Origin of the sequence: Peribacillus sp. NPDC096622 (genome assembly GCF_044762665.1) — a bacterium.
In the GTDB taxonomy this organism is placed as follows: domain Bacteria; phylum Bacillota; class Bacilli; order Bacillales; family DSM-1321; genus Peribacillus; species Peribacillus frigoritolerans_B.
The window spans coordinates 173,015-230,685 of record NZ_JBIWES010000002.1; the positions used below are offsets into that span (position 1 = coordinate 173,015).

Genomic DNA, 57,671 nt, shown 5'->3' on the forward strand with positions numbered 1-57,671 from the left:
ACGCGAAATCAGTGATACGGTCAGATCGTATCATAAGCGTGCGGCTGAACAAGTGCGTATTGCCCGGAGGCTTTTCCAGCTTGAAGGAGCAATTGATGCAATTAAGGAAAATGATAACGACGGCGATATGGTGGCTTCCCTAGAAAAACTGAAAGAGGAAACCGCTTCGAATTTATCACCTGAATCTAAAAAAATCCTTTCTGGTTGGATGGATTTAAAAGAAAAGTATGCAGGGGAGCAGTTTGTAACGAAAGTCAGGGATAAAGAAATCGTCACAAAGCTGAAAACGAAAAGTTTATCAGGTTTAATGATCCCGAGAGTGGCACTGCCGAAATATGTGGATTATGGAGAGATTTTGGGATGGGTATTCCGTGAGAACGTTCCGGGCTTCTTTCCTTACACAGCGGGAGTCTTTCCATTCAAGCGTGAAGGGGAAGACCCGAAGCGGCAATTTGCCGGTGAAGGATCGCCAGACCGAACCAACAGGCGTTTTCATTATTTATCAAAGGATGATACTGCTAAACGGCTAAGCACGGCTTTCGATTCTGTAACTTTATATGGTGAGGACCCTGATCACCGGCCTGATATCTATGGAAAGGTAGGGGAAAGCGGAGTCAGCATCTGTACGTTGGATGACATGAAAAAGCTGTATGAAGGCTTTGATCTTTGCCACCCCTCAACCTCTGTATCCATGACCATCAATGGACCGGCGCCAATCATTTTGGCCATGTATATGAATACTGCAGTCGATCAGCAGATTCAACGGAAAGAAGAAGAGTTAGGCCGTCCCCTTACAGATGCCGAAGCTGAAGAAGTGCAGGCTTATACGCTTCAGACGGTACGCGGGACTGTTCAAGCGGATATACTGAAAGAGGACCAAGGCCAGAATACATGCATCTTCTCTACGGAATTTGCTTTAAGGTTAATGGGCGACATTCAAGCATACTTCATCGATCGGAAAGTCAGGAATTACTACTCTGTATCCATTTCTGGCTATCACATTGCAGAAGCGGGTGCCAACCCAATTTCGCAGCTGGCTTTTACATTAGCGAATGGCTTTACTTACATCGAATATTATTTAAGTCGCGGAATGAATATTGATGACTTTGCCCCGAATTTGTCGTTCTTCTTCTCAAATGGGCTCGACCCGGAATATACGGTTATCGGGAGGGTGGCAAGAAGGATTTGGGCGACAGTCATGCGGGACAAATATGGTGCGAACGACCGCAGCCAGAAGCTCAAATATCATATACAGACTTCCGGGCGCTCGCTTCATGCCCAAGAAATTGATTTTAATGATATCAGAACGACACTTCAAGCTTTAATGGCATTACAGGACAACTGTAACTCCCTGCATACTAATGCTTACGATGAAGCCATCACGACACCTACTGAAGAATCCGTGCGCCGGGCAATGGCCATCCAAATGATCATTACGAAGGAGCATGGTCTCTCAAAAAATGAAAACCCGATGCAAGGTGCCTTCATCGTGGAGGAATTGACGGATCTGGTCGAAGAGGCCGTACTGCAAGAGTTCGATCGCATCAATGATCGGGGCGGTGTGCTGGGTGCAATGGAGACACAGTATCAGCGCGGGAAAATTCAGGATGAATCGATGCATTACGAAATGTTAAAGCATACGGGAGAGTTGCCGATCATCGGTGTCAATACGTATTTGAATCCAAATCCTCCTTCCGAAGAAGCAGTGAACAGCATGGAAATTGCCCGTGCAACAAAGGAAGAAAAGGAAGGGCAAATCATAAATCTCCGGGCATTCCAGGAAAGAAATAAGGAGTTCACGGATGAAGCGCTGACTAAACTGAAATTGGCAGCCATGAATGGGGAAAATATCTTTGCTGAACTCATGAACTGCGTGAGGGTGGCCAGTCTTGGTCAGATAACGAGGGCGTTATATGATGTAGGCGGTCAATATCGAAGGAATATGTAACAAAGATGGGGGCTCCGAACGTTTAGGGGCCCCTTTTTTTAATAATTTCCGTCTTTTTTAACAAAATGAAGATTTTACCTTATAATTATTTGGAAAAGGGGCAAAAATGAAGAATCAGCCCTATTGGAGTTGAGAAAATGAACCTGAAAATGATTGGATTGATCATAGGTTACATTCTTGCCATCATTTTTTTATTTGAGCTGTATGAGCATCAATTGGGTGCGATTTCTTTTTTTATCCTGACTATTGTCTTTTTTACGTCAGCCTATCGTCAAAAATCGAAAAAGAAAAAAAGGAAGAATCTTTAGCTTTTGGTTTCCTGTGAATGATAGACAATAAGGTAAATCTGTGAAAGTATCATATAGAACTAGCATAAACCCATTTAGATTGTTTATAATGGAGTATATGTCTAGCAGGAATTGTCGTTATTTTATCGAAATACTGTTTTAGATTATTTTTTTATGTGAAAAAACACGGAATTCAGTGTTTGAATAGAGAAGGGAAGTGCGGAATTTGAGTTTAAAACAATACTCAAAAGAGCAATTATTGGAAATGTCCTTAATAGAGATGGCATATGATTTGTTAGTTGAAAGAAATGAACCGATTCCATTTAAAGACTTAATTAGTGAATTAGCTTCGCTGCACCATTTATCCAAAGCGGAAGTGGAAAAGAAAATTGCCCAATTCTATACGGATTTAAATGTAGATGGCCGTTTCACTTCACTAGGAGACAACCGCTGGGGATTGAAAACATGGTACCCGGTTGACCAAATCGAAGAAGAAGTCGTACATGTTGTAAAACCTAAAAAGAAAAAGAAAGCCAAAAAGGCTGCTGTCGTCATCGATGATTTCGATGAACTTGAAGACGAAGACCTTGACTTTGAAGAAGATATCGATGATCTGGACGAGGATGAAGATGACGACGATGATGATATTCTAGGTTCTCCAGTCATCGACGAAGTGCTTTTGGATGATGACGTGGATGATGACGACGATCTGGAAGAAGAAATAATCGAAGATGATGCATTTGTCCTGGAAGATGATGAGGACGAAGATGAGGACGAAGATGACTTGGCTGACTTGGATGAAGAGGATGAGAAATAAATAATCGCCCTTGACTTTTTGAGGCGAAATTTGTAGAATCATTTTTGGGCTCCTTAAAAAAGGACACAATGATTAAATTATATCGCTCCCTTACTTTTATTGTAAGCGGAGCGTTTTTGTTTTTAATGATGGAATGAATAAATGACATCATTTTTTTATTTTTAAAAATGATTTCTCGTAGAATTGTAAAAACTATAGAGAACATATTTATGTTAACTGTCATTTAAGGAAATTTATTCTTGTTCATGTATCCTGCATGACTCTCACTAAAGACCTTTAAGTGATTAATGGTTTGTACTGGTTTACGGTTTCTAGCTTTTAACCGCTCATGTAGCGGAAGATTCGATTCAGGTTCCGATTTAATGATGTGAAGAACTGAATTGGAAGAAGACATTCTATAGGAGGATATAAGATGACAAAATATATTTTTGTGACAGGTGGGGTAGTTTCTTCCTTGGGAAAAGGGATTACGGCCGCTTCTTTAGGCAGATTATTAAAAAATAGGGGATTGAATGTTACAATCCAGAAGTTTGACCCTTATATCAACTTGGATCCTGGTACGATGAGTCCATATCAACATGGTGAAGTGTTTGTAACGGATGATGGTGCTGAAACGGATTTGGATCTGGGGCACTATGAGCGTTTCATCGATATCAACCTTGGTAAACACAGCAATGTGACTACAGGCAGAATTTATTCAACCGTCCTGAGAAAAGAACGCCGTGGCGATTATCTAGGCGGAACGGTTCAGGTCATTCCCCATATCACGAATGAAATCAAAGAACGGGTTTTCCGTTCAGGCAATGAAACGAATGCCGATATAGTCATCACTGAAATTGGCGGTACTGTAGGGGATATCGAGTCTCTTCCATTCCTTGAAGCGATTCGCCAAATCAAGAGTGATATCGGTATCAATAATGTTATGTATATCCACTGTACACTGGTTCCTTACATCAAAGCTGCTGGTGAAATGAAAACAAAACCGACACAGCATAGTGTAAAAGAATTACGCAGTCTTGGCATTCAGCCAAATATCATCGTTGCACGTACAGAAAGCCCGATTTCACAAGATATGAAGGATAAAATCGCTTTATTCTGCGATATCGATAAAAAATCTGTTATCGAATGTCTTGATGCGGATACACTTTACTCCATCCCTCTTGCGCTTCAAGCACAAAATATGGACCAAATCGTTTGTGACCACTTGCAATTGGACTGTGGCGAGGCGGATATGGAAGATTGGAAGGAACTAGTCAAAAAGGTTACTTCTTTATCAAAGAAAACGAAAATCGCCTTAGTCGGAAAATATGTTGAATTGCAAGATGCTTATCTTTCTGTAGTGGAAGCACTTAAGCATGCCGGTTACGCATTTGATGCAGATGTTGAAATCGACTGGGTGAATTCCGAAGACGTAACTAAAGAAAATGTTGCAGAACTTCTTCAAGATGCAGATGGAATCCTTGTACCTGGAGGTTTTGGAGATCGTGGAATCGAAGGGAAAATTGCAGCGACCGAATTTGCCCGCACGACAAAAAAACCATTCTTCGGAATTTGCTTAGGCATGCAGTTGGCGTCCATTGAGTATGCACGCAACGTCCTGGGACTTCCAGAAGCACATTCAGCTGAAATTAATGAAAATACTCCTGATCCAATCATCGATCTTCTTCCTGAGCAGAAGGATGTAGAAGATTTGGGCGGAACACTGCGTCTTGGTCTGTATCCTTGTAAACTTATCGAAGGAACTAAAGCATACGAAGCGTATAATGACGAGGTTGTTTATGAACGTCACCGTCACCGTTATGAATTCAATAACCACTACCGTCAAGCTATGGAAGAGGCAGGATTCGTGTTCTCTGGTACAAGTCCGGATGGTCGTCTAGTCGAAATCGTTGAACTGAAAGATCATCCTTGGTTCGTGGCTTCCCAATTCCATCCGGAATTCACGTCACGCCCTAACCGTCCACAGCCGCTATTCCGCGACTTTGTCGGTATGTCATTAAAGAACGGCAAAAATCTTTAATAAACAAAAAAACAGCCCATGTGGCTGTTTCAGACTGTAGGCAAACTTGAAGAAAATCGAGTTTGCCTACAGTTTTTTTTATGGCTTGTACAATTTGTACGTTGATTTCGATTCGAGGCACCGCTTAGACGTGCTTTTCCCGCATGAGTCCCGCAACACACGCTACAACCAAATTTATATAACGCTTAGATAAGTGGTCAGTTGGTTCGGGAACATCATTTGATGATAGTATTTTCCGAACCCCTTTTTTTAGCTGAATTTATCATTCTTCATCTTCATATTCTTTTATGATTTCTTCAAGAGTGAATTTAATTCCATGATAAGCGAAAAGAGCGGTAATGAGGGTAGGGAACCCATATCGATTTCCCGTTTCATCGGGAATCAGTCCCCGTTGGATACGTAAATCAATATGTACGTCAGCCAACTCCAAAAGAGTATCTTCTTCGGAAGGGACTGATGTAGAAACCGCAACAAATGGGATATCCTTTTCCTTGAGTTGTTTTGCCAGCATCAATGCTTCTGAATCGTCTGAATGGCGGCTGAATATAAGAAATCGATCTTCCCTGGAAATAGTTTCACTTAATTCATAGCTTTTTGCCTTAGGAAAGGGTTCTGCCCCATTCAAAGCCTCGGCAGTGACGCCCTGCATTTCACCAAAACCGTGAATGAACACAGAACCGTCCCCAACTGCAGCCTGAGCCAGCAGGCGTCCGGCATCCTCCATTTCAAAGGCTTCATTTTCAATCAGTTTTTTAAATAAACCGCTTATCTGTGTCGAGAAAATTTTTAACATGATCAGGGACTCCTTTAAAAAATAATATACTTATTATAAAGGACTTTCCTTTACATTGACAGGTTTCAGGGTTTTTGGTCCAACGGGCTGAATTAACTAAATCGGTCGAAAAAACAAAAAAATTAAAATTCCTTTTAGCCATACAGCAGGAATTTTGTTACAATTATCGAATATGAACATAGAAATCATGAATGGAATAAATGCGTTGGACCTCAAGTGATTTAACGCAATCTATGTAACTACCCTTTTTCGGGTAATATGGCCGAATTGGCTAATATATTTAATTGATGAATCGGGAAGGGGAGAGGTGATAAAATGCCAGGGAAAATATTGATTGTTGATGATCAATTCGGGATTCGTATTTTATTGAACGAGGTTTTACATAAAGAAGGGTATGAAACATTTCAAGCAGCTAATGGCATTCAAGCCTTGGAAGTGCTAAATAATCATTCACCCGATCTTGTATTGCTGGATATGAAGATTCCGGGAATGGATGGCATCGAGATCTTGAAAAGGATGAAAGTCGTCGATCCGGACATCCGGGTCATAATCATGACGGCATATGGTGAACTTGACATGATTCAAGAAGCAAAGGATTTAGGGGCAATGACACACTTTGCAAAGCCGTTTGATATTGATGATATTAGAAAGGCCGTACGTGAATACTTGCCGATTCAATCGAGTTAACGGTCTTGAAAATTTAATATTATTGACGGGGAAATTGCCGCGGCTATCTTTTTTTAGATGGGCCGTGTTTTTTTGGAATAAAATTTGAGGCATGGTACAGTTGTAATTGTTGCTGTTTTTTTGATGTATTGATATGCTAAAAGAGGAGAGATATTCTGATTTATAAGCGTATGCTACTTTGGTTTTAGGGAATATCTAGAAAGAATTAACTTTAAAAAATAAACATCCACTAGTAGGAGGAAATCAAATGCCTTTAGTTTCTATGAAAGATATGCTGAATAAAGCCCTTGATGAAAAATATGCAGTAGGTCAATTCAATATCAATAACCTTGAATGGACTCAAGCCATCCTAGCTGCTGCTGAACAAGAAAAATCCCCAGTCATCCTTGGTGTTTCCGAAGGTGCTGCCCGTCATATGGGTGGTTTTAAAACGACTGTCATGATGGTTCAAGGATTGTTGGAAGACATGAAAATCACTGTTCCTGTGGCCATTCACCTTGACCATGGTTCAAGTTTTGATAAATGTAAGGAAGCTATCGAAGCCGGTTTCACTTCAGTAATGATCGACGCTTCACATCATCCGATCGAAGAAAATATCGAAACAACCAAGAAGGTTGTCGAATTCGCTCACGCACGCAATGTTTCGGTTGAAGCGGAAGTGGGCACGGTTGGCGGACAAGAAGATGATATTATCGCTGATGGAGTCGTATATGCAGACCCTCAAGAATGTGAACAGTTGGTTAAAGAAACGAATGTCGACTGTTTTGCTCCAGCTTTGGGATCCGTTCACGGACCATACAAAGGTGAACCTAACCTAGGCTATAAAGAAATGGAAGAAGTACGGGATTTAACGAACAAACCTCTTGTTCTTCATGGCGGTACAGGCATCCCTCTGAAAGATATCCAAAAAGCGATTTCACTTGGAACATCAAAAATCAATGTGAATACGGAAAATCAAATTGTGTTCACAAAAGCGGTTCGTGAAATCCTGAATAACGATTCTGAAGTGTACGATCCTCGTAAATACATGGTTCCTGGCCGTGAAGCTATTAAAGAAACGGTCATCGGCAAAATTCGTGAATTCGGTTCAAACGGAAAAGCTTAATTTCAAAAGGGTTCCATCCTTTAAATGTAAGGCAATATTCCCATTGGGGGGCTCCCCCCTAATGGTTTCTTTTAGATGCAGGCTTAATCCGGGCTCTATTTTTCGAACAATTAGAATTCAATAGAGAAATAAAAAATCGATTACATACGGAGGATATTTTATGAAATTCTTTATAGATACAGCAAATATGGAAGAAATCAAACAAGCGCACGAACTTGGCGTTCTAGCAGGTGTTACGACTAACCCATCACTTGTTGCAAGGGAAAAGGGAGTTTCTTTCCATGACCGGCTAAAAGAAATCACAAGCCTTGTTAAGGAATCCGTTTCTGCTGAAGTCATTGCGCTTGATTTTGAAGGAATGATGGCAGAAGCCAAGGAGCTTGTTGCGATTGCACCTAACATCACGATCAAAGTGCCAATGACCCCAGACGGCTTGAAGGCTGTTTCAGCACTTACAAAACAAGGTGTCAAAACAAATGTCACGCTTATTTTCAGTGCCAACCAAGCATTATTGGCAGCTAGGGCAGGAGCAACTTATGTATCGCCATTTTTAGGACGCTTGGACGATATCGGCCAAAATGGTTTGGATTTAATTTCGGATATTGCTGACATATTTGCGATCCATGATATCAATGCTGAGATCATTGCAGCTTCCATCCGCCATCCGATGCATATTACAGAAGCGGCTCTTAAAGGGGCACATATTGCAACGATCCCTTATAAAGTTTTAATGCAATTATTCCACCACCCATTAACGGATAAAGGGATTGAAGCTTTCTTGAATGATTGGAATTCACGTACAGAAGCATAATGCCTTGCCGCTAAGTCGCTATAGATTGCACTGTTTTAATGAAATTAACATAAATTAGAAATTTTTATCTTTTTTTTACATGAATTTTCTACTTTTGTGTAAACTAAAGAACTAGATAGTGAATGTTGTCGGATTATGCAATTTTCTTGTGGTAAAATATTACTTTTTGGAAGTAGCTTCTAAGTGCTTAGCGTGGAAGGGAGTTTATTATGGAAAAACTTAAAATTGCCGGTGGCTATCCTCTAAAGGGAAGCATTCGTGTCAGCGGAGCAAAAAATAGTGCGGTTGCCCTTATTCCGGCAACAATTTTAGCGGACTCTCCCGTAACGATTGAAGGCCTGCCTGATATCTCGGATGTACAGATGCTGAAAGAGTTAATGGAGGAAATTGGCGGTGAGGTGTCCTTTGATGAAGGACAGATGACAGTCAACCCCAGCAGGATGATTTCAATGCCTCTTCCGAATGGCAGGGTCAAGAAGTTACGTGCTTCGTATTATTTAATGGGGGCAATGCTTGGTAAATTCAAAAAGGCAGTGATCGGCTTGCCAGGAGGCTGCCATTTAGGACCCCGTCCGATAGATCAGCATATTAAGGGGTTCGAAGCACTTGGCGCACAAGTGACGAATGAACAAGGAGCCATTTACCTTAGGGCGGACGAGCTCCGGGGAGCACGCATATATTTGGATGTCGTTAGTGTAGGGGCAACGATCAACATCATGCTTGCCGCCGTTTTGGCCAAAGGCCGCACTGTGATTGAAAACGCTGCGAAAGAACCGGAAATCATCGATGTCGCCACATTGTTGACCAATATGGGAGCGAAAATTAAGGGTGCTGGAACGGATATCATCCGTATTGATGGTGTGGAAAGTTTGCATGGTTGCAAGCATACGATCATACCGGATCGGATTGAAGCCGGTACTTTCATGATTTTAGCCGCTGCTGTCGGTGAAGGGATTCTGATCGATAATGTCATTCCCCAGCATTTGGAGTCATTGACTGCCAAATTGAGGGAAATGGGGATTAATATTGAAGCGGGTGATGACCAGATATTTGTCTCACCGGGAGAAAATTATAAATCCGTTGATATCAAGACGTTGGTTTATCCTGGTTTCCCAACAGATCTTCAGCAACCTTTCACTTCCCTTTTAACAAAAGCAAGCGGTTCTAGCATGGTCACCGATACGATATATGGGGCGCGATTTAAGCATATTGATGAGCTGCGACGCATGAATGCTAAGATCAAAGTCGAGGGCAGAGCAGGCATCGTCGATGGTCCTGTCCAACTACATGGGGCAAAAGTGAAGGCAAGCGATTTACGTGCCGGAGCAGCTCTGGTAATTGCCGGTTTAATGGCTGAAGGGATTACAGAAGTGACCGGGCTTGAACATATAGATCGCGGATATAGCCATCTTGTTGAAAAACTTTCAGGTTTGGGAGCGACGATTTGGCGTGAAGAAATGACGCAAGAAGAAGTGGAGCAGCTTAAAAGCTGATCCCTTTTCTTGTTACCTCATTGTGTTACTATATATGATATAATGTGTTATACTAATATATAAATAAATCATGCTAGTGTACATGAGGGGGAACCGGAAATGGAAAGAAGTTTATCGATGGAGCTTGTCCGCGTAACAGAGGCGGCGGCACTAAATTCAGCTCGCTGGATGGGAAGAGGAAAGAAAGACGAAGCGGATGATGCAGCAACAACTGCAATGCGGGATGTTTTCAATACTATTCCCATGCAAGGAACGGTTGTAATCGGTGAAGGGGAAATGGATGAAGCGCCAATGCTTTATATTGGCGAAAAACTTGGTACTGGTCTTGGGCCACTAGTGGATGTTGCGGTTGATCCTTTAGAAGGAACGAACATCGTTGCATCCGGCGGCTGGAATGCATTGGCTGTATTGGCGATAGCCGATAAGGGGAACTTGCTTCATGCCCCGGATATGTATATGGATAAAATAGCTGTCGGACCAGAGGCTGTCGGTCAGATTGATATCAATGCTTCTGTCTTGGACAACCTGAAAGCGGTAGCCAAGGCAAAAAATAAAGATATCCAAGACGTGGTTGCAACAATATTGAACCGCGACCGTCATTCGAAGATCATTCATGAACTTCGTGAGGCAGGGGCGCGTATCAAGTTGATCAACGATGGAGATGTAGCTGGAGCCATAAATACAGCCTTCGATCTTACCGGTGTTGACATCTTATTCGGATCTGGCGGAGCTCCAGAGGGAGTCATTGCAGCCGTTGCCTTGAAATGCCTTGGAGGGGAAATTCAAGGTAAGCTCGTTCCTCATAGTGATGAAGAAGTGGAACGCTGTGGAAAAATGGGCCTTGAATTAGGAAAAGTCCTCAGAATGGAAGATCTTGTTCGCGGAGATGACGCAATTTTTGCTGCAACAGGTGTGACTGATGGAGAACTTTTACGCGGTGTACAATTTAAAGGGCATTACGGCGAAACGCAATCCGTAGTCATGCGTGCTAAATCTGGTACCGTTCGATTCATTGATGGGCGTCACAGCCTTAAGATTAAACCGAATGGTTTGATCGACTGATAGCGTTTTTTTGAAAAATCACTTTTAAAAGCGAGCGGTTTCATCGCTCGCTTTCTCTTTAAAAAAATTTAAGTTGAATAATTAAAATAAAAAAAGTAAAATAAAGCTTGGTCTACTATTAATAATTTAAAATCTGCCCTTTCACTCCAAACTTCAAGAAGCCTTCAATTAATTTTCTTCTTTACATGTAAAATGTATCATCCTTTCTAAGAAAACTCTGGTCGGGTACATGGATTGCGGTTTTTCTTCCATCTAACAAACCATTTCTTTTTCAGTATGGGTGAAAACGTTTAATTAATAAAAGTGTGGTGTCATAATGAATTTAACTATTTCTAATTTAGAAAACATGAAACTTAAGGATCTCTATGAGCACGCGCGCGAATATAAAGTTTCCTATTACAGCAAACTTTCCAAAAAGGAACTTATTTTCGCTATCCTGAAAGCACAAGCTGAGCAGGATGGCCTCCTATTCATGGAGGGCGTTTTAGAGATCATCCCTTCAGAGGGCTTCGGTTTCCTGCGTCCAATTAATTATTCTCCAAGCTCGGAGGATATTTATATTTCTGCTTCTCAGATCCGCAGATTCGATTTGCGAAATGGAGATAAAGTGTCCGGTAAGGTAAGGCCTCCAAAAGAAAACGAGCGCTATTATGGATTGCTGCATGTTGAAGCAGTCAATGGCGATAATCCGGAATCAGCTAAAGAGCGTGTCCACTTTCCAGGTTTAACACCGCTGTATCCTAACAGGCAAATTAAACTGGAAACGACACCGAAGAACTTATCGACCAGGATTATGGATGTCCTGGCACCGGTCGGTTTTGGGCAGCGTGGTCTGATTGTTGCACCTCCAAAAGCCGGTAAAACGATGCTCATCAAGGAAATTGCCAATGCGATAACCACAAACCATCCCGAATCGGAATTGATTGTGCTGTTGATCGATGAACGCCCGGAAGAAGTGACAGACATTGAACGTTCCGTCGCAGGAGACGTGGTAAGCTCAACTTTCGATGAAGTGCCGGAAAACCATATCAAGGTGGCTGAGCTGGTGTTGGAACGAGCCATGCGCCTTGTGGAGCATAAACGTGATGTCATCATTTTAATGGACAGCATCACTCGCCTTGCCCGTGCTTACAACCTTGTCATTCCGCCGAGCGGGCGTACACTATCAGGGGGTATTGACCCTGCTGCATTCCATCGTCCAAAACGCTTTTTCGGTGCGGCGAGGAATATCGAGGAAGGCGGCAGCCTGACGATCCTTGCTACAGCATTGGTAGATACGGGTTCAAGAATGGACGACGTCATTTATGAAGAATTTAAAGGTACGGGCAATATGGAGCTGCATTTAGATCGTGCCCTTGCCGAAAGACGCATCTTCCCGGCAATCGATATTCGTCGCTCAGGCACTCGTAAAGAAGAATTGCTAATTCCGAAAGATCGCCTGGATAAACTATGGGCCATCAGGAAAACGATGTCAGATTCTCCTGATTTCTCGGAGAAATTCCTTCGCCGTCTAAAACAGACAAAAGGTAATGAAGAATTTTTCAGTAAGCTGGATGAAGAGATGTCAGAAATGAAAAAGGGGCCAGCGAGCGTAAAACGTTCTTAAACCCTGTAAGAAACAAACAGTTGCACAACTAGTCTTAAGTTGTTATAATGAGTTCATGTGTTTTTACAATAAATGTGAGGGTGTTTTTCCCTCAACTTGAAGTATATAACTCTGTTTCGAATGATTCAGGGCATAAGGAGCTGAAAAGAATGAAAACTGGAATTCATCCAAATTATAAGCTTTCAAAAGTAATTTGCTCTTGCGGAAACACTTTTGAAACTGGTTCAGTTAAAGAAGAGATCAAAGTTGAGACTTGTTCAGAGTGCCATCCATTCTATACTGGTCGTCAAAAATTCGCTGAAGCTGGCGGACGTGTTGATCGTTTCAACAAAAAATACGGTATTAAATAAGCCGGACTTTTTAAAAAACAGGCAAGTATTTTTCTTGCCTGTTTTTTCTTTTCCATAAACAAGTAAGAATTTATACAAAGCCAGGTCGACTTCAATAATGGCCAATGGATCGACAGGTGGAAGGGAGTAGCTGTTTCCATGTATGTAATGAAACAAACAGGCTGGATCGAGCTTATTTGCGGAAGCATGTTTTCAGGTAAATCTGAAGAATTGATTAAACGAGTCAGCCGTGCTCAATTTGCTAAAGAGCAAATAGCTGTATTTAAACCAGCTATTGATAATCGCTATGCGGAAGAGGCTGTCGTATCACACAATGGCTCTTCTGTGATGGCAAAGCCGATTGCCCATTCAACGGATATTTTTAAGTATTTGGACAAGCCCCTGGATATCATTGCAATAGATGAAGTGCAATTTTTTGATCATGAAATTATCGGGGTTGCCCAGCATCTTGCGGACAGCGGTTATCGAGTGATTATGGCTGGACTCGATCAAGATTTCAGAGGTGAACCATTCGGTCCTATGCCTGTTCTATTATCGCTTGCAGAATCGGTGACTAAGCTGCAGGCAGTTTGTGAAGTGTGCGGGTCACCTGCGAGCAGGACTCAGCGCTTGATAGATGGGGAGCCGGCCTCCTATGATGAGCCGATCATCCTTGTGGGTGCATCGGAATCATACGAGCCCCGCTGCCGCCATCATCACGAAGTTCCGGGTAAGCAGGCTGTTGGTATTAAAGAACATATTTGAATGATGGTGCCCTATGATCCAATGAGATCGCAGGGTGCTTTTTTTATGCGGAAAAGTGGACAAACTGTCGCAGTCATTCAGGTGGCATGACCAATACATGGAAGGGAAATAAAAGATAAATATTGCCCCATTTTGGGTAGGCTAACGAGGAAATGTTCTTCTTAACCAGTCAAAATGGAGGGAAAAAAATATGAAATCAAAACTGCTTATTATGACGGCCTTTCTGCTTGCTGCACTAACGGCATGCGGTCAAAATGACAATGCGATAAATAATGATTCGGAATATGGCGATCAATCCCGGGATGGCAGGGATTTTGTTGGCAATGGTTTAAATCAAGTATCCAATAATGATTGGGATAATGAAGCGGAACGCCCATCAGATCAGGTCCTTAACACACCGCATCATACATCCAATAATTCCCCATCCATGGGGCAGCAAATTGATGAAATCCGCGGAGTGATTGAATCGGAAACTAATTATGAGGCGGGCTCCGTTTGGTTTAATGGAAATACCATACATGTTACGGTCCATGATGAAGGCAAAATCAAGACGGAAAAAGAAAGAAATAAGGAAATGCAGCGAATACAAGGCATGATAAACAGGGTTGTGCCTCAATATAATGTAGATGTCAAATTAAACAAGTAACGAAACGACATTTTTGAATCTCTTTGACGTTGATTATTCACCTATACTATAATTAACCTAGAAGTGAACTGAGCTGGGGCACTGAGCTACTTTTTTATAGTAATAAAAGATGGATTACTTCCAATTCGTTTCAGATGTTTTGGAAAATTTATGAGGTGAATAATTTGTTTGATCGATTGCAAGCAGTAGAAGATAGATATGAAAGATTGAATGAACTATTAAGTGACCCGGAGATCATTAATGACTCTAAGAAGCTTAGGGAATATTCTAAGGAGCAATCCAGCATTCAAGAGACCGCATCGACTTATAAAGAATATAAAGCGGTTCGTGAGCAACTCCAGGAAGCGAAGGCGATGCTGGAGGAGAAACTTGATGCGGATATGCGTGAAATGGTAAAAGAAGAGATCAATGAACTTGATGAGACCATACAAGGACTTGAGGGTAAACTGAAAATATTGCTTATTCCTAAAGATCCTAACGATGATAAAAACGTAATCATGGAGATCCGCGGAGCGGCTGGCGGAGATGAGGCGGCCCTATTTGCAGGCAGTCTATACCGGATGTATAGCCGTTTTGCCGAGGTGCAAGGCTGGCGGACTGAAGTCATTGAAGCAAGTCCTACAGGGCTTGGCGGCTACAAGGAAATCATATTCATGATCAATGGTAATGGCGCTTATTCAAAATTGAAGTTCGAAAATGGGGCGCATCGCGTTCAACGAGTACCTGAAACTGAATCAGGCGGACGGATTCATACATCTACAGCCACGGTTGCCGTTTTACCCGAAGCTGAGGAAGTGGAAGTTGAAATCCATGATAAGGATATTCGTGTCGACACCTTTGCATCAAGCGGTCCTGGAGGGCAAAGTGTCAATACGACAATGTCAGCGGTGCGCTTGACTCATATTCCGACTAATACGGTTGTATCCTGTCAAGATGAAAAATCACAAATCAAGAACAAAGAAAAAGCAATGAAGGTTTTGCGTGCCAGGGTGTACGATAAAATCCATCGCGAAGTACAGGCGGAATATGATCAAAATAGGAAGCTTGCCGTTGGTACGGGCGATCGATCCGAAAGGATTCGCACTTATAACTTCCCGCAAAACCGCGTTACTGACCACCGTATTGGTTTAACGATTCAAAAACTGGATCAAATCATGGAAGGTAAGCTGGATGAAGTCGTTGATGCATTAATCATGGAAGACCAATCTTCAAGGCTGGAAAATGCAGATGAGTAATTCTGCCGTGAAAGTGTTTGAAGCCCTTAAATGGGCTTCTTCCTTTTTAAAGGAAAATGATCGTGATGCCAATGCTGGGGAAATCCTCTTACGGCACTTTTTAAAACAAACTCGCTCCGAAATGCTGGCCAACCTTCATGAGGAGCTTAGTGAAGCGGATTTTAGGCAATTTAAGGACGCTATTGAGCTGCATGCCGAGGGAACGCCCATCCAATATATAATCGGCAGTGAAGAGTTTTATGGACGGACCTTTTTTGTGAATGAAGAAGTGCTCATACCGAGACCGGAAACAGAAGAATTGATTTATTATACATTACGTAAACTCCCGGCCATTTTTATGGAGGGACAGAAGCTCCGGTTAGCTGATATTGGGACCGGCAGCGGCGCAATCGCCATAACGATGAAACTTGAAAAATCAAATCTGATGGTGACGGCCACGGACATAGCGGAACCATCGCTTGAGGTGGCGAGGAAAAATGCCGAATCACTTGGTGCCGAAGTGGAGTTCATGCAAGGTGATTTGCTTTTGCCTTTCATGAACATAAACGAAAAGGTGGACATCCTTTTATCGAATCCGCCATATATACCAGAAGATGATCATAAATCCATGTCAGTAGTCGTGACTGGTCATGAACCACATCGTGCATTATTTGCCGGTATCGATGGGCTGGATTTTTACCGCCGTTTTATGGAGCAGTTACCCCTGATCATGAAAGTGCCTGGGCTGATCGGTTTTGAAGTGGGTGCTGGACAGGGTGAAGCGGTTGCCGATTTATTGAAGCGTACCTTTCCTGCCGCAGAAGTATCCATTATAAATGACATTAATGAAAAAGATCGAATGGTCTTTGCTGAATTAAAATGATCCGTCTCCCTTATGTGAGACGGTTTTTTTAGGATCACCACTCTCATAATCTTTTGGAATCTATATTTCCGGCTATCAACTTTTTTTGTTTTTACTAGTTTAAGATAGCTGGAAAATGGTGAGACTAATTCATGTGAGGGGGCGAAGGCGATGAAAACTAAACATTTAGCCATTATTTATCTATTAATCTTAACTATAGGAACGATCGTAAGTATATATATGCCTAAAGCGGAGATGGTTGGTGCAGAAGATACGAAGGTGATCCCGGATGAGGCAATTCGGCTGCGGATACTTGCCAATAGTGATGCAGAAGAGGATCAAGCGGTTAAACGGCTGATTAGGGATGAGGTAAATGAAGATATTACAAAGTGGGTCGAGGAGCTTACTTCATTGGATGAAGCGAGGGATGTGATCACCTCGCATCTGCCTGATATCCAGGCGACGGCTGAGGCAGTTATAAAGGAACAGGGTTTGGAGCAGTCGGTGAAAGTGGATTTTGGACAAGCTGAATTTCCGACAAAACTGTACGGGCAGTATTTATATCCGGCAGGGGATTATGAAGCAGTGATTATCACACTTGGTGAAGGGGAAGGCGCAAATTGGTGGTGTGTGTTATTCCCCCCATTGTGTTTCTTGGATTTTTCAAATGGGACGGCTGTAAGCCAAAGTCCGATTGTCGAGGATGAAAGTGAAGGGTCCCTGACTTCGGAAGGAACGGCTTATGCTGCAACGAATGAAGAAAGTGAACCTGTTGCAGAGGAAGTAGTTGAAGAAGAGGTAATGGAGGAGAGCGTAAAAGAGGAAGTGCCGGAAGAAACGGTAAAAGAAGAGGTTGTACAGCCAGAGGTAAAAGAAGAAGTGGCAGTAGTAAAAGATAAGGAACAAGTGACAGAGGAAGTGCTTGAAGGGAAAGTAGAAGAAAACAAGGTTGAACTTGCGGCATCCAATGAACAAGGTCAACTATTATATGAAGGGGAAAAGGAGCCTGAGGTGGAAGTGAAGTCATTGTTTGCAGAAATCTTCAATGATCTATTTTAAAAAGGGAGCAGGCTTCTTTTAAATTCAGATAATTTTAAAAACATATCCACAGGGTTATTAACAAAAAATCAAAAAAGTCTGTCATTAATCATTAATATCCACAAACTTATCCACGGATTCGATGTGGTTATCCCCAATTTGTGGATAACACTTGAATTATGTGTATACTTCTTTTATACTTTCAAAGTATCTTTTAGGTGGAATTAGTACGTTAAATTGAAAATACCGTTCATATTAAAGCGATTTTATAAAATAAGAAATGTTAAAAGGCGATGGTGTTCAAGATGAAAACGAAAATTTGGTCAGTGGATAAAAATGTGGATAATTTACAAAGTTATCCCCAGATTACACAATCAGCTGAATTATTAAAGGCTAATCAAGTGGTTGCTTTTCCTACAGAGACCGTTTATGGACTCGGCGCGAATGCCAAAAATGACGAGGCGGTCAAAAAAGTGTTTGAAGCAAAGGGGCGTCCGAGTGATAATCCTTTAATCGTACATATAGCCTCCGATGACCAGTTGTCTGATATTGTAGAAGAGATTCCGGAACAGGCCCGGAAGCTAATGGCAGAATTTTGGCCGGGTCCATTGACTTTGATCATGAAACGAAAACCGGGCCAGCTATCAAACCTTGTGACAGCTGGATTGGACACAGTGGCTGTCAGGATGCCGGATCATCAGGTTGCCCTTGGCCTTATTCGTGCGAGTGATTTGCCCATTGCGGCTCCAAGTGCAAATACTTCCGGGAAACCAAGCCCCACTTCAGCAAAACATGTTGAAGATGACTTGTTGGGCCGGATTGCAGGTATAGTCGATGGCGGGAATACAGGTGTGGGCGTGGAATCCACAGTACTGGATTGCACTGTGGAAGTCCCTGTTATTTTAAGGCCCGGCGGGGTGACCCTGGAACAGCTGGAAGCGGTAATAGGGGAAGTCAGGCAAGATGTCGCTTTGAAGAATCAGGAAACGGCGCCAAAAGCCCCGGGCATGAAATATACCCACTATGCTCCGAAGGCCCCTCTATTTTTAGTCAAGGGTAATCAAGCTTTCCTTCAGAAGCTTGTGGATGAAAAAAGGACTGACGGGTTAAAGGTGGGCATCATAACGGCTTATGAACATCAACAGGATTTTAAGGCGGATTATGTGGTTGTCCCAGGTTCATTAGCGGATTTACATACTGTTGCGACAGGCTTATATGATGCCTTAAGACAGTTTGACGAGCTGGAGGTCGATGTCATTTTTAGTGAAATGTTTCCTGACCATGGAATAGGCGCTGCGGTCATGAACCGGCTAGAAAAGGCTGCAGGTCATCAAATCATCAAGGAACATGCGTAATAAGGACTGATTTATCCTTCTATTTCTTTTCGGACATGCATAACATGTAGTAGGCACGTCCGAGGGGGATTGGAATGAATACATTTGCTGGGGAAATCATCACCTTATTGCTAATGGCATTTGCGTTGGGAATGGATGCCTTTTCAGTAGGCCTTGGAATGGGAATGTTTAAGCTAAGGTTGAGGCAAATATTTTTTATAGGTTTGACAGTAGGTGTTTTTCATATTTGGATGCCCTTGCTTGGGATGGGGGCAGGCCGTTTCATTTCAGAAAAGTTCGGGACCTTTGCTACATACGCCGGCGGTCTATTGTTGATCATTCTTGGTATACAGATGTTTATCCCTGGAAAAAGGGATGGAGCTGGTGCCATGGGAAATAAGATGCTGGCTCCTGTCGGGAAAGGCTTAATCATTTTTGCGTTAGGGGTAAGCCTGGATAGCTTCTCGGTAGGGTTAACACTGGGGATTTACGGTGCAAAAACGATTTTAACCGTTCTTTGTTTTGGGTTTGCTGCCACCCTATTAACGTGGGCGGGGCTTTTACTGGGTAGAAAAATGCAGGGTTTGCTTGGCGTGTATAGTGAGATTCTTGGCGGAAGCATCCTGTGTGCATTTGGATTGAAATTATTGTTCTCTTTTTGATCCGCTTGAATTCATATCATTCCTTCCTCAACTGTTCCGATTAACGGGGCGGTTTTTATTTTTCTTCGGACAACAATGACAGTGATTTTTTGACTATAATAAACGGGCGATAGCTTATAATGAATAAAAAGGAGGCGTTAAAAATGATCCGAGTATTATTTGTATGTACAGGTAACACATGCAGAAGCCCGATGGCAGAAGCGATATTGAAAAATAAGGATATTGCGGGTGTTGAAGTGAAGTCCGCAGGCGTGTATGCTTCATCAGGCCAGGATGCTTCGATACATGCTAAAAATGTATTGTTTGAAAATGGCATAGTGCATAATCATCATTCAACGCCTTTATCCGCGAAGGAAATGGAGTGGGCAACTCATATCTTCACCATGACGGAAGGGCATAAATCGGCCATTACCCGTTCATACCCCCAAATGATCGATAAGACCTTTACCTTAAAAGAATTCATTATCGGCGATGAATATGATAGAGACATAATAGATCCGTTTGGCGGTTCTGAAGGCATTTATCGGGAAACGTTCAGGGAGCTGCAGGAATTAATAGAAGAGTTAGTAAAAAAGCTTAAAGAATAAACTGGGTACATAATGTGGCCGCTGCAGTAAAAAAATATTACTAAGCTTGTTGACCGTCAATGCAAAGGGTAAGATCAAGGCAGTCCCTTTTGAAGTGGCTGCTATTTCAGAATAAGCATCTGCTGGAGCGGAAGAAGTGACGGCTGTGACAAGCGAACAAGCGATAGTCATGGAAAATGTCAAAAAATCGGCAATGGTGGAACTTATAGTGGAAGCGGGAAAGATGAACATTACAGGACCATTACCCGCTTTCACACTTGACATTTTACTGCAGGAAACCGAAATCGGTTTCCTGCTTCTTTGTGGGGAAATAGGATGGACATCCTTTATCTTTTCATAATTTTGTGACACAATAAAATCAATTGAAAAAGCTAGAGGAGGATTAACATGAAAGTTGCGATTGCTTCGGATCATGGTGGTATACATATCCGTGAAGAAATAAAGAATTTATTGAATGAGTTAAAGATCCCATTTGAGGACTTTGGCTGTGAATGCAGTACGTCGGTGGATTATCCTGATTATGCTTTGCCGGTTGCCGAAAAAGTGGCACGGGGTGAGTTCGATCGGGGCATTTTAATCTGTGGAACTGGTATTGGAATGAGCATTGCTGCTAATAAGGTCAAAGGAATCCGTTGTGCATTGGTTCATGATGTCTATAGCGCGAAATTGACCCGTCAGCATAATGATACCAATATGTTAGCGATGGGGGAACGAGTCATTGGCCCGGGTCTTGCCAGGGAAATTGCCCAAACATGGCTGACTTCGGAATTTGAAGGCGGGCGTCATCAAAACAGGATCGGTAAGATTGCGGAGTATGAAGGTAAGCACAGCTAATTCTATGGTTTTGGAGAGTTTCGATAGCAAGTTTTCTTATTGAAAGGATGCGTTTTCATGACAAGTGATGCTACATTTTCAAATGAGCTTGAGATATGGGGAAACCAGTTTCGGAAACTTTTACATGAGTTTCAAGAACAGACAGCTTTAAAAGAGAAACAGCTACTGGTTATCGGCTGCAGTACAAGTGAAGTGATCGGGAAAAGGATCGGTTCTGAAGGGACGCTCGATGTTGCGGGGATGATTTTTTCCATAGTGAGGGATTTTCAAGGAAAAACGGGAGTTCAGGTTGCATATCAATGTTGTGAGCATCTAAACAGGGCATTGGTTTTGCAAAGGGAAACCGCGATTCGTTATGAGTATGAAGAAGTTTCGGTCGTACCTGTAAGAACAGCTGGGGGATCGATGGCGACATACGCCTACCAGCAATGGAATGATGCTGTCGTCGTTGAACATATCAAAGCGGATGCAGGGATAGACATTGGGGACACATTCATTGGCATGCATCTGAAGCATGTGGCGGTCCCGATTCGCTCTGCCATTAAAGAAATAGGACATGCACATGTAACCATGGCAAAAACCCGCCCCAAACTGATTGGCGGGGAGCGGGCAGTTTATCAGGACAACTATGAAAACAAGAGTTGTAATTAATGGGTAAGTGAGACAGCATTTCTCGGATGGGGAATGCTGTTTTTTAATTGAATGCGAGCAAAATCGTAAGGCTCAAGATGAGGTTCACAAGAAAATCCTTTATATTATAGTGCTAATATAATGGTGATTTCACTCGTGAAATATAGGGTGGAAGAGCTATTTATCATAATTTCGATGTTAAATACGAACATTTTCAAATGAAAAAACATTTAATGTTCGATAAAAATAGACTATCACTTCTAAATTAGACATGTTAAAATGGAGTAGAATTTTCTAATGATATTGGTAAGGCTTTTTCATGCTTTTTGAAGGCATGTTGCACATAAATACTAAAAAGCGAATCACGCACAATTTGAGGAGGAATTACGGAATGAATCGTTTAGCAAAACAAGATGAGCAAGTGTTTAACGCAATTCAACTGGAATTAGGGCGTCAAAGAAGTAAAATTGAGCTTATTGCTTCTGAAAACTTCGTGAGTGAAGCTGTCATGGAAGCGCAAGGGTCGGTCTTGACTAATAAGTATGCAGAAGGATACCCTGGAAAACGTTACTATGGCGGATGTGAATATGTAGACATCGTTGAAGATCTAGCACGTGAGCGTGCGAAAGAAATTTTCGGAGGCGAGTATGTGAACGTACAGCCTCACTCTGGAGCTCAAGCCAATATGGCCGTATACTTCACAGTGCTTCAAACTGGCGATACAGTGCTTGGGATGAACCTTTCGCATGGAGGTCACTTAACACATGGAAGTCCAGTAAACTTCAGTGGTGTTAACTACAATTTCGTTGAATATGGTGTAGACGAAAAAGATCACCGTATCGATTACAATGATGTATTGGAAAAAGCGCGTCAACATAAACCGAAATTGATCGTAGCGGGTGCAAGTGCATATCCACGGGAAATTGATTTCAAGCGATTCCGTGAAATTGCAGATGAAGTCGGGGCATATTTAATGGTCGATATGGCGCATATTGCAGGTTTAGTTGCGGCTGGATTACATCAAAGTCCAATTCCTTATGCTGACTTTGTAACGACAACTACTCATAAAACACTTCGCGGGCCACGCGGAGGGATGATCATCTGTAAAGAAGAATTCGGTAAGAAGATCGATAAATCCATCTTCCCTGGAATTCAAGGCGGTCCGTTGATGCATGTTATTTCAGCTAAGGCTGTTGCTTTCGGCGAAGCGCTTCAAGATGAATTTAAAGTATATGCACAACAAATCATCGACAATGCTAAACGTTTGGGCGAAGGTTTGAAGAAAGAAGGATTCACTCTTGTTTCTGATGGCACGGACAATCACTTGATTCTTCTTGATGTACGCTCTACTGGATTAACGGGAAAAATCGCAGAGCATGTTTTGGATGAAATCGGTATTACCGTGAACAAAAATGCGATTCCTTATGACCCGGAAAAACCATTCGTTACCAGCGGTATACGTATTGGGACTGCGGCAGTGACATCACGTGGCTTCGGTTTGGAAGACATGGATGAAATAGCTGCAATCATCGGACTTGTTTTGAAAAATAATGAAGACGCAGCTAAACTTGAAGAAGCAAAACAGCGTGTTGAATCATTAGCGAACAAATTTGAATTATATCCTTCATTGTAATATCGGAGCTGCTCCCTTTTAAAGGGAGCGGTTTTTTTTGTACTTATGGACGGTCATTGTGTTAGAAGAATCCGAATAGTGAAAATAGGTCTGACATCTAAACCTTTATTGAAGATTGAAACATTTTTCTGTAAAATAGGTTGAAGTGAATTTTAAAAGACACGAAAATTTTTCTATTCGATTAGGGAAATCATAAAAAAGCGCGAAACTAAGCAATGGAATTGGAGAGATGCTAAATGGGAAAAGTTTATGTTTTCGATCACCCGTTAATTCAACACAAATTAGCCTATATACGTGATATAAATACAGGAACAAAAGAATTCCGTGAACTAGTGGATGAAGTTGCATCATTGATGGCATTTGAAATCACGAGGGATATGCCGCTGGAAGAAGTCGAAATCCAAACACCAGTAAGCACAGCGAAAGTGAAAATGCTTTCTGGTAAAAAAGTGGGGATCGTCCCGATTTTACGTGCAGGCATAGGGATGGTGGACGGAATCATTAAGCTGATTCCTGCTGCAAAGGTCGGACATGTTGGACTTTACCGTGATCCTGAAACATTGAAACCGGTTGAATATTATGCGAAAATGCCAAGTGACCTGGCAGAAAGGGAATGCATTGTCGTTGACCCGATGTTAGCCACTGGCGGATCAGCCATCGAAGCAATCCATTCCATTAAAAAGCGCGGTGCAGTCAATATTAAATTCATGTGTTTGATTGCAGCTCCAGAGGGTGTTGAAGCTTTAAAAGAAGCTCATCCTGATGTTGATATCTATATTGCGGGTCTTGACGAAAAACTGAATGAACATGGTTATATCGTTCCAGGTCTTGGAGACGCAGGAGATCGTTTATTCGGCACAAAATAAGGAAAGAAACTGAGGTGTCACGAATGAACAAACCGATAAAAGTCATGACCATTTTCGGGACGAGACCAGAAGCTGTCAAAATGGCTCCCTTAGTACTCGAATTTCAAAAACACCCAGAATATTTCAAGCCGATCGTTGCTGTTACGGCTCAGCATCGCCAAATGTTAGATCAAGTTCTCGAACTATTTTCCATAAAGCCGGACTATGACTTGGACATAATGAAGGAAAGGCAAACGCTTGCTGACATTACAACAAGAGCATTAAATGGTCTTGATTCCGTAATGAAGGAAGCTAAACCAGATATTGTTCTCGTACATGGTGATACAACCACGACGTTTGTCGCAAGTCTGGCAGCTTTTTATAATCAAATTGTCATTGGGCATGTAGAAGCGGGGCTGCGCACTTGGAATAAGTATTCCCCCTATCCGGAAGAGATGAATCGACAGCTTACAGGTACGATGGCGGATTTGCATTTTGCGCCGACTTCCAAAGCCGAGGAGAATCTGCTGAACGAAAACAAGAAGGATAATATCTTCGTGACGGGAAATACAGCAACGGATGCTTTAAAGACGACTGTAAGGTCCACATATTCCCATCCGGTTTTAAATGGACTTGGCGAAGACAGGCTCATTTTGCTTACGGCCCATCGCAGGGAAAATCTAGGGGAACCTATGAGGAATATCTTCCGGGCCGTAAAGAGAATCATTGTTGAGCATGATGACGTTCAAGTGGTATATCCTGTCCATTTAAATCCGCTTGTTCAGGAATTGGCAAACGAAGTGCTCGGGAATGATCCGCGGGTTCATTTGATAGAACCGCTGGATGTATTGGATTTCCATAACTTCGCTTCAAGAGCCTATTTGATTTTGACTGATTCTGGAGGAATCCAGGAAGAGGCACCTTCACTTGGTGTACCTGTCCTGGTTTTAAGGGATACGACCGAACGTCCTGAGGGGATTGCGGCTGGAACCTTAAGATTGGCAGGTACTGATGAACAATCCATATATGATTTGGCACATGAATTGCTCACCGATCAAGAGGTGCACGAAAAAATGTCCAAAGCTTCAAATCCATATGGGGATGGAAATGCTTCGGTCCGAATAGCTGAAGCCATCCGTTACTATTTTAAGCAAATAAATATGCCGCCAACTAGATTTGACTCATAAAAAGGGAAAAGCCATGCGCTTTTCCTTTTTTTATTTGCATACTCCAAGGTTGTTGAGAAAAGATAACTGCTAAGGGGATGATTATGTTGGGAAAGAAAACGTTCATAGTGTTTGTTTTCCTTTTTATATTTATTTATCAAAATGAAAAGGGATTGGCATCCGTCATTCTGCCGCCATTTCCAAAACTATCTGAATCTAAGGAAGTAACGGTTGTTGTCACGATGGATAAGGCGTTTCAACGAAAAAAGATCGAAAAACTGCTTGAAAAATATCCATCCCTTCAATTACGGAATGTTTATTCGGTTGCCCTGAATGGATTCTCCCTTCATGGGAAAATGAATGAGATAGAACAACTTAAAAAGGAGGATGAAATTCAGGCCGTAACGGAAGTATCCGTTTATCAAGCCGTGTTGGATAAAAGTGTCCCATACATAGGAGGAGACAGGGTCAGGGGTTTCTTTGATAAGGAGAATCACCGGATCACCGGTAAAGGGATAAAAGTAGGAATAATCGATACTGGCATCGATTATACACATCCAGATTTGCAACGTGCTTATAGAGGGGGGAAGGATCTGGTTGATGGTGATGAAGATCCGATGGAAACCAAAAATCAAGGCGACCTGGATACATTGCATGGCACTCATGTGGCAGGCATCATTGCAGCCAATGGAAAAATGAAAGGCGTCGCACCTGAAGCGGAAATTTACGCATATCGAGCTTTGGGACCAGGCGGTGCAGGAGATACGGATCAAGTATTGAAGGCTATTGAGTCAGCCATGAAGGATAAGGTGGATGTATTGAACCTCTCTCTTGGTAATAACGTCAATGGTCCTGATTTACCTATCTCCCTTGCATTGAATAAGGCTGTGGAAAGCGGCATCGTTGCCGTGACATCAAACGGGAATTCCGGTCCGGCTGTATGGACCGTCGGTTCACCCGGTACAGCGGAAAAAGCGATTTCCGTTGGGGCATCGACTCCTCCCTTAAGGGTTCCGTACATGATTTACGGTCTTGGATCGAAAAAGCATCAATCGCATTTAACCTTGTTTCAAGGCTCTAAAAAATGGAACCTGACGTTTTCCGAGAATGTCATATATGGGGGACTGGGTAATGAAAAGGACCTGAAGGATGTTCGGGATAAGATTGTGTTGATGGAACGTGGCACTCTTACCTTTCAGCAGAAAGTATCCAATGCAGAAAAGGCAGGTGCAAAGGGGGTAATTGTTTTTAATAATACGAGCGGGACCTTTACTGGAAGCTTGGAAAAAGAAATGAAAATTCCAGCTGCTTCTATTAATAGAAGAGATGGATTGCAGCTTAAGCAAATCATGGAAAAAGGGCAGAGCAAAACCGTTCAATTTGTTTATAAGAACGAGCAGGATAGGCTAGCGGACTTTAGCTCCAGGGGACCGGTAACCGTATCGTGGGGAATAAAGCCTGACGTATTGGCCCCGGGAGTGGAAATTGAAAGCACCATTCCTAAAGGATATATGTCCTTGGATGGAACAAGTATGTCCGCACCGCATGTTGCAGGGGCTTGCGCCTTAATCCTGCAAAAACACCCGGAATGGACTCCTGATCAAGTGAAATCTGCATTGATGAGCACTTCCAAGCCATTGAGGAAAACTGTAAATCAATTGTATCATACATATGAACAGGGGGCTGGACGCATCCAGGTCGACGAAGCATTAAAAGCGGACACGCTCTTGAATCCAAGCTCATTGTCCTTTGGGATGTATACAAAAAAAGAAGGAATTGAAGAGCATCATGAAACGGTAGTCATAGAAAATACCGGAACGGAAATGAGGAAGTACTCATTCATGGTTCCATTAAAAGAGACGGGACTCACTTGGGAATTGCCGAAATCCCTTACTTTGAAACCGAAGGAAAAGAAACGGATAAAAGTTGGACTGCAGGTCAACCCAGCCGAGCTTAAAAAGGGAGTCTTTGATGGATACCTCATTATAATGGAAGGAACCAAAAGAATATCCCTTCCTTATTTATATGTAAAAGAAGAGCCTGATTATCCAAGGATAATGGGATTTGATTTTGGACAAGGGGACAAGAAAGGCACATATCGATACGAAATGTATCTTCCGCGCGGGGCAGAAGAATTCGGTATTGCCCTTTATGAGGAAGATAGCTTGAAATTCGCTGGATATTTGGATTGGTCCAGATCGGCTCCTTCCGGTTTGATCAAAAAAGATGTTTTGAAAAAGGACTTGCCGCCTAAAGGAGTGTATAAAGCGATAATCTTTGCGAGAAGGGGCGGAAGGGAAGATCGGATAGAAAAGACGTTACTTATCGAGTGAACAGAGGACAATAAGTAAAATAAAATGGATGTCAATAGTATAAAAAAGATAATTTGTGAACAATTCGTTAATAATTACAAACCTGTGACAAATTTCACTAACCACTCATTGACAATGATTCTAGCCTATTGTATGCTAACAAAGGATGTAAAATGAGAGGGTTTTCAGTAGCCCGGCATGCAGATTTTTACAGCATGAAATGTTTTCTATCCTCCACCAAATTCAACCGCGAGGATGCAACTTACGTCAAATGATCGCCGTCTAAAATGGCTATGACTTTGATGTCAGCGATTCTTTCTCAAATAGTCGGATCAGTTTTGTTCGGTAACTTCTTTTACTTGTCAGAACCTAAGATTCGAACCGCTGCTATTAGTAATTGGCCTTCTTTGTGGACTTGCTAGGTTTACAAGCAATGCTTCATTCAGTACGAAAATATTTCTCAGGAGATTAAATGAAAAATGCCAGAAATGAAAATCATGTTCAACAGGCAGAGTAAATATATAATTTTTCTTCTGGCGGTTTATGTTGTTGGATGGGGACTTACGAGTTATCAAGCCGTTTTTGCTGGGCTTATACTGGGTACGAGTTTGAGTTTATACAATTTATGGCTGATCAATCAGAAAATGAAAAAGTTCAGTCAGGCGCTCGATGAAGGAAAGAAAACGAAATCTCTTGGGACGATGACACGAATGGCATCCGCAGGTCTAGCGGTACTCATTGCATTGGAATTTCCGGAGCATTTTCATCTGATAAGTGTTGTATGGGGATTAATGACAGCTTATATTGTCATTTTTATAGATTTTTTCATCCAATTAATACGTCGATAGCGGGGAAGAGAGGTGAATATAGTTGAATCATGAAGCACCCTTACAAGAATTTATGGGTCTTACCTTTAACTTGAGTAACGTCCTAATGATTACAGTTGCCAGTCTAGTTGTGTTCATACTTGCTGTGCTTGGTACACGTAAGCTTGCCATGAAGCCAACCGGCATGCAGAATTTCATGGAATGGATTATGGATTTCGTTAAGGGTATTATTAATAGTAACATGGACTGGAGAACAGGTGGTCAGTTTCAACTGCTTGGTATGACTTTGCTGATGTACATTTTTGTGTCCAATATGCTAGGTCTTCCGTTTGCAATTAGTTACGATGGAGTGCTTTGGTGGAAATCACCAACAGCCGACCCAGTTATCACATTGACTCTTGCAGTCATGGTTTTAGGTTTAACGCATTATTATGCTATAAAAATGAAAGGCGCCAAGGGTTACTTTAAAGCTTATAAAAACCCAATGACACTTGTAGAGGAATTTACAAACTCCTTGACACTTGGTCTGCGTCTATATGGTAACATTTATGCTGGTGAAGTTTTGCTGAGTCTATTAGCGGGCACCCTAGCATTTAGTGGAGCTGCCGGATTTATTGGTGCAATTGTGCCTACATTAGTATGGCAAGGCTATAGTATTTTCGTCGGTAGTATCCAAGCGTTTATCTTTGTCACGTTAACAATGGTTTATCTGTCTCATAAAGTCAGTGACGACCATTAATTATAAGTTCATTTAGAACTAAAAAAATAATAAATTTTGATACAATCTAAGGAGGATATTTATAATGACAGGTTCAGTAGGTCTTCTTGCAGCAGCAATTGCAATTGGTTTGGCAGCACTAGGTGCAGGTATTGGTAATGGTCTTATCGTTTCAAGAACAGTGGAAGGTATCGCTCGTCAACCAGAAGCTCGCGGTATGCTTCAAACAACAATGTTCATCGGGGTAGGTTTAGTTGAGGCGATGCCTATCATCGCGGTAGTAATTGCGTTTATGGTATATGGTGGTTAATAGAACCTTCAAAAAGTTCAAAAATGGCGAAGTTCGTTCCATGTGAACCTTCGCCTTTCCTTTATGTCCACAATCCTGTTTTATACAGTTTAAGAGCATAGTTTTCTAAAGTTCATATAATGAACGCTTTAAGAAGTGAAACTCGTGAAGGGAGTGAACCAAGCGTGTTAACAAGCAGCTTTGTACTTGGGTCAACGTCTCATGGCTTTAATGGCGGAGACATGTTATACCAATTAGTAATGTTTATCATTTTGTTAGCGTTGCTGAAGAAATTTGCATGGGGTCCTCTAATGGGCATCATGACTCAACGTGAAGAACATGTTGCAAATGAAATTCAAGCAGCTGAAGCTAGCAGACAAGAAGCACTTAAATATTTAGAAGAACAACGTGAAATCGTAAAACAATCTCGCACTGAAGCGGGACAACTTATAGAAAACGCAAAACTTCAAGGTGAAGCACAGCGTGAAGAGATCGTGAATCAAGCACGTCTTGAAGCTGAACGCGTCAAAGAAACAGCTAAGCGTGAAATCGTACAGGAAAAAGAAAAAGCCATTACGGCATTACGCGAGCAAGTGGCATCTTTATCCGTACTCATTGCTTCTAAAGTAATAGAAAAAGAACTATCCGAAGCAGATCAAGAGCAATTGATTAATGACTACATTCAAGAGGCAGGAGAAGGGAAATGAGCGATATAACAGTAGCAAAGCGTTATGCCGTTGCCCTTTTCCAAATTGCGAAAGAGCAAAACCTCATTAACCAACTTGAAGAAGAGCTTCGCATAGTGAATGAAGTTTTTACAAATGATAATGAGCTATTAAGCTTCCTGGCTCATCCTAAAATGACTAAAGATGCAAAAGGCGCTTTGATTGCAAATGCATTTGCAAGCCTTTCTTCTTCCGTTCAAAACACTGTGATGTTGATGGTGGAGCGTCATCGTACAGATGAAGTGACAGCAATGGCACAAGAGTTCATTGAACTTGCGAATGAAGAAAACTCAGTAGCTGATGCAACGGTCTATACAGTACGTCCATTGACTGAAACGGAAGTGGAAGCTGTGTCTTCATCTTTTGCAGCAAAAATCGGCAAAAGAAATTTACGCATTACTAATATTACGGATAGCAATATCCTTGGCGGCATCAAATTACAAATCGGTAACCGCATATATGACGGGACGATTAGCGGTAAGTTAGAACGCCTTAGCAAACAACTATTAGGTTAATATTCACAGATAGGGGTGAAATTCATGAGCATCAAAGCTGAAGAAATCAGTGCGCTGATTAAAAAGCAGATTGAAAACTATCAGTCGGAAATTAAAGTAAGCGATGTCGGTACGGTTATCACTGTTGGTGATGGTATCGCACGCGTTCATGGTTTAGATAATGCAATGTCTGGGGAGCTCTTAGAATTTTCCAATGGCTCAATGGGATTAGCACAAAACCTTGAGCAAAATAACGTAGGTGTTGTTATTCTTGGACCATTCAGAGACATTAAAGAAGGCAGTGAAGTACGCCGTACTGGCCGTATCATGGAAGTGCCAGTTGGAGAAGAATTAATCGGACGTGTCGTGAATCCGCTTGGACAACCATTAGATGGTCTAGGCCCGATCGCTACGACAAAAACTCGTCCAATCGAAAGCCCTGCTACAGGTGTAATGGACCGTAAATCAGTACATGAACCTTTACAAACAGGTATTAAAGCAATTGATGCATTGGTTCCAATCGGTCGTGGACAACGTGAGTTAATCATCGGTGACCGTCAAACTGGTAAAACATCAGTTGCGATCGATACAATTCTTAACCAAGCTGACCAAGATATGATCTGTATCTATGTCGCTATCGGTCAAAAAGAATCAACGGTTCGTGGAACTGTTGAAACACTACGTAAAAATGGTGCTTTGGATTACACAATCGTTGTATCTGCATCAGCTTCTCAACCAGCACCACTTTTATACCTAGCTCCATATGCTGGTGTGACAATGGGTGAAGAGTTCATGTTCGCTGGCAAGCACGTTCTTGTGGTTTATGATGATCTTTCTAAACAAGCATCTGCATACCGTGAACTTTCCTTGCTACTTCGCCGTCCTCCAGGTCGTGAAGCATTCCCAGGGGATGTATTCTACTTGCACTCCCGTTTACTTGAGCGTGCAGCAAAATTGAATGACACTTTAGGTGCCGGTTCAATCACTGCGCTTCCATTTGTTGAAACACAAGCAGGCGACATCTCTGCTTATATTCCAACAAACGTAATTTCCATCACTGATGGACAAATCTTCTTGCAATCCGATTTGTTCTTCTCGGGTGTACGTCCTGCGATTAACGCTGGTCTATCCGTATCCCGTGTTGGTGGGTCTGCACAAATTAAAGCGATGAAAAAAGTTGCCGGTACATTACGTCTTGACTTGGCTTCATACCGTGAATTGGAAGCATTCTCTCAATTCGGTTCTGACCTGGATGCTGCAACACAAGCAAAACTTAACCGTGGTGCTCGTACAGTTGAAGTTCTGAAACAAGATCTAAACAAACCGATCAAAGTTGAAAAACAAGTCATGATTTTCTATGCATTGACTAAAGGTCATTTAGATGATATTCCTGTATCGGATATCCTTCGCTTTGAAGAAGAATACTATGTGTTCCTAGATCGTTCTCATCCGGAATTATTAGATCACATTCGCACAACTAAAGGTCTTCCTGAAGATGCTGCTATCGTTGCTGCAATTAACGAATTCAAAAAGAACTTCGTTATTTCTGAATAATAAAGGTCTAACTAATTTATAAAGGGTGGTGAGAATGAATGGCCTCTTTACGCGATATTAAGTCTCGGATTACTTCAACGAAAAAGACGAGTCAAATTACAAAAGCGATGCAGATGGTATCTGCTTCTAAAATGAACCGTGCGGAAGCTAATGCTAAAGCATATGTTCCATATATGGAAAAAATTCAAGAAGTGGTATCCAGTATTGCGAACGGAAGCACGGATGCATCGCATCCAATGCTTACTTCACGTCCAGTTAAGAAAACCGGTTACTTGGTAATCACATCGGACCGTGGATTGGCTGGGGCATACAATAGTAGTATACTTCGCCACGTTCATAAAACCATTCTTGAACGCCATAAATCCAATGATGAGTTCGTCATTATCGCAATCGGAAGGGTTGGCCGTGATTTCTTTGTCAGCCGTAACATGCACGTAGAGCTTGAAGTAACTGGGGTTCCCGATCAGCCGTCTTTCGCTGACATTAGCTCCCTTGCAAAATCAACAGTTAATTTATATCTGAATGAGCTGTGTGATGAGCTTTATATGTACTATAACCATTATGTCAGCCCAATCCAGCAGGAGGTTACGGAAAAGCAAGTCCTTCCGTTAGCTGACTTCAATACTTCCAATGCAACATTGACTTCTTATGAATTTGAACCGAATGCGGAAGAAATCCTTGAGGTATTACTGCCTCAGTACGCAGAAAGTTTGATTTATGGTGCTTTGTTAGATGGTAAAGCAAGTGAGCACTCTGCACGTATGACTGCAATGAAAAGTGCAACCGATAATGCAAAAGAATTGATCGACTCACTTTCATTACAATATAACCGTGCACGTCAGGCAGCTATCACTCAAGAAATTACAGAGATCGTCGGCGGTGCAGCAGCTTTAGAATAAAATCATTTAAGGGGACGGTCGGCCCGGACGAAGCTTGGCCGTTCCATAAACTCGATAGTCGTTATAAGCAACGTTAGGAGGGAAAACGATGAATATAGGACGCGTTACTCAAGTTATGGGTCCGGTTGTTGACGTGAAATTCGAAGACGGACAACTTCCTAAGATCTATAACGCGTTAAGAATCGAAAATACAGCGTCTGGTACAGGACTAACTCTTGAAGTAGCCCTTCAACTAGGTGATAATACAGTTCGTACTGTAGCAATGTCTTCCACTGATGGTTTAACCCGTGGTGCAGAGACTGTTGATACAGGAGCTCCAATTTCCGTTCCTGTAGGTGAAGTTACTCTAGGTCGTGTTTTCAACGTATTAGGGGAAAACATTGACCTATTCGAACCACTTACAGCAGAGGTGCGTCGTGATCCAATTCACAGACAAGCGCCGTCATTCGAGGAATTATCAACATCTGTTGAAATCCTAGAAACAGGTATTAAAGTAGTAGATTTACTTGCCCCTTACATCAAAGGTGGTAAAATCGGTCTCTTCGGTGGAGCCGGTGTTGGTAAAACTGTACTTATCCAAGAACTTATCAATAACATCGCACAAGAGCACGGCGGTATCTCGGTATTCGCTGGTGTAGGTGAGCGTACTCGTGAAGGTAATGACCTTTTCTACGAGATGACTGATTCCGGTGTTATCAAGAAAACGGCAATGGTATTCGGACAAATGAACGAGCCACCAGGTGCACGTATGCGTGTTGCTCTTAGCGGTTTGACAATGGCTGAATATTTCCGTGACGAACAAGGACAAGACGTTCTTTTCTTCATCGATAACATTTTCCGTTTCACACAAGCAGGTTCTGAGGTTTCCGCCCTACTAGGACGTATGCCTTCAGCGGTTGGTTACCAACCAACTCTTGCTACTGAAATGGGCCAATTGCAAGAACGTATCACTTCAACAAATAAAGGTTCAGTTACATCCATTCAAGCGATCTATGTACCTGCCGATGACTATACGGATCCGGCTCCAGCTACAACTTTCGCTCACTTGGACGCAACAACTAACCTTGAGCGTAAACTTTCTGAAATGGGTATCTACCCTGCAGTTGATCCATTGGCATCTTCTTCTCGTGCCCTTAGCCCAGAAATCGTTGGAGCTGAGCACTATAAAGTGGCTCGTCAAGTGCAATCGACTTTACAGAAATATAAAGAACTTCAAGATATTATCGCCATCTTGGGTATGGACGAACTAAGCGAAGACGAAAAAGTAATCGTTGCCCGTGCTCGTAGAATTCAAAACTTCTTGTCACAAAACTTCCACGTGGCTGAACAATTCACTGGTCAAAAGGGATCTTATGTACCAGTTAAAGAAACAGTCCAAGGATTCAAAGATATCCTAGCTGGAAAATATGACGAACTTCCAGAAGATGCTTTCCGTCTAGTTGGCCGCATCGAAGAAGTTATTGCTAAAGCAAAAGAAATGGCTTAATTAAAGGGACCTAGGAGGGAATGAAATGAAGACCATTAAAGTCAATGTTGTTACTCCCGATGGCCCAGTATATGATGCAGAAGTTGAAATGGTAAGCACTAAAGCTAAAAGCGGTGAGCTGGGAATCATGGCTGGACACGTTCCAACTGTAGCCCCGCTTACCATTGGTGCTGTCCGTCTTAAAAATGGAAGCAACACAGACTATGTAGCTGTAAATGGTGGCTTCTTAGAAGTTCGCCCTGATGTGGTAACCATTTTAGCTCAATCTGCTGAAAGAGCTGAAACTATCGATCTTGCACGTGCTCAAGCAGCAAAAGCCCGTGCTGAACAAAGATTGCAGAACAATGATGGATCAAATGATGCCAAAAGAGCTAATTTAGCGCTTAAACGTGCCATTAACCGAATCCAAATTGCAGAAATGCGATAACTTTAATTGATGAAAACACTTGATTCTTCCACTCGTGGTAAGATCAGGTGTTTTTTTTATCCCGAAGGTTTTTGAGGATTATTGACATGAATTATCGGAATTAGGAAAAAAAGGTCGAATTATAGAGTAAAGTATTTTCCATTTTAATCCTTAACTCGTCGACATGCTTTTATCCTAATGTTATAATGTATACGCTTACAATTATTGCTTCATACCCCTTCCTTTCACGTTGCTTCTAAAAGAATGTTACCCTGCATAATATTTTAAAACAGTATCCAAAAAGAAGACAGGCAAATTTAAATTATACCCAGTTAACATGATTTATCCATAAAGGAGATGAACATGGAACAGCTGCATATTTACCAAAATAATTATTTAATTGTATTTGTTTTCCTTTGTCTCGGCATTTTATTACCAGTGATCGCTTTATTTCTTGGTAGACTGCTAAGGCCTTATAAACCGACAGATATGAAATATACGACTTATGAAAGTGGAATCGATCCTTTTCAGGATTCAAGAGTTCAATTCAATGTCAGGTATTATCTATTCGGATTGATGTTCGTCATATTTGACGTAGAAACGGTTTTTCTTTACCCATGGGCGGTTGCCTATGATGAACTCGGACTGTTTGCATTGATTGAAATGCTGTTTTTTGTCGTGATCCTTATGCTGGGTCTAATCTATGCTTGGAAAAAGAAGGTGTTAAAGTGGAATTGAAGTTGGATGAACTTACCCCTAAAGAAATGGAAGAAATGCGCCACAGTATTTTTTTATCCACACTTGAACAAATAAAAGGCTGGGCTAGAAGTAACTCACTCTGGCCAATGACTTTCGGTTTGGCATGTTGTGCAATTGAAATGATGGGTGTCGGCTCCTCACATTATGATTTGGACCGTTTTGGTTCATTTTTTCGGACATCCCCTAGACAATCGGATGTCATGATTGTTTCAGGAACGGTAACGAAAAAAATGGCTCCAATAATAAGCAGATTATACGAACAAATGCCAGAACCGAAATGGGTTATTGCAATGGGATCCTGTGCAACTGCCGGCGGGCCTTATGTTCACTCTTACTCAGTGGTCAAGGGGGTAGATCAAATTGTACCTGTCGATGTATATATACCGGGTTGTCCCCCAAACCCAGCTGCACTTATTTATGGGATCAATAAATTAAAAGAAAAAATCCGTTACGAGGCGAAAACCGGAAAGCGGGTGATATAGATGAGTGAAAAGGAGGACTTAGCGAAGCAAAAGGCGGAGGCCGCGGCCAAGGCCAAGGCAGCGGCATTGGCCAAAAAACAGGCGAAAGCAGAAGCGGCAGAAAAGCCGGAAGGCGAAGTGGATATAGCGAAGCAAAAAGCGGAGGCTGCGGCCAAGGCGAAAGCAGCGGCATTGGCCAAAAAACAGGCGAAAGCAGAAGCGGCAGAAAAGCCGGAAGGCGAAGTGGATATAGCGAAGCAAAAAGCGGAGGCTGCGGCTCAGGTGAAAGCAGCGGCATTGGCCAAAAAACAGGCGAAAGCAGAAGCGGCAGAAAAGCCAGAAGGCGAAGTGGATATAGCGAAGCAAAAGGCGGCGGCCGCGGCTCAGGCGAAAGCAGCGGCATTGGCCAAAAAACAGGCGAAAGCAGAAGCGGCAGAAAAGCCGGAAGGCGAAATGGAAATAGCGAAGCAAAAAGCGGAGGCCGCGGCTCAGGCGAAAGCAGCGGCATTGGCCCGGAAACGGTCGAAAGAAGAAGCGGCAGAAAAGCCGGAAGGCGAGATGGAAATAGCGAAGCAAAAGGCGGCGGCTGCGGCCAAGGCGAAAGCAGCAGCATTGGCCCGGAAACGGTCGAAAGAAGAAGCGGCAGAAAAGCCGGAAGGCGAGATGGAAATAGCGAAGCAAAAGGCGGCGGCCGCGGCCAAGGCGAAAGCAGCGGCAAAAGCGAAAGCGGCTGCTGCTGCTGCTGCTGCGAAGAACAGGGCAGCTGTACAGGAAAGCGAGGAAGTTAACACCCATAGCGAAATATCCCCAAATCAGTCGAAACTCGATCAAATTGTTTCTGCTATTGAAAGCCATGTAGGACAAGGGGCATTATTAGAGCACTATATTAATAGACTATCAAAAGATGTACCCACTTTAGTGGCTAATCCGGATACATATTTCTCAATAGCAAAATTTCTGCGCTACGATGAACAGCTTGATTTTTCGTATTTATCGGAACTTCATGGTACGGATTTTGAATCCCATATGGAAATCTATGTACATTTACACTCATTCAAAATGAACCAATCAGTTGCCTTGAAGGTGAAGCTTGATAGGGATACTCCCGTTATTCCATCATTGGTCCCATTATGGTCAGGTGCAAATTGGCCAGAATGTGAGGCGTATGATTTATTAGGTATTACCTTTAATGAACACCCTGATTTAAAGCGGATTTTACTTGGTGATGATTGGAAAGGGTATCCCCTTAGAAAAGATTATGAGCCTTATGATGTGGAGGTGTAAGCCCTATGTTAAGGACGGAAGAAATGCTTCTCAATGTCGGTCCGCAGCATCCGAGTACACATGGTGTTTTTCGTCTTGTCATCAAGATTGACGGTGAGATTATCAAAGAGGCTACACCTGTCATTGGGTATCTGCATCGCGGGACGGAAAAACTAGCGGAAAATCTACAATATACACAAATAATCCCATATACCGATCGGCTCGATTATCTGGCGGCAATGACAAATAATTATGTGCTTTGCCATGCTGTTGAGACAATGATGGGGGTGGAGATCCCTGAAAGGGCAGAATATTTGCGGGTCATCGCAATGGAATTGGGCAGAGTTGCAAGCCACCTCGTCTGGTGGGGTACATACTTGCTGGATATAGGTGCGACGAGCCCTTTCCTATACGCATTTCGAGAACGTGAAATGATCGTTAATTTATTGACTGAATTGTCAGGGGCACGCCTAACATTCAATTATATGCGTGTCGGAGGTGTGAAATGGGATGCTCCCGAAGACTGGATTGCAAAGGTTGCCGAGTTTGTCCCTTATATGAGGGAGCAGCTTGCCGGTTACCATGAGCTTGTGACAGGGAATGAAATCTTTGTTAATCGTGTTAAAGGGGTGGGCATCTATACGAAGGAAGAAGCCTTACAGTATTCGCTTAGCGGTGCCAACTTAAGGTGTACAGGTGTGAAATGGGATTTACGAAAAAATGAACCATATTCCATTTATGACAGGTTCACATTCGATGTTCCTACAAGGGAAGAGGGGGATGCCTTTTCACGCTATCACTGTAGAATGGAAGAAATCGAAGAATCACTGAAAATCATCGAGCAGGCGGTTGAGCAATTTCCAGAAGGGCCGGTCCTTGCTAAGGTCCCTAAAATAATAAAGGTTCCTAAGGGTGAGGCATTTGTCCGAATTGAATCACCAAGAGGGGAAATAGGCTGTTATATTGCGAGTGAAGGGAAAAAGGAGCCATACCGTTTGAAATTTCGCAGACCTTCGTTTTATAATCTGCAAATTCTTCCGAAATTATTGGAAGGGGAAAATATGGCGAACTTGATAACGATATTAGGTGCAATCGATATCGTATTAGGGGAGGTGGATGGATAAATGATCAAGGATCTTCTCCACTCCGCTCCAAGCCTACTGAATTTTGGCATTTTTTTTGGTTTGGCAGTCCTGCTCCTGTTTGTCGTATTAGGGTTTGTAACCTATGGAATCCTTTCGGAGCGTAAAATCATGGGATTCATGCAGATGCGTATCGGCCCAAACCAAATTGGAGGGAAATGGGGTCTCTTGCAGACCGTTGCTGATGTTTTGAAACTTTTGATCAAGGAAGATACGATACCCAAGAAAGCTGATAAACCGTTATATATTTTAGCTCCGGTAATTGCTTTTGCTCCAGCTTTCATGGTCCTTGCCACCTTGCCGTTCACCGATGCCTTCCAATTTGCTGATATTGGTGTCGGACTGCTTTATTATATGGCGATTTCCGGCATATCGACCATCGGCATCGTCACTGCGGGGTGGGCATCCAATAATAAATATTCTTTGATTGGCGGAATGAGGGCAGCCGCGCAAATGATATCTTATGAGATCCCTTTGGTGATGTCGCTGGTGGGAATCGTCCTCATAACAGGCAGTTTAAACTTGAATGATATAGTTGCAGCCCAGGAGAAGGTTTGGTTCATTTTTCTTCAGCCGGTTGCGTTCATCGTGTTTTTCATTGCATCGGTTGCCGAGTTGAACAGGGTTCCTTTTGACCTACCGGAAGCGGAATCTGAACTTGTTGCAGGCTATCATGTTGAATACTCTGGATTTCGCTGGGCCTTCTTTATGTTATCCGAATATGTGTATATGTTTGCAATGGCAACGCTAACCACTGTATTATTTTTAGGGGGATGGAATTCTATTCCGTTTTTGGATTTTATTCCGGCAGCCATCTGGTTCGGTCTGAAGTTCAGTGCCGTATTCTATATATTGGTCTGGATCCGTGTAACATTTCCTCGTATAAGGGCTGATCAATTGATGGAATTCGGATGGAAAGTGCTGCTTCCGGTTGCATTGGCAAATATATTTTTGACGGCACTAATAAAAGAATTGATTAACCTTTTTTAGAAACTTAAGCTGGTCGGAAAGCGAGGGATTTATATGCTTGGTTTAGCAAAAGGTTTAACCTATACATTAAAGAACTTGACGAGGAAAAAAGTGACCTATGACTACCCGAATGAGCCGCTTCCGCTTCCAGACCGATTTCGCGGAATCCAAAAATTTTATCCTGAAAAGTGTATCGTATGCAATCAATGCGTGACGATTTGTCCCACGGATTGTATTCAATTAACTGGTAAGAAACATCCGGACCCGTCGAAAAAAGGGAAAATCATCGATACGTATGACATCAATTTCGAGATTTGCATTTTATGTGATTTATGTACGGAGGTCTGCCCTACAGAAGCGATCGTGATGACGAATCAATTCGAGCTGGCCGAGTATAGCCGTGATCATCTATTTAAAAACCTGGAGTGGCTGGATGAAAATGATGAAAATATCCGGAAGGTGAATAAAGTATGAGTTTGTCGGGTGAATTAATTGCCTTTATTGGTTTGGCACTCGTCGCGATAGTAGGCGGGGTGCTGCTGATTACCTTAACAAAAGTGGTGCACATGGTAATCGCTCTTGTTTTTACTTTCTTGGGCATTGCAGGCATTTATATGTTACTTTCGGCCGAGTTTGTCGCCATTGTCCAAATCCTTATTTATTCAGGGGCAATCACGATCGTGATGCTATTCGGGATCATGCTGACAAAACACCAAGAAAATGATGCACCCACTAAAGGGGGCTGGGGGAATTTCTCCTTGCTGGCAGCGATTGCTGGATTTGCCGTAGCAGTGTATCTGGGGATTTACAATCTGGATATACCTGTACAGCCAACGGCCTTGCATGAGGAAAATACAAAGCAAATAGGAATCGAACTTTTTTCAAAATATGTAATTCCATTTGAAGTGATGTCGGTACTCCTGCTTGTTGCTTTAGTCGGTGCCATCGTACTGGCTAAAAAAGATGATGAGGAGGGAGATCAATCATGACGGGAGTTCCTTTGTCGGCTTACCTTGTGTTGGCACTCGTTTTATTTTGTATAGGGCTGTATGGTGCCTTAACGAAAAGAAATGCAGTCATTGTTTTGATTTCAATCGAGCTGATGCTTAACGCTGCAAATATCAATTTAGTTGCCTTCAGTAAATTCGGGGTAACGCCATCCATTACGGGTCAAGTTTTTTCCTTATTCACGATTACGATCGCTGCGGCCGAGGCAGCTGTTGGGCTGGCCATACTAATGTCCCTTTATCGCAATCGGAAGACGGTTAATGTCGATGAAATGGAGATTATGAAGAATTGAAGGTTTATATAAATGAAGAAGGGGATTTGATACGATGATGGAGCACGCATGGCTCATACCGATCTTTCCACTCGTCACGTTTCTGGTTCTGCTTCTATCAGGCGGGCGGTTGCGGGAACGAGGGGCTTTTATAGGGATAATATGTACATTGGCTTCGTTCGTTTTATCGTTGCTTGTCCTGATCGAGCGATTTAAAGAACCTACTTATAATATATCGATAGATTGGCTTTCCTTCGGAGGGACGCAACTTACAGCTGGATTCGAAATCAATCAGCTCAATGCCTTGATGCTTGTGGTCATTTCCCTTGTCAGCCTGCTTGTCCAGTTATATTCGAAGGGGTATATGAAGGGTGAAGTGCGATTCTCCATTTTTTATGCTTATCTGGGCTTCTTCACCTTTGCCATGCTTGGGCTTGTCATGGCACCCAATTTATTACAACTTTATATCTTCTGGGAATTGGTCGGGGTGGGCTCTTTCCTGCTCATTGGTTTTTACTTTTATAAACTGGAAGCTAAGGCTGCGGCGAAGAAGGCATTCATCATGACCAGGATTGGGGATGTAGGGCTCTTAATCGGCATCATTCTTCTATTCTGGGAAACAGGCAGCTTTGAATATGGAGAGATCTTTCAAGCCGTTCAATCAGGCATGATATCAAGTGAAAAACTGACATTAATCGCTATTTTGATTTTTATCGGTGCGGTTGGGAAGTCTGGGCAATTTCCACTTCACACATGGCTTCCGGATGCAATGGAAGGCCCGACTCCGGTTTCCGCATTGATACACGCAGCAACCATGGTTGCTGCAGGGGTTTACCTGGTGGCGGCCATGTTTCCGTTATTCATGGCCAGTTTTGCTGCAATGCAGATCGTAGCAATAACAGGTGGAATTACAGCCATATTTGCTGCAAGCATTGCCATAGTGCAAAAGGATGTTAAGCGTGTATTGGCCTATTCGACAATCTCTCAGCTTGGTTTTATGATGCTTGCTTTGGGTACTTCGGGATATGTGGCCGGGGTGTTTCATTTAATGACCCATGCCTTTTTTAAAGCATTGCTGTTTTTGGCAGCAGGCAGTGTTATTCACGCTATACATACACAGGATATGGAAAAGATGGGCGGATTATGGCGTAAGTTGAATTGGACTGGGCCGCTGTTCTTGACTGGCACGTTAGCGATATCGGGGTTTCCGTTGCTCTCGGGCTTTTTCAGTAAAGATGAAATTCTAATGGCAGCATGGGAGAATGGTAGTTATATATTGTTTGGTCTAGCGGTGGTTACCTCCTTTTTAACTGCGTTTTATATGTTCCGGCTGTTTTTCATGATGTTTGCAGGCGATTCACGAAGTCAAGTAGAACAGGTCAAGGAATCACCTTTCACCATGCTAATTCCCATGCTAGCATTGGCTTTGCTTGCTGTAATCGGCGGGTATATCCAAACGCCGTGGTTTGGAACTTTCCTTGGGGAGTGGCTTGTGGAGGGAAATGAAGCTCTTCTAGGCGCCAGCCATAGTGAGGGGCCCGTTTGGATAATGTTGCTGGCCGTGCTTGTATCGCTGGCTGGGATTTACCTCGCTTATATGATATACGCTAAAAAGAAGTTACCTCGGCAATGGCTTGTCAAGGAAAACTCCGAGGTATATAGGATTTTGGAAAATAAGTATTATATTGATGAGATTTACCATTTTACTGCAGGCTATGCAATCAAAGGCTTTAGTATATTCCTATCTTATATTGAAAGGTTCATTGTCGGTGGCCTGGTTTCCACTGTAACGAGTTCAATAGAAGGATTGGGGAAAATAGGGTCTAAACTGCAAACGGGACAGGTACAGCAATATGGCATGATAGCCTTTCTGGGACTTGCGGTACTGTTGGTGATTTTTGCAGTAACTGGGGGGTATCTAAGATGAATGTCTATTTGCTCTCGCTTTTAGTGTTTTCACCGTTGCTGGGCATAGTGATGGTTGCACTCATGCCGAAAAAAGAGGAAAGGACGATTAAACAATTTGGCTTTTTCGGAACACTGCCTCCCCTTTTCCTATCGTTCTTTCTATGCAGCCAATATTATTCGGGCGTGGCCCTATCCTTATTTGACATTAAGTTGAATTGGATCAGGTTTGGAAATTTGGAGATGTATGATCCCAAGCTGTTCACGGTTGACTTTGAGTTGGGGCTGGATGGATTAAGTCTCATCTTCATATTACTGACAACAATCATTTCATCACTGGCCGCAATCGCATCCATTTATATAAAAAAAGAATGGAAAGGGTATTATTTGTTATTTTTGATCCTGGAGATTGGAATGCTCGGTGTCTTCACGGCAGAAAATTTGATCCTTTTTTTCATTTTTTTTGAAATGACTTTGATTCCTGCTTTCTTTTTAATTGGCAGATGGGGCTTTCTGGAGAGGGAGAAAGCTTCTTATAGTTTTCTGATTTATAATGGCATTGGTTCGGCTGTTTTATTGGTAGCCATTTTGATTTTGTTTGCCAGGACAGGTACGACCAACATTGCAGCATTGACACAGATGATGACAATGGGCGGTGTTTCGCTTTTTGCACCCATATCCGATTCGATGAAATATGGTTTATGTCTCGCATTTCTCGTGGCATTTGCGATAAAGCTGCCCGTCTTTCCCTTTCACAGCTGGATGGTGCGGGTCCATGCAGAAGCACCTCCATCAATAGTCATGATACATGCGGGTGTCTTATTGAAAATTGGGGCATATGGAATCATCCGGTTTGGAATGGGGATATTTCCTGAACAATATAAAAGCTTGGCCTTTACCATTGTCCTATTTGGGGTCCTCAGTTTTTTATATGGAGCATTTCTAGCATTGGTACAAACGGATTTCAAGCTCGTTTTAGCCTACTCATCAATCTCACATATGGGTATCGTCATGATGGGGCTGGGGGCCTTGAATGAAGCGGGCATTCAGGGAGCCATTTTTCAAGTAATCTCACACGGGCTAATTGCTGCTTTGCTGTTTTTCTTGGTGGGAGTGTTGTATGAGCGTATGGGAACCACGATGCTTCCTAAGCTTGGGGGCCTGGCCAATTCGATGCCGATTTTTTCAGGTTTTATGTTAGCTTGCGGGATGGCTTCACTCGGTTTGCCTGGCATGTCCGGCTTCATCAGTGAATTCATGGTATTTCTTGGCTTATTCAAGAGTCAGCCGTTGCTAGCGGCAATAGGGGTGATCGGGCTGGTATTAACCGCTGTTTATGTATTGAGGGCGGTCATGCTGATGACTTTCGGGAAAAATGATAGCTTGATAGAAAAAGAGAAATTGGACCTAAGGGGCTGGGAGTTTTTGCCGGCGTTCGTTCTTCTCGGTTTGATAGTATCTGTTGGGGTATACCCAAATTTGTTAGGCGGGCCTCTTCAAGGAACGATTGAAGCCATGATGCTTGCTCTAGGGGGGCGATGAAGGATGGATTGGAACACGATGCTTTCTTATGATTGGGGAGCGATGATGCCCGAATTCATCATCCTTGGAACGACCATGATTCTTTCAATACTGGATTTATTCTGGCCGAAGCACTTTAATCGGAGAAAACTGGCATGGCTCGCGCTAACCGGAATCATTTTGGCATGTTTATCACTGATTAGCCTGCTGTCCTTTGAGACAGTCAGTATTTTATCCGACACATTTCGATTAGATTCATTTGCAAAAGCTTTTAAGCTGTTACTATTATTCGGAGCGGCCCTAATCATCCTTCTGGCTGAAGGCTATGAACCGCAAGAGGGGCTGCGGGAGCACCGGGGGGAATTTTATTATCTGTTCCTGACCGCTTTGCTTGGAGCGATGATCATGTCCTCAAGCGGTGATTTGATAACGCTGTTCGTTGGATTGGAACTTCTTTCACTTTCATCTTATATATTAGTCGGAATACGCAAGCATGATCGGAAGTCCAACGAAGCGTCGATGAAGTATGTGATAAACGGAGGCATTTCCACGGCAATCACTTTATTCGGGATGAGTTATTTATATGGAGTGACCGGTTCCGTCAATCTAGGAGAAATGAGCCGGACGATGGCTGGGATGACGGATGGGCAGCTGCAGTACATCATGGGACTCGCTTTCTTCATGGTATTTGTCGGTGTATCCTTCAAGATTGCCGCCGCACCGTTTCATATGTGGGCGCCGGATGTCTATGAAGGGGCACCGACACCGGTCGCAGCCTTTTTGAGTGTAATCTCGAAAATGGCGGGTTTCGTCATCATCCTGCGCCTTTTTCTCTCGTTGTTCCTGACCGCTTCCGGTGATACGTTCGGAGCGCTCGACTTTTTGGATAAAAATAATATCTATATAGCTTCATTGGCGGGGCTGACGATCATCATTGGAAATGTGATTGCGTTAAGGCAGCAAAATTTAAAACGGATGTTCGCCTATTCAAGCATCGCTCATGCGGGTTACCTGCTTGTTGCGGTGGCTACATTGGGCGGTGGATATTTCCTCCTGGATACGGTCTGGTTTTACCTAATGGCTTATGTATTAATGAATATCGGTGTATTTGCAGTCATTCAGCTGCTCTCCAGTCAAAGTGGGTCTGAAGATATCAGCATTCTTGCAGGACTGGGGAGGAAATCACCGTATCTTGCCATGGCATTCACCATATTCATCCTGTCGCTTGCTGGAATTCCCGGAACGACAGGTTTCATTGGCAAACTCAATATTTTTCTTGGCACATTCATAACCGAGCCTGGACATTTCGTCCTTGCGGGAATCATGATTGCAGGAACCATTGTGTCCTATGTGTATTATTTCGGATTATTGGTGCAGGTCTTTTTCCGACCGATTCATTCAGAAAAGGTCATTAAGATTCGTCCGGGTCTTTACGCCGTGTTGATCATATGCGTAATGGGCACCATACTTCTCGGGGTGGCGCCAAATATTGCCTTTGATTTTATTCATGATCAATTTGGTGATTTTACAGACTTTATTTCGAGCAAATGATATAATGCCTGTATCAGAGGCTTGTTCCATTGGATCAAGCCTCTATTTACAGTTTTAAAAAGATATTTTGCAATTCTTCCTTTTTAATTCCAAATATGAAGGGGTTTTGTGTTAGAATAGAATTCGGGTGTCTTTTAGGAGGTATGTACATGTTTTCAGCAATGGGACAGCAGGCTTTAACAGGAATAATTGCACACTTGTTTTTCATTGCAGTTACCTGGTGGGCTTTACAGGCATTACATTTTGATAAAATGTTAAGATCCAATTCGGTCATCAAGGCCAGGGTATTATATATTTTATTAACGGTTGCCATCGGTTCAGTTGTAAGTAATTTCTTCCTCGACTACCTGGGATTTGCAAACCAACTTCCGTATATGTTTAGTAATGACTGATAAGCTGTAAGACTTTTCTTATAGCAAAATATGATTCTACTCTTGTATTCGCTTTTGCTTCCTGCCAATTTAAGGGGGAAGGTGTCACCAATTGTCGGAAAACTCGAAGTATGATCTCTCTCCTTATGGAAAGAATGTGTAAAAGGGGAGGGATTTAACATGTATTTTTTAAATAAAAAAATGTTAACATACATAGTATTTCTCGGTTTGATGGTGATTTTAATTGGGAATAGTACGATTGTGGCAGAAAGTAAACCAGATATAGTTAAAATGGTGGGACTGTTACAAACAGATAAAAATTTAGACATAGAGGATTGGTCTGTACTCACTAGAGAAATAAATAAAGAGATTACAACTAAACAAGAGTTTGAAAGCGAAGTTACAGCTTTAAAACGAAAATACCCTCAATTTCAATGGCACCGGAAAGATGATGCTTCCGGCTGGAAGGCTGAGGCGTTAACTTACAATATCGATTCAGGTCTGACCGAGTCTATCAAAATAATGACAACGGAAGAGAAATTTGATAAAGTTACCTATGTTATTTACGAAGTGAAGGGGAAAAAGTGGAAGAAAGCCAATGAGGCATTTTTTACCGCTGCGTTCCAAAACAGGGTGAATGACCTATTTATAGGAACTCCTTCAATTTTTTCTTGTATTAAAGGGTCTATCAATGATAATATGAATTCGGTTTTAAACTCTAAAACTGAAGACCTGTTAGATATGTTCCAAGCAAGGGAAATTGAGAGTGTGCATGAAACAAACTTTACATCTATATCTGCACATTCAACATTGTTTAAACAACCTTTGACAAAAGAAAAATTAAATTTGCAGTTTGGGCTACGGACAGAAGGATTGGGTGACCGAACGAACTTTGTAGTTGGCACACCAATCATAACGTTTGAATATTAATATAGAGAAAATGGACGCGGAGGGGAATACTTTTGGAAAAAATCATCGTCCGCGGCGGAAAAAGGCTTAGCGGGACAGTTAAAGTAGAAGGTGCTAAAAACGCCGTTTTGCCAGTTATCGCTGCAACATTATTAGCAAGTGATGGGAAAAGTATCATTAAAGATGTTCCTACGCTCTCCGATGTATATACAATCAATGAAGTATTGCGCAACTTAAATGCAGATGTTGCCTTTCATGACAATCAAGTAACTGTAGATGCATCAAGAGAGTTATTAGAAGAAGCACCATTTGAATATGTACGTAAAATGAGAGCTTCCGTTTTAGTGATGGGCTCATTACTAGCAAGGAATGGCCGGGCCCGCGTTGCTCTTCCTGGTGGCTGTGCCATCGGATCACGTCCTATCGACCAGCATTTAAAGGGCTTTGAAGCGATGGGAGCAAAAGTGAAGGTCGGCAATGGTTTCATTGATGCCGAGGTAGAAGGCAGACTTAAGGGTGCAAGAGTGTATCTTGACTTCCCGAGTGTTGGTGCCACCGAAAACATCATGATGGCTGCTACACTTGCTGAAGGTATAACTATTCTTGAAAATGTGGCCAAAGAGCCTGAAATTGTAGATCTTGCGAATCTCCTTAATAAAATGGGTGCCAAAGTCAGAGGTGCCGGTACTGGTACGATGAGAATCGAAGGTGTCGATAAATTATATGGCACTGAACATACGATTATACCTGACCGTATCGAAGCTGGTACATTCATGACAGCGGCCGCTCTTACTGGCGGCAATGTTCTTGTTCAAGGAGCTGTACCTGAACACCTTACTTCCCTTATTGCTAAAATGGAGGAAATGGGCGTTAAAATTCTTGAAGAAGAAGATGGATTACGCGTTATCGGTCCAAAAACCTTGAAGGCCATTGACATCAAAACAATGCCGCATCCTGGTTTCCCGACTGATATGCAATCGCAAATGATGGCATTATTACTGCGTGCCGAAGGAACAAGTATGATTACGGAGACCGTTTTCGAAAACCGTTTTATGCATGTTGAAGAATTCCGTCGCATGAATGCCAATATTAAAATAGAAGGCCGTTCCGTTATCGTTAATGGACCAACTAACATTCAAGGTGCTGAAGTAGCTGCAACAGATTTACGTGCCGCGGCAGCGCTCATCCTGACTGGATTGGTTGCAGATGGCATTACACGTGTTACAGAATTGAAGCATCTTGACAGAGGATACGTGAATTTCCATGGTAAATTGGCATCTCTAGGTGCGGATGTGGAACGTATTAACGAAGATGTACCTGCTGCTGAAACAAAAAAAATTGCAGATTTAAACGCATAAGTAGCTTATAAAACCATTCACGTTCGAATCTCTGAACCGTGAATGGTTTTTTTTGTCTTGTTCCGGATTCATCGCCGACAGTTAAGTAGTTGTAGTTTTTCTATTCATAAAAGCTTGTCCTCCGACATACATTTGTTATGTAAAGATACCTGCTGGATACGATTATACAGCAGAGAAAACAAGTGTAGGGAGGCTCAGGAATTTGAAAGCAATCAAACCGATGATCGTACTATTCATTGCAGTAGCATTCGTAATTATCATGATTCCGGCAGTGCTTGTGCTTCCATTTTCAAATGATAAGACAAGTGGACAGTTGACCGAACAATTAGAAAAGAAAGGGAAGAACGAGGGTAAAGAGGTAGCTGCAAATGAAATGAGTTCCGTAGAAGTTGCCGTTTACCGCACATCTGCAAAAAAGATTGAAAAACTGCCGATTGAATCGTACTTGACTGGTGTGGTTGCAGCTGAAATGCCAGCAGATTTTGAAGAAGAAGCGCTGAAAGCACAAGCGTTGACGGCGAGAACCTATATTGTCAATCAGCTCATAAGCGAAAGTCGATTAGGCTTGCCGGATGGTGCCGATGTTAGCGATACGGTCATGCACCAAGTTTATAAGAATGATGATGAGCTGAAGAAACAGTGGGGCTCTGATTATAAATGGAAGATGCAAAAAATTGACAAGGCCATAAAAGAAACGGCAGGTCAAATTTTAACCTATGAAGGAAAACCGATTACTGCCACTTTTTTTTCGACCAGCAATGGCTATACGGAGAATTCCGAGGACTATTGGCAAGCTGAATTCCCCTATTTAAAAAGTGTATCCAGTCCATGGGATAAAGAAGAATCACCAAAGTTTTATAATAAAGTTGTAGTCGATACTGCAGATTTTGAAAAAAAATTGGGTGTAAGTCTTTCTTCGGGAACATCAATAGGGACTGTCATTGAAAGAACATCAGGTAATCGCGTAGGTGTAGTGGATATCGGAGGAAAGAAAATGACAGGAAAACAGATTCGTGAGAAACTCGGGCTGACATCATCCGATTTTGATTGGGAGCGTCAGGGCAACCAGATTGTCATCACGACAAAAGGATCTGGACACGGAGTTGGAATGAGCCAATACGGGGCTAATGGAATGGCCAGGGAAGGGAAAACCTATGAAGACATCGTGAAATATTATTATAAGGGCGTCAAAGTTCAGTCTTCAAGTAAGTGGCTGAATACGATGACGGCAAAGAAATGAGAGATGGGGATTCCCATCTCTCATTTCTTTTCATTTAATCTTTCTATAAAGGTCAAAAAGCCCCGTTCACGCTTGAAATAATGATATTGGACATGAAAATAAACTGCAGCTACTCCAATGATATCCTTAATGACATCTATTAAGCTAGAGGAGCGGTAAGGGACGAAAGATTGGTGGTATTCATCAATCACTCCGTAAAGGCAAGCTACTAGGGCTGCCAACAGGCTTAAACCAGGTTTCAGTTTTTGGTTTGCAGCAAGTGCCGAAACAAGTAATATATACAAAAGGGCAAATTCGACCAGATGAAGTGCCTCTTTGATAAATCGGTCAATTGAGGATGAGGGAAGATCTAGAATCATATCATCTGGGTTGCTCGACATTATCCAAATGGCAATCATATATAGAAAAGGCAATAACGTTAACACAAGTTTAAAAGCTTTTTTCATGATTTAAACATCCTTCAACAGTGAGATACCAAACATTTTACCATTCTACGAATAAAATCGGTTTCATTTCCACAAAATAAATCCAAAAAAAATTTTTCCTGAATGTATATAATTTTAACAAAATGTTCAGAATGATTGCTGAGGTGATTAATATGAGAGAGGAAGAAAAGAAACCAACTTCCACAATCCGACGTATACTAAAACAACGTTGGGCATTATCAGCAATCTATATCGCAAGTGCAGCCATAATCTTAGCCGCGGCCTTCTTATTACAAAATAGTTTTGATGATTCAGCTAAAGATGAGGAATCGGCTGAAACAGGAAAAAACTATGATCAGCCTTCTGTAGAGGTTAATAGCAATCTTGAGACAATCAAGATGCCTGTAGCCGATGCGGACAAATCGGTTATCAAGAAACAGTTTTATGATGTGAATGCGGATGAAAAGGCACAAGAAGAAGCATTGGTTTTCTACAACAATAGATATGAGCAAAACAAAGGTATAGACATTGCAATGGAAGATGGAAAGTCTTTCGATGTAAAAGCTTCCTTAAGTGGAAATGTAACGAAAGTTCAAGATGATGCGTTACTTGGAAATTTAGTTGAAGTCGAGCATGAAGATGGCGTTGTTACTCGTTATCAATCTGTTAAAGACATTAAGGTTGCAGTCGGTGACAAAGTGAAACAAGGACAAGCAATTGCTACAGCCGGAAAAAGCCAAATCAATGAAGAGGCTGGCGTACATGTCCACTTCGAAATCAGAAAAGATAACATTGCGTTAAACCCACTTGATTTTGTTGATAAACAAGCTTCTGCGATTCAATCTGCAACTGATGCCGAAGCTGATAAAGAAGAAACGCCTGCAGTGGAAGGATCAGAAGCTGACAAAGAAGAAACACCTGCAGTGGAAGGATCAGAAGCTGACAAAGAAACACCTGCAGTTGAAGAATCAGAAACTGGCACGGAAGAAACGCCTGCAGTTGACGAAACTGACGAGAGCACTGATTTAGAGAGTGGCACTGATGAGGAAGGCTCTGTCCCTGGTGAAGATACAACTGAAGAAAGCGATTCCTTAAAAGATTCGTTAAATCAATCTAATTAAGATTAAGATTTTTAATAAAATCAAAACAAAAACCTAGAGCGTTACGAATGACAACAACTGAAAATTTGGTAAAAAGAAGCCGTTCACTTTGAACGGCTTCTTTTTTCTTTCGAGGGAATATTGGCCAATATGCTGAAACCTTTGAATTTCCGACAAATTTCTCGGGAAATAATTTGCGCTCAATGAAAATAAACAGATGAAAATCAGAAATAAATCCAAACCTCCTGTCCCATTAGGCATATATTCTTAACCAAGCTAATAAGATGTTATAAACCATGCAAAGAGAGTGTTTGAGGTGAGGAATCGTTTATTACAAATTATCTAATAGGTGAATAATTCTATCTTTCATTGTTTATAGGGCAGCGGTATTCGATTCGAAAAATACGAATCTCATTTCACACTTCTCACATCCAATTTGGGGAGGTCGAGTGGTGTGCACGATTACATCAAAGAAAGAACTATCAAGATAGGAAAGTATATCGTGGAAACTAGAAAAACAGTTCGCGTCATTGCAAAAGAGTTCGGAGTCTCTAAAAGCACAGTGCATAAAGACTTAACTGAGAGGCTGCCAGAAATTAATCCTGATTTGGCTAACGAAGTGAAGGATATATTGGATTATCATAAATCCATTCGTCACCTTAGAGGTGGAGAAGCGACAAAATTAAAATACAAACGTTCTGAAAGAGAAGAAGAAATCGTTAAATGATACTTGAATCATTCCGGCAATTGGAAGTGAATCGGGCCATCGGGGAATGAATAAGGTGACGCGAAAGTGAGTGTCAGCTTTTTCTTAACCTTGATTGCGGTTCCATGCCGGGATTTTTTTATGGGAAAATACGGAAAGATAGTACATAAGGCATTGAAAATTTTTACATATTGGCAAAGAAGGAAAAAATAGTATATATTAGTGTTTATTTATAATTCATACTTACTTGTGTCAATGCAATATGGTAAAATAAACAATTAGGACAGAAGTAGGTTATATGTGAGGATATTCAAGGAGGATTTAAGAAATGTTTGCTAGAGATATTGGGATAGATCTTGGAACAGCCAATGTTCTTATACATGTCAAAGGTAAAGGAATTGTGTTAAATGAGCCTTCGGTAGTTGCGATTGATAAGAATACGAACCGTGTTCTTGCCGTTGGGGAAGAAGCTCGTAAAATGGTTGGCCGTACTCCAGGAAACATCATCGCGATCCGTCCTTTAAAAGACGGTGTCATTGCGGATTTTGATGTAACAGAATCGATGCTTAAGCATTTTATCAATACATTGAATGTGAAAGGCTTCCTTTCAAAGCCTAGAATTTTAATCTGCTGCCCGACCAACATAACAAGTGTCGAACAAAAGGCGATTAAAGAAGCTGCCGAAAAAAGCGGCGGGAAGAAAGTATACCTTGAAGAAGAACCGAAAGTGGCTGCAATCGGTGCCGGTATGGATATTTTTCAACCAAGCGGCAATATGGTCGTAGACATTGGCGGGGGTACAACGGATATTGCCGTTCTTTCAATGGGGGATATCGTTACATCTTCTTCCATTAAAATGGCCGGTGACAAATTCGATAATGAAATTTTAAATTATATCAAGCGGAAGTATAAGCTCCTGATTGGTGAACGTACAGCGGAAAACATTAAAATCCAGGTTGCAACCGTCTTCCCTGGATCCCGTAATGAAGTCATCGATATCCGCGGGCGTGATATGGTATCGGGATTGCCTAGAACCATTTCGGTCAATTCGGAAGAAATTGAGGAGGCTCTTCGCGAGCAAGTTTCGATCATTGTACAAGCTGCAAAAAGCGTACTTGAGCGGACGCCGCCAGAACTTTCTGCTGATATCATCGACCGCGGCGTCATTTTAACCGGCGGGGGAGCATTGCTTCACGGGATTGATTTACTTCTTGCCGAAGAACTTAAGGTCCCAGTACTCGTTGCCGAGCAGCCAATGGATTGTGTAGCAATCGGAACCGGTATCATGCTCGATAATATGGATAAATTGCCACGGCACAAATTCAACTAAAAAGCGGATGGAAATCCGCATCATAAGATAGGGGTCTAAGGTTCAGACAAACGTGAGGCATAGTGAAAGTGCGTGCAGTTCTAGTACTGATGAGCAATAGGCCCTCTTCTTTTAGTCCGAGAATTTAACACCATTCCTTTAAATCTGACCTAGCTTACGATCTAGAAAAATTCTTCTGCCTAATGCTTTTCCTTTTCCTTAAGATACTGATGTTCATGACCGATAAGATAGATATGGGAAATTGAACGGATTAGTTATGTAGATTGGGGAGTGAAGAAAATGTTAAGAGGTTTTTATACGGCTGCTTCCGGGATGCTTGCACAGCAAAGGCGCACGGAATTACTCACAAACAATATGTCCAATGCGAATACAACAGGGTATAAAGCGGATCAAATGAGTGTAAGGTCTTTTCCGGAAATGCTCATAAGCAGCATAGGTGGTAAAACGGTTCCCACCGAGAGCAAATTGAGCATGTCTAACATTTCCCAGGTTGGGGGGCTCAGTACGGGTGTTTACGTACAGGAGGCGAATCCTTTATTTAACCAGGGCACATTGGAAGAAACCCAGCTTAATACGGATATTTCCCTGGTTGATGAAAACCTTCCGATCAATGAGGAAACGGGTCGGCAAGGCTCGGTGTTTTTTACTGTCCAGGATGGTGATGGTGCTATCCGTTATACGCGTAACGGCAGTTTCACCTTGGATGGGAAAGGTTATCTGACTACGCCTTCCGGCCATTATGTATTGAACGAAATTAATGAAAAGATCCAGCTTAATAGCGATCGATTCACAGTAGCGGAAAACGGTGTTATTTTAGAAGGAAATGTTCAAATCGCACGTATGGGGATCAGTTATTCGGATGATCCGTCATTACAGCTCATGAAGGATGGCGAAGGCCTATATAAGGCTGTGGATGATGGGGATTTGCCTAGCGCATACGCGGCTGCAGATATCGGTTTTTCTACAAAGCAGGGCTTTCTTGAATCCTCCAATGTTGACCAATCGAGAACGATGACAGAAATGATGTCGGCATACCGTTCTTTTGAAGCGAGTCAGAAGGTGCTTCAAGCCTATGATAAAAGTTTGGATAAAGCAGTCAATGAAGTTGGCAGGCTTTAATTGAACGGTAGGTGAAATTCGGAAATTTGAACTGTAAGGGGAAAAAACATGAACCGGACGATGATGACGGCGACGAATACGCTGAACCAACTTCAAAGTAAAATCGATCAAATAAGTAATAATATCGCGAATGTGGACACGACAGCCTACAAAAAGACCCAAACGAGTTTCAATGACTTATTGACACAGAGTTTCAATAATCAACCGAGTGGGGCCAAGGAAAAAGGAAGGTTGACCGCACCGGGCATCCGGCAGGGAACAGGTGCTATGATAAGCCAATCTCAATTGGTGCTTTCACAGGGAGCCTTAAAGACGACGGACCGCAACCTTGATGCCGCATTCACCCAGGATGACCAATTCTTCACCGTGAGCGTTCAGGACGATAATGGGGTCAATACAAGGCTTACAAGGGATGGGGCCTTTTATTTATCTCCAAATGCTAACGACCAAATGGTGCTCGTTACCTCTGCTGGACATAAAGTACTTGATGAATATGGTGAACCAATCCTCATAGAGGGAAATATTAAAGACATTAAGATTTCCGAAAATGGCTTATTGATAGTGGATACGGAAGAATATGGGGTAAAGAGTTTTGGGCTCGGAATTGTCTCGGTAAAGAAACCGCAATTTATTGACCGGCTAGGCGGGAATTTACTTGGCCTCCCCAAAAACTTCAATGCCTTGGGTGTTACTGAAGACGATATCATGACTGCATTAACAGGGGATTCCCGCAATCAGGCAGCAGTCCGTCAAGGAACCCTGGAGGCCTCAAATGTCGATCTTTCCAAAGAAATGACGGATCTAATCAATGTTCAGCGATCTTACCAATTTCAATCCCGGGCGGTAACGATGGCTGATCAAATGAGCGGATTAGTCAATGGAATCCGTTAAGTAATCTGGTAAATAAAATGTCTCCCTGCGGAATTAGAGCAAATCGGTTATAATGAATTCATAACAAGATAAATCATTCGTGCCGATCATTTTGCATAGCTGCTGAATTTCTGGCGTATCGGGGAAATCAGTCGGCGAGTTTTCTTAAAAGGAGCTTTCACATTCTATATGGAACAAAATCGTGTAATGAGACAACAAATTGAAGAAGAGATAAAGGAAGTTGAGGCGAAACCGAATCGTAGAATCAAGGTCCGTCTTTTGCCAATTTGGCTTCGTTTACTCATTGTTATCGGATTGATTTTCATTGCTGTATTATCCGGGGCACTATTAGGATATAGTGTGATTGGCGGAGGACATGCAATGGATGTTTTCCAAAAATCCACATGGACCCATATTTTTGATATAGTGAACAAGGGCGCGTAGTTCCATGTTTTTTTGAAGTAGTTGCTGTCGTTAACGGATTTATATTTCATGGCAACTACGCCTCTGTCTAGATGACAGGGGCGAGTTTACGTTATGTTTGAAATATTTAAGTCATAGGAGGAACAAGTATGCTTGATATCACACAAATAAAGGAAATTATTCCGCATCGTTACCCATTCTTATTAGTCGACCGGATCATTGAAATTGATGAAGGGAAAAGAGCGGTTGGATTGAAGAATGTCTCGGCAAATGAAGAATTCTTTAATGGTCATTTCCCCGATTATCCAGTTATGCCTGGAGTTTTAATTGTAGAGGCCTTAGCGCAAGTTGGAGCTGTAGCCGTTTTGAAGCAAGAAGAATATAAAGGCCGTCTTGCATTTTTTGCTGGGATTGATAATTGCCGCTTTAAAAAGCAAGTTAAACCAGGTGATCAGCTGCGTCTGGAAGTGGAAATAGTGCGTATGAGAGGGTCAATGGGTAAAGGGAAAGCAGTGGCAACGGTTGATGGGGAAACAGCATGTGAAGCCGATATCATGTTTGCTTTTGGTGACAAGTAAGAAATTCATTCATTTTCCGTGAAAATAAAATGGGATATTTAACATATATCCAAAAGTGGTTTAAGGATCGTAAAAAAAGCATGCATTGCTTTTTTAAGCAAGAGTGGTTTTTAGATCCTATTCTCCCTTTGAATGCCGGACATTTATATGTCCGGCATTTTTTAATGTTTAATTCCAATTAGCAGATTTTCTTTTTAAATTTAAAATAGGACGCAAGTTATTTTCACATTCGGGCAAAATACCTAATGATAAAGAAAGAAGGGAGGTTGCCAAAAATGATGAAGAAAATTTTTGCACTACTTGGGGGATCTTTATTATCTATTATGTTCCTTGCTGGATGTGGAACGGATAATGATGACAACAACAATCCCGCACCAGAAGAAGATAACAACATCATAGAAGATGATAACAATGGTGTGAACGATAACAACGGTACAGATGATAACAATGGAACGGATGATAACGGCATGAACGGTAATGATGATGGATTGCTTGAAAACGACGATAATAACGTCGATAATGATGCCGATGACTTGATTGAAGACCCTGATAAAAATGACGACAACAATAAGTAATTAGCACAGAATGAGAAAGACTGGCTTAGGCAAAAGAGGACTAATATCCTTATCCGTCTATGCCAGTCTTTTTTATGTGCATTCGATTAGGGGATGGGAATTAAGGGAAGGTTTTTATTTATTAGTTGCTAATTTAGGCTTTGAGCGGATTTTTTGCTTGAACTCTTTTATAAGTTCATCGCCGACGAGACCTTTTTGGACCAAATCTTCAAGAAGGAGTTCTGCATACTTGCTCCGTGTTTTTTGGATGTGACCAACGAATAAAAGGCTATAATGATTGCCCACTTTTCTTATTGTACGTAAAACAGTTTGAAACAAAGCCGGTTCATTGTCCTTTTTGGTAATGACTGCCTGGATATACACCTCTCCGTCTATATCGGGAAGTGAGGGTTCAAGCTCTTTGAAATGATTTTCTTCTACAAAAGCTTCCAGTAACCATGATCTAGCATCGTTTTCTTTATTTATAATCAATCCATCTGTTAATGCAATATCAATCAAGTTTAAATTTTCAGTAACAATTTGCAACGAGATCAATTTAAATGATTTCATCTAATTCCTCCGTTTCTTGCAAGAAAGAGCGGTGATTACCTCTCTTAAACATAATTTTGAAAGGGTACATATCGATTAATCCTTTTAAAGGTAATTATATCATACTAAAAAAAAGTCCCTTAATGAAATGAAAACCCAACATTTGTCTAAATTATGAAGGATAGAATAAAAATTTGCAAAATATTTAATTTTGTTAACTATTCGTTTTTCACCTGATTTTAATCACTAAAAAATGTTTTTGCACCAATCCAAACGGCTTTTTATGAAGAAAAATGGTGTAATAAGAACATTTCCTCCATTTTTTAATCGATGGAAGAAAGAGTATGATTAAAGCATATTAAAGAGGAAGGAGTGAAAAAATGATTAACCAAGTTACCCTCGTCG

At 42.0% G+C, this 57,671-nt stretch carries 62 protein-coding genes (2 of these 62 running past the window's edge); 59 read left to right on the top strand and 3 right to left on the bottom strand.

The window, feature by feature from the left end:
- The 4 genes from icmF to ACIQYG_RS04255 form a co-directional block, all read left to right on the top strand.
- On the top strand, window positions 1-1,948 hold the 3' portion of the coding sequence (icmF, locus tag ACIQYG_RS04240; protein ID WP_402835681.1) for a fused isobutyryl-CoA mutase/GTPase IcmF. Its footprint begins 1,319 nt before the window's first position; the window shows 1,948 of its 3,267 coding nt (coding positions 1,320-3,267); its start codon lies beyond the left edge, outside the window; its stop codon occupies window positions 1,946-1,948.
- A gap of 137 nt (window positions 1,949-2,085) precedes the next feature.
- On the top strand, window positions 2,086-2,256 hold the full coding sequence (locus ACIQYG_RS04245; RefSeq protein ID WP_402835683.1) for a hypothetical protein: 171 nt from the start codon (window positions 2,086-2,088) through the stop codon (window positions 2,254-2,256).
- A 205-nt stretch (window positions 2,257-2,461) separates the two neighbouring features.
- A complete protein-coding gene (gene rpoE, locus ACIQYG_RS04250; RefSeq protein WP_402835685.1) occupies window positions 2,462-3,052 on the top strand; it encodes a DNA-directed RNA polymerase subunit delta in 591 nt (196 codons plus the stop codon).
- 412 nt (window positions 3,053-3,464) lie between these two features.
- Window positions 3,465-5,072 (top strand): CTP synthase, encoded by a 1,608-nt coding sequence (locus ACIQYG_RS04255; protein ID WP_402835687.1) that lies wholly within the window; start codon window positions 3,465-3,467, stop codon window positions 5,070-5,072.
- A gap of 262 nt (window positions 5,073-5,334) precedes the next feature.
- Here ACIQYG_RS04255 and ACIQYG_RS04260 read toward each other — a convergent pair whose 3' ends face one another.
- Entirely contained in the window at window positions 5,335-5,865 is a 531-nt protein-coding gene (locus ACIQYG_RS04260; protein WP_402835689.1) for a DUF2529 domain-containing protein, read from the bottom strand.
- 315 nt (window positions 5,866-6,180) lie between these two features.
- Between ACIQYG_RS04260 and ACIQYG_RS04265 the strand changes: the two genes are divergently transcribed.
- The 46 genes from ACIQYG_RS04265 (at window position 6,181) to spoIID (ending at window position 49,612) form a co-directional block, all read left to right on the top strand.
- A complete protein-coding gene (locus ACIQYG_RS04265) occupies window positions 6,181-6,552 on the top strand; it encodes a response regulator (protein ID WP_034315860.1) in 372 nt (123 codons plus the stop codon).
- A 247-nt stretch (window positions 6,553-6,799) separates the two neighbouring features.
- A complete protein-coding gene (locus tag ACIQYG_RS04270; RefSeq protein ID WP_053536898.1) occupies window positions 6,800-7,657 on the top strand; it encodes a class II fructose-bisphosphate aldolase in 858 nt (285 codons plus the stop codon).
- A gap of 160 nt (window positions 7,658-7,817) precedes the next feature.
- Window positions 7,818-8,468: a fructose-6-phosphate aldolase gene (fsa, locus tag ACIQYG_RS04275; protein WP_034315855.1), complete on the top strand. Its 651-nt coding sequence runs from the start codon at window positions 7,818-7,820 to the stop codon at window positions 8,466-8,468.
- A gap of 209 nt (window positions 8,469-8,677) precedes the next feature.
- Entirely contained in the window at window positions 8,678-9,961 is a 1,284-nt protein-coding gene (locus ACIQYG_RS04280; protein WP_034315853.1) for a UDP-N-acetylglucosamine 1-carboxyvinyltransferase, read from the top strand.
- Between the two features lie 99 nt (window positions 9,962-10,060).
- Window positions 10,061-11,023 carry a class II fructose-bisphosphatase gene (gene glpX, locus ACIQYG_RS04285; RefSeq protein ID WP_402835692.1) on the top strand — a complete coding sequence of 321 codons (963 nt, stop codon included), beginning with the start codon at window positions 10,061-10,063 and terminating at the stop codon, window positions 11,021-11,023.
- A gap of 316 nt (window positions 11,024-11,339) precedes the next feature.
- Entirely contained in the window at window positions 11,340-12,629 is a 1,290-nt protein-coding gene (gene rho, locus ACIQYG_RS04290) for a transcription termination factor Rho (protein ID WP_034315849.1), read from the top strand.
- Between the two features lie 149 nt (window positions 12,630-12,778).
- The gene (gene rpmE / locus ACIQYG_RS04295) at window positions 12,779-12,979 is read left to right on the top strand and encodes a 50S ribosomal protein L31 (RefSeq protein ID WP_034315847.1); all 201 of its coding nucleotides are present in this window, start codon (window positions 12,779-12,781) and stop codon (window positions 12,977-12,979) included.
- Window positions 12,980-13,117: 138 nt separating this feature from the next.
- Window positions 13,118-13,723, top strand: coding sequence for a thymidine kinase (locus tag ACIQYG_RS04300; protein ID WP_034315845.1), 606 nt, complete (start codon window positions 13,118-13,120; stop codon window positions 13,721-13,723).
- 190 nt (window positions 13,724-13,913) lie between these two features.
- Window positions 13,914-14,369 (top strand): hypothetical protein, encoded by a 456-nt coding sequence (locus ACIQYG_RS04305; RefSeq protein ID WP_402835695.1) that lies wholly within the window; start codon window positions 13,914-13,916, stop codon window positions 14,367-14,369.
- A gap of 164 nt (window positions 14,370-14,533) precedes the next feature.
- Window positions 14,534-15,604, top strand: a complete 1,071-nt coding sequence (gene prfA / locus ACIQYG_RS04310) for a peptide chain release factor 1 (protein ID WP_402835697.1) — start codon at window positions 14,534-14,536, stop codon at window positions 15,602-15,604.
- Entirely contained in the window at window positions 15,597-16,466 is an 870-nt protein-coding gene (gene prmC / locus ACIQYG_RS04315) for a peptide chain release factor N(5)-glutamine methyltransferase (protein WP_402835699.1), read from the top strand. Before prfA ends, prmC begins: the two co-directional genes overlap by 8 nt.
- Window positions 16,467-16,616: 150 nt before the next feature.
- Complete coding sequence (gene spoIIR, locus ACIQYG_RS04320; protein WP_402835701.1) at window positions 16,617-17,504, top strand: stage II sporulation protein R; 888 nt, start codon at window positions 16,617-16,619, stop codon at window positions 17,502-17,504.
- Between the two features lie 284 nt (window positions 17,505-17,788).
- Window positions 17,789-18,838 carry an L-threonylcarbamoyladenylate synthase gene (locus ACIQYG_RS04325; RefSeq protein WP_402835703.1) on the top strand — a complete coding sequence of 350 codons (1,050 nt, stop codon included), beginning with the start codon at window positions 17,789-17,791 and terminating at the stop codon, window positions 18,836-18,838.
- A gap of 74 nt (window positions 18,839-18,912) precedes the next feature.
- Entirely contained in the window at window positions 18,913-19,479 is a 567-nt protein-coding gene (locus tag ACIQYG_RS04330; RefSeq protein WP_402835704.1) for a manganese efflux pump MntP, read from the top strand.
- A 143-nt stretch (window positions 19,480-19,622) separates the two neighbouring features.
- Complete coding sequence (locus tag ACIQYG_RS04335) at window positions 19,623-20,066, top strand: low molecular weight protein arginine phosphatase (protein ID WP_402835706.1); 444 nt, start codon at window positions 19,623-19,625, stop codon at window positions 20,064-20,066.
- Between the two features lie 136 nt (window positions 20,067-20,202).
- The gene (locus ACIQYG_RS04340; RefSeq protein WP_402835708.1) at window positions 20,203-20,406 is read left to right on the top strand and encodes a hypothetical protein; all 204 of its coding nucleotides are present in this window, start codon (window positions 20,203-20,205) and stop codon (window positions 20,404-20,406) included.
- Window positions 20,407-20,453: 47 nt separating this feature from the next.
- Complete coding sequence (gene rpiB / locus ACIQYG_RS04345) at window positions 20,454-20,900, top strand: ribose 5-phosphate isomerase B (protein WP_402835710.1); 447 nt, start codon at window positions 20,454-20,456, stop codon at window positions 20,898-20,900.
- Window positions 20,901-20,957: 57 nt separating this feature from the next.
- A complete protein-coding gene (locus ACIQYG_RS04350; RefSeq protein ID WP_402835712.1) occupies window positions 20,958-21,551 on the top strand; it encodes a TIGR01440 family protein in 594 nt (197 codons plus the stop codon).
- Between the two features lie 370 nt (window positions 21,552-21,921).
- Window positions 21,922-23,163 (top strand): serine hydroxymethyltransferase, encoded by a 1,242-nt coding sequence (locus ACIQYG_RS04355; protein WP_144527450.1) that lies wholly within the window; start codon window positions 21,922-21,924, stop codon window positions 23,161-23,163.
- A 236-nt stretch (window positions 23,164-23,399) separates the two neighbouring features.
- Window positions 23,400-24,029, top strand: a complete 630-nt coding sequence (upp, locus tag ACIQYG_RS04360) for a uracil phosphoribosyltransferase (protein WP_034315825.1) — start codon at window positions 23,400-23,402, stop codon at window positions 24,027-24,029.
- 23 nt (window positions 24,030-24,052) lie between these two features.
- Window positions 24,053-25,195: a non-hydrolyzing UDP-N-acetylglucosamine 2-epimerase gene (gene wecB, locus ACIQYG_RS04365; protein ID WP_402835716.1), complete on the top strand. Its 1,143-nt coding sequence runs from the start codon at window positions 24,053-24,055 to the stop codon at window positions 25,193-25,195.
- Between the two features lie 83 nt (window positions 25,196-25,278).
- Window positions 25,279-27,507 (top strand): S8 family serine peptidase, encoded by a 2,229-nt coding sequence (locus ACIQYG_RS04370; protein ID WP_402835718.1) that lies wholly within the window; start codon window positions 25,279-25,281, stop codon window positions 27,505-27,507.
- A 458-nt stretch (window positions 27,508-27,965) separates the two neighbouring features.
- Window positions 27,966-28,334: an ATP synthase subunit I gene (locus ACIQYG_RS04375; RefSeq protein ID WP_048685860.1), complete on the top strand. Its 369-nt coding sequence runs from the start codon at window positions 27,966-27,968 to the stop codon at window positions 28,332-28,334.
- Between the two features lie 22 nt (window positions 28,335-28,356).
- Entirely contained in the window at window positions 28,357-29,052 is a 696-nt protein-coding gene (atpB, locus tag ACIQYG_RS04380) for a F0F1 ATP synthase subunit A (RefSeq protein WP_048685858.1), read from the top strand.
- Between the two features lie 64 nt (window positions 29,053-29,116).
- Window positions 29,117-29,341: a F0F1 ATP synthase subunit C gene (atpE, locus tag ACIQYG_RS04385; RefSeq protein ID WP_048685857.1), complete on the top strand. Its 225-nt coding sequence runs from the start codon at window positions 29,117-29,119 to the stop codon at window positions 29,339-29,341.
- Window positions 29,342-29,505: 164 nt separating this feature from the next.
- Entirely contained in the window at window positions 29,506-30,027 is a 522-nt protein-coding gene (atpF, locus tag ACIQYG_RS04390) for a F0F1 ATP synthase subunit B (RefSeq protein ID WP_048685855.1), read from the top strand.
- Entirely contained in the window at window positions 30,024-30,560 is a 537-nt protein-coding gene (locus tag ACIQYG_RS04395) for a F0F1 ATP synthase subunit delta (RefSeq protein WP_402835721.1), read from the top strand. The genes atpF and ACIQYG_RS04395 overlap by 4 nt, the downstream gene beginning before the upstream one ends.
- A gap of 24 nt (window positions 30,561-30,584) precedes the next feature.
- Window positions 30,585-32,093: a F0F1 ATP synthase subunit alpha gene (gene atpA / locus ACIQYG_RS04400; protein ID WP_048685849.1), complete on the top strand. Its 1,509-nt coding sequence runs from the start codon at window positions 30,585-30,587 to the stop codon at window positions 32,091-32,093.
- A 38-nt stretch (window positions 32,094-32,131) separates the two neighbouring features.
- Window positions 32,132-32,992: a F0F1 ATP synthase subunit gamma gene (locus ACIQYG_RS04405; RefSeq protein WP_095390554.1), complete on the top strand. Its 861-nt coding sequence runs from the start codon at window positions 32,132-32,134 to the stop codon at window positions 32,990-32,992.
- Window positions 32,993-33,080: 88 nt separating this feature from the next.
- Window positions 33,081-34,478 carry a F0F1 ATP synthase subunit beta gene (gene atpD, locus ACIQYG_RS04410; protein ID WP_214744208.1) on the top strand — a complete coding sequence of 466 codons (1,398 nt, stop codon included), beginning with the start codon at window positions 33,081-33,083 and terminating at the stop codon, window positions 34,476-34,478.
- Window positions 34,479-34,503: 25 nt separating this feature from the next.
- Window positions 34,504-34,905 (top strand): F0F1 ATP synthase subunit epsilon, encoded by a 402-nt coding sequence (locus ACIQYG_RS04415; protein WP_048685840.1) that lies wholly within the window; start codon window positions 34,504-34,506, stop codon window positions 34,903-34,905.
- Between the two features lie 342 nt (window positions 34,906-35,247).
- Complete coding sequence (locus ACIQYG_RS04420; protein WP_402835726.1) at window positions 35,248-35,622, top strand: NADH-quinone oxidoreductase subunit A; 375 nt, start codon at window positions 35,248-35,250, stop codon at window positions 35,620-35,622.
- Window positions 35,623-35,648: 26 nt separating this feature from the next.
- A complete protein-coding gene (locus ACIQYG_RS04425; protein WP_170946902.1) occupies window positions 35,649-36,125 on the top strand; it encodes a NuoB/complex I 20 kDa subunit family protein in 477 nt (158 codons plus the stop codon).
- Complete coding sequence (locus ACIQYG_RS04430; RefSeq protein ID WP_402835728.1) at window positions 36,126-37,388, top strand: NADH-quinone oxidoreductase subunit C; 1,263 nt, start codon at window positions 36,126-36,128, stop codon at window positions 37,386-37,388. It abuts the gene before it with no gap.
- 5 nt (window positions 37,389-37,393) lie between these two features.
- Entirely contained in the window at window positions 37,394-38,491 is a 1,098-nt protein-coding gene (locus ACIQYG_RS04435; protein WP_048685832.1) for an NADH-quinone oxidoreductase subunit D, read from the top strand.
- Window positions 38,492-39,499 (top strand): NADH-quinone oxidoreductase subunit NuoH, encoded by a 1,008-nt coding sequence (gene nuoH, locus ACIQYG_RS04440; RefSeq protein ID WP_402835729.1) that lies wholly within the window; start codon window positions 38,492-38,494, stop codon window positions 39,497-39,499.
- Between the two features lie 33 nt (window positions 39,500-39,532).
- Entirely contained in the window at window positions 39,533-39,952 is a 420-nt protein-coding gene (nuoI, locus tag ACIQYG_RS04445; RefSeq protein WP_048685828.1) for an NADH-quinone oxidoreductase subunit NuoI, read from the top strand.
- Window positions 39,949-40,467 carry an NADH-quinone oxidoreductase subunit J gene (locus ACIQYG_RS04450; protein ID WP_402835732.1) on the top strand — a complete coding sequence of 173 codons (519 nt, stop codon included), beginning with the start codon at window positions 39,949-39,951 and terminating at the stop codon, window positions 40,465-40,467. The genes nuoI and ACIQYG_RS04450 overlap by 4 nt, the downstream gene beginning before the upstream one ends.
- A complete protein-coding gene (nuoK, locus tag ACIQYG_RS04455; RefSeq protein ID WP_098371643.1) occupies window positions 40,464-40,778 on the top strand; it encodes an NADH-quinone oxidoreductase subunit NuoK in 315 nt (104 codons plus the stop codon). The genes ACIQYG_RS04450 and nuoK overlap by 4 nt, the downstream gene beginning before the upstream one ends.
- A 34-nt stretch (window positions 40,779-40,812) precedes the next feature.
- On the top strand, window positions 40,813-42,684 hold the full coding sequence (gene nuoL, locus ACIQYG_RS04460) for an NADH-quinone oxidoreductase subunit L (RefSeq protein WP_402835735.1): 1,872 nt from the start codon (window positions 40,813-40,815) through the stop codon (window positions 42,682-42,684).
- Complete coding sequence (locus ACIQYG_RS04465; protein ID WP_402835737.1) at window positions 42,681-44,204, top strand: NADH-quinone oxidoreductase subunit M; 1,524 nt, start codon at window positions 42,681-42,683, stop codon at window positions 44,202-44,204. The genes nuoL and ACIQYG_RS04465 overlap by 4 nt, the downstream gene beginning before the upstream one ends.
- A 3-nt stretch (window positions 44,205-44,207) precedes the next feature.
- The gene (nuoN, locus tag ACIQYG_RS04470; RefSeq protein ID WP_402835739.1) at window positions 44,208-45,734 is read left to right on the top strand and encodes an NADH-quinone oxidoreductase subunit NuoN; all 1,527 of its coding nucleotides are present in this window, start codon (window positions 44,208-44,210) and stop codon (window positions 45,732-45,734) included.
- Window positions 45,735-45,883: 149 nt separating this feature from the next.
- Window positions 45,884-46,126: a DUF1146 family protein gene (locus ACIQYG_RS04475; RefSeq protein WP_034315776.1), complete on the top strand. Its 243-nt coding sequence runs from the start codon at window positions 45,884-45,886 to the stop codon at window positions 46,124-46,126.
- A 159-nt stretch (window positions 46,127-46,285) separates the two neighbouring features.
- Window positions 46,286-47,035, top strand: a complete 750-nt coding sequence (locus ACIQYG_RS04480) for a YwmB family TATA-box binding protein (protein ID WP_402835741.1) — start codon at window positions 46,286-46,288, stop codon at window positions 47,033-47,035.
- Window positions 47,036-47,067: 32 nt separating this feature from the next.
- The gene (gene murA, locus ACIQYG_RS04485; RefSeq protein WP_402835743.1) at window positions 47,068-48,372 is read left to right on the top strand and encodes a UDP-N-acetylglucosamine 1-carboxyvinyltransferase; all 1,305 of its coding nucleotides are present in this window, start codon (window positions 47,068-47,070) and stop codon (window positions 48,370-48,372) included.
- 202 nt (window positions 48,373-48,574) lie between these two features.
- Window positions 48,575-49,612, top strand: coding sequence for a stage II sporulation protein D (gene spoIID / locus ACIQYG_RS04490; protein ID WP_402835745.1), 1,038 nt, complete (start codon window positions 48,575-48,577; stop codon window positions 49,610-49,612).
- A 20-nt stretch (window positions 49,613-49,632) separates the two neighbouring features.
- Here spoIID and ACIQYG_RS04495 read toward each other — a convergent pair whose 3' ends face one another.
- Entirely contained in the window at window positions 49,633-50,058 is a 426-nt protein-coding gene (locus tag ACIQYG_RS04495) for a VanZ family protein (protein WP_402835747.1), read from the bottom strand.
- Between the two features lie 152 nt (window positions 50,059-50,210).
- On the opposite strand from ACIQYG_RS04495, the gene spoIIQ reads away from it, so the two are divergent.
- The 8 genes from spoIIQ (at window position 50,211) to ACIQYG_RS04535 (ending at window position 56,738) form a co-directional block, all read left to right on the top strand.
- Window positions 50,211-51,158 carry a stage II sporulation protein SpoIIQ gene (gene spoIIQ / locus ACIQYG_RS04500; protein ID WP_402835749.1) on the top strand — a complete coding sequence of 316 codons (948 nt, stop codon included), beginning with the start codon at window positions 50,211-50,213 and terminating at the stop codon, window positions 51,156-51,158.
- 433 nt (window positions 51,159-51,591) lie between these two features.
- Window positions 51,592-51,864 (top strand): sporulation transcriptional regulator SpoIIID, encoded by a 273-nt coding sequence (spoIIID, locus tag ACIQYG_RS04505; RefSeq protein ID WP_034315767.1) that lies wholly within the window; start codon window positions 51,592-51,594, stop codon window positions 51,862-51,864.
- A gap of 307 nt (window positions 51,865-52,171) precedes the next feature.
- A complete protein-coding gene (gene mreB, locus ACIQYG_RS04510) occupies window positions 52,172-53,173 on the top strand; it encodes a rod shape-determining protein (protein ID WP_034315765.1) in 1,002 nt (333 codons plus the stop codon).
- Between the two features lie 279 nt (window positions 53,174-53,452).
- Window positions 53,453-54,292 (top strand): flagellar hook-basal body protein, encoded by an 840-nt coding sequence (locus ACIQYG_RS04515; protein WP_402835751.1) that lies wholly within the window; start codon window positions 53,453-53,455, stop codon window positions 54,290-54,292.
- A 48-nt stretch (window positions 54,293-54,340) separates the two neighbouring features.
- Complete coding sequence (locus ACIQYG_RS04520) at window positions 54,341-55,183, top strand: flagellar hook-basal body protein (protein WP_402835753.1); 843 nt, start codon at window positions 54,341-54,343, stop codon at window positions 55,181-55,183.
- 168 nt (window positions 55,184-55,351) lie between these two features.
- Window positions 55,352-55,606, top strand: a complete 255-nt coding sequence (locus ACIQYG_RS04525; RefSeq protein ID WP_053087418.1) for a DNA-directed RNA polymerase subunit beta — start codon at window positions 55,352-55,354, stop codon at window positions 55,604-55,606.
- A 128-nt stretch (window positions 55,607-55,734) separates the two neighbouring features.
- Window positions 55,735-56,163: a 3-hydroxyacyl-ACP dehydratase FabZ gene (gene fabZ, locus ACIQYG_RS04530; RefSeq protein ID WP_034315755.1), complete on the top strand. Its 429-nt coding sequence runs from the start codon at window positions 55,735-55,737 to the stop codon at window positions 56,161-56,163.
- Between the two features lie 275 nt (window positions 56,164-56,438).
- Window positions 56,439-56,738: a hypothetical protein gene (locus ACIQYG_RS04535; protein ID WP_402835755.1), complete on the top strand. Its 300-nt coding sequence runs from the start codon at window positions 56,439-56,441 to the stop codon at window positions 56,736-56,738.
- 114 nt (window positions 56,739-56,852) lie between these two features.
- Here the strand turns inward: ACIQYG_RS04535 and ACIQYG_RS04540 are convergent, their stop codons facing one another.
- Complete coding sequence (locus ACIQYG_RS04540; RefSeq protein WP_402835757.1) at window positions 56,853-57,287, bottom strand: YwpF family protein; 435 nt, start codon at window positions 57,285-57,287, stop codon at window positions 56,853-56,855.
- A gap of 359 nt (window positions 57,288-57,646) precedes the next feature.
- Here ACIQYG_RS04540 and ssb point away from each other — a divergent pair, with 359 nt between their 5' ends.
- Window positions 57,647-57,671: the 5' portion of a single-stranded DNA-binding protein gene (gene ssb, locus ACIQYG_RS04545; RefSeq protein ID WP_402835759.1), read on the top strand. It continues 338 nt past the right edge of the window; 25 of the gene's 363 nt are visible here — the first part of the coding sequence; its start codon is at window positions 57,647-57,649; its stop codon lies beyond the right edge, outside the window.

Bases quoted from the DNA above. Each gene is read 5' to 3' on its own strand.
- ACIQYG_RS04245 (WP_402835683.1), top strand. From the start codon at position 2,086: ATGAACCTGAAAATGATTGGATTGATCATAGGTTACATTCTTGCCATC.
- ACIQYG_RS04255 (WP_402835687.1), top strand. From the start codon at position 3,465: ATGACAAAATATATTTTTGTGACAGGTGGGGTAGTTTCTTCCTTGGGA.
- ACIQYG_RS04260 (WP_402835689.1), bottom strand. From the start codon at position 5,865: ATGTTAAAAATTTTCTCGACACAGATAAGCGGTTTATTTAAAAAACTG.
- ACIQYG_RS04265 (WP_034315860.1), top strand. From the start codon at position 6,181: ATGCCAGGGAAAATATTGATTGTTGATGATCAATTCGGGATTCGTATT.
- ACIQYG_RS04270 (WP_053536898.1), top strand. From the start codon at position 6,800: ATGCCTTTAGTTTCTATGAAAGATATGCTGAATAAAGCCCTTGATGAA.
- fsa (WP_034315855.1), top strand. From the start codon at position 7,818: ATGAAATTCTTTATAGATACAGCAAATATGGAAGAAATCAAACAAGCG.
- ACIQYG_RS04280 (WP_034315853.1), top strand. From the start codon at position 8,678: ATGGAAAAACTTAAAATTGCCGGTGGCTATCCTCTAAAGGGAAGCATT.
- glpX (WP_402835692.1), top strand. From the start codon at position 10,061: ATGGAAAGAAGTTTATCGATGGAGCTTGTCCGCGTAACAGAGGCGGCG.
- rho (WP_034315849.1), top strand. From the start codon at position 11,340: ATGAATTTAACTATTTCTAATTTAGAAAACATGAAACTTAAGGATCTC.
- rpmE (WP_034315847.1), top strand. From the start codon at position 12,779: ATGAAAACTGGAATTCATCCAAATTATAAGCTTTCAAAAGTAATTTGC.
- ACIQYG_RS04300 (WP_034315845.1), top strand. From the start codon at position 13,118: ATGTATGTAATGAAACAAACAGGCTGGATCGAGCTTATTTGCGGAAGC.
- ACIQYG_RS04305 (WP_402835695.1), top strand. From the start codon at position 13,914: ATGAAATCAAAACTGCTTATTATGACGGCCTTTCTGCTTGCTGCACTA.
- prmC (WP_402835699.1), top strand. From the start codon at position 15,597: ATGAGTAATTCTGCCGTGAAAGTGTTTGAAGCCCTTAAATGGGCTTCT.
- spoIIR (WP_402835701.1), top strand. From the start codon at position 16,617: ATGAAAACTAAACATTTAGCCATTATTTATCTATTAATCTTAACTATA.
- ACIQYG_RS04325 (WP_402835703.1), top strand. From the start codon at position 17,789: ATGAAAACGAAAATTTGGTCAGTGGATAAAAATGTGGATAATTTACAA.
- ACIQYG_RS04330 (WP_402835704.1), top strand. From the start codon at position 18,913: ATGAATACATTTGCTGGGGAAATCATCACCTTATTGCTAATGGCATTT.
- ACIQYG_RS04335 (WP_402835706.1), top strand. From the start codon at position 19,623: ATGATCCGAGTATTATTTGTATGTACAGGTAACACATGCAGAAGCCCG.
- rpiB (WP_402835710.1), top strand. From the start codon at position 20,454: ATGAAAGTTGCGATTGCTTCGGATCATGGTGGTATACATATCCGTGAA.
- ACIQYG_RS04350 (WP_402835712.1), top strand. From the start codon at position 20,958: ATGACAAGTGATGCTACATTTTCAAATGAGCTTGAGATATGGGGAAAC.
- ACIQYG_RS04355 (WP_144527450.1), top strand. From the start codon at position 21,922: ATGAATCGTTTAGCAAAACAAGATGAGCAAGTGTTTAACGCAATTCAA.
- upp (WP_034315825.1), top strand. From the start codon at position 23,400: ATGGGAAAAGTTTATGTTTTCGATCACCCGTTAATTCAACACAAATTA.
- wecB (WP_402835716.1), top strand. From the start codon at position 24,053: ATGAACAAACCGATAAAAGTCATGACCATTTTCGGGACGAGACCAGAA.
- ACIQYG_RS04370 (WP_402835718.1), top strand. From the start codon at position 25,279: ATGTTGGGAAAGAAAACGTTCATAGTGTTTGTTTTCCTTTTTATATTT.
- ACIQYG_RS04375 (WP_048685860.1), top strand. From the start codon at position 27,966: ATGCCAGAAATGAAAATCATGTTCAACAGGCAGAGTAAATATATAATT.
- atpE (WP_048685857.1), top strand. From the start codon at position 29,117: ATGACAGGTTCAGTAGGTCTTCTTGCAGCAGCAATTGCAATTGGTTTG.
- ACIQYG_RS04395 (WP_402835721.1), top strand. From the start codon at position 30,024: ATGAGCGATATAACAGTAGCAAAGCGTTATGCCGTTGCCCTTTTCCAA.
- atpA (WP_048685849.1), top strand. From the start codon at position 30,585: ATGAGCATCAAAGCTGAAGAAATCAGTGCGCTGATTAAAAAGCAGATT.
- ACIQYG_RS04405 (WP_095390554.1), top strand. From the start codon at position 32,132: ATGGCCTCTTTACGCGATATTAAGTCTCGGATTACTTCAACGAAAAAG.
- atpD (WP_214744208.1), top strand. From the start codon at position 33,081: ATGAATATAGGACGCGTTACTCAAGTTATGGGTCCGGTTGTTGACGTG.
- ACIQYG_RS04415 (WP_048685840.1), top strand. From the start codon at position 34,504: ATGAAGACCATTAAAGTCAATGTTGTTACTCCCGATGGCCCAGTATAT.
- ACIQYG_RS04420 (WP_402835726.1), top strand. From the start codon at position 35,248: ATGGAACAGCTGCATATTTACCAAAATAATTATTTAATTGTATTTGTT.
- ACIQYG_RS04425 (WP_170946902.1), top strand. From the start codon at position 35,649: ATGGAAGAAATGCGCCACAGTATTTTTTTATCCACACTTGAACAAATA.
- ACIQYG_RS04430 (WP_402835728.1), top strand. From the start codon at position 36,126: ATGAGTGAAAAGGAGGACTTAGCGAAGCAAAAGGCGGAGGCCGCGGCC.
- ACIQYG_RS04435 (WP_048685832.1), top strand. From the start codon at position 37,394: ATGTTAAGGACGGAAGAAATGCTTCTCAATGTCGGTCCGCAGCATCCG.
- nuoH (WP_402835729.1), top strand. From the start codon at position 38,492: ATGATCAAGGATCTTCTCCACTCCGCTCCAAGCCTACTGAATTTTGGC.
- nuoI (WP_048685828.1), top strand. From the start codon at position 39,533: ATGCTTGGTTTAGCAAAAGGTTTAACCTATACATTAAAGAACTTGACG.
- ACIQYG_RS04450 (WP_402835732.1), top strand. From the start codon at position 39,949: ATGAGTTTGTCGGGTGAATTAATTGCCTTTATTGGTTTGGCACTCGTC.
- nuoK (WP_098371643.1), top strand. From the start codon at position 40,464: ATGACGGGAGTTCCTTTGTCGGCTTACCTTGTGTTGGCACTCGTTTTA.
- nuoL (WP_402835735.1), top strand. From the start codon at position 40,813: ATGATGGAGCACGCATGGCTCATACCGATCTTTCCACTCGTCACGTTT.
- ACIQYG_RS04465 (WP_402835737.1), top strand. From the start codon at position 42,681: ATGAATGTCTATTTGCTCTCGCTTTTAGTGTTTTCACCGTTGCTGGGC.
- nuoN (WP_402835739.1), top strand. From the start codon at position 44,208: ATGGATTGGAACACGATGCTTTCTTATGATTGGGGAGCGATGATGCCC.
- ACIQYG_RS04475 (WP_034315776.1), top strand. From the start codon at position 45,884: ATGTTTTCAGCAATGGGACAGCAGGCTTTAACAGGAATAATTGCACAC.
- ACIQYG_RS04480 (WP_402835741.1), top strand. From the start codon at position 46,286: ATGTATTTTTTAAATAAAAAAATGTTAACATACATAGTATTTCTCGGT.
- ACIQYG_RS04495 (WP_402835747.1), bottom strand. From the start codon at position 50,058: ATGAAAAAAGCTTTTAAACTTGTGTTAACGTTATTGCCTTTTCTATAT.
- spoIIQ (WP_402835749.1), top strand. From the start codon at position 50,211: ATGAGAGAGGAAGAAAAGAAACCAACTTCCACAATCCGACGTATACTA.
- mreB (WP_034315765.1), top strand. From the start codon at position 52,172: ATGTTTGCTAGAGATATTGGGATAGATCTTGGAACAGCCAATGTTCTT.
- ACIQYG_RS04515 (WP_402835751.1), top strand. From the start codon at position 53,453: ATGTTAAGAGGTTTTTATACGGCTGCTTCCGGGATGCTTGCACAGCAA.
- ACIQYG_RS04520 (WP_402835753.1), top strand. From the start codon at position 54,341: ATGAACCGGACGATGATGACGGCGACGAATACGCTGAACCAACTTCAA.
- ACIQYG_RS04525 (WP_053087418.1), top strand. From the start codon at position 55,352: ATGGAACAAAATCGTGTAATGAGACAACAAATTGAAGAAGAGATAAAG.
- fabZ (WP_034315755.1), top strand. From the start codon at position 55,735: ATGCTTGATATCACACAAATAAAGGAAATTATTCCGCATCGTTACCCA.
- ACIQYG_RS04535 (WP_402835755.1), top strand. From the start codon at position 56,439: ATGATGAAGAAAATTTTTGCACTACTTGGGGGATCTTTATTATCTATT.
- ACIQYG_RS04540 (WP_402835757.1), bottom strand. From the start codon at position 57,287: ATGAAATCATTTAAATTGATCTCGTTGCAAATTGTTACTGAAAATTTA.